The organism is Phytoactinopolyspora halophila (genome assembly GCF_003287285.1).
Taxonomy (GTDB): Bacteria; Actinomycetota; Actinomycetes; order Jiangellales; family Jiangellaceae; genus Phytoactinopolyspora_A; species Phytoactinopolyspora_A halophila.
This window is the reverse complement of the sequence record NZ_QMIG01000008.1, coordinates 1-56002: the sequence shown is the minus strand read 5'-3', so window position 1 is coordinate 56002 and position 56002 is coordinate 1. Positions and strand designations below refer to the sequence as shown.

General features: G+C 63.4%; 64 protein-coding genes, 3 tRNA genes and 2 pseudogenes (1 of these 69 cut by a window edge). 40 read left to right on the top strand and 29 right to left on the bottom strand.

What is annotated here, in order from left to right; all coding sequences use genetic code 11:
• From murJ to DPM12_RS10735, 8 genes are all read left to right on the top strand, one after another.
• A protein-coding gene (gene murJ, locus DPM12_RS10770; protein WP_112258326.1) for a murein biosynthesis integral membrane protein MurJ crosses the window boundary here: on the top strand, positions 1-224 show its final stretch. It extends 3361 nt beyond the left edge of the window; 224 of the gene's 3585 nt are visible here — the last part of the coding sequence; its start codon lies off the left edge, out of view; the stop codon is at positions 222-224.
• Complete coding sequence (sigM, locus tag DPM12_RS10765) at positions 221-880, top strand: RNA polymerase sigma factor SigM (RefSeq protein ID WP_112258325.1); 660 nt, start codon at positions 221-223, stop codon at positions 878-880. Before murJ ends, sigM begins: the two co-directional genes overlap by 4 nt.
• Positions 877-1668 (top strand): anti-sigma factor, encoded by a 792-nt coding sequence (locus DPM12_RS10760; protein WP_112258324.1) that lies wholly within the window; start codon positions 877-879, stop codon positions 1666-1668. Before sigM ends, DPM12_RS10760 begins: the two co-directional genes overlap by 4 nt.
• Before the next feature lie 248 nt (positions 1669-1916).
• Positions 1917-2894: a thioredoxin-disulfide reductase gene (gene trxB / locus DPM12_RS10755; protein ID WP_112258323.1), complete on the top strand. Its 978-nt coding sequence runs from the start codon at positions 1917-1919 to the stop codon at positions 2892-2894.
• A 53-nt stretch (positions 2895-2947) separates the two neighbouring features.
• On the top strand, positions 2948-3271 hold the full coding sequence (gene trxA, locus DPM12_RS10750; protein WP_112258322.1) for a thioredoxin: 324 nt from the start codon (positions 2948-2950) through the stop codon (positions 3269-3271).
• 7 nt (positions 3272-3278) lie between these two features.
• Positions 3279-4415, top strand: coding sequence for an N-acetylmuramoyl-L-alanine amidase (locus tag DPM12_RS10745; protein WP_112258321.1), 1137 nt, complete (start codon positions 3279-3281; stop codon positions 4413-4415).
• A 121-nt stretch (positions 4416-4536) separates the two neighbouring features.
• Positions 4537-5877, top strand: a complete 1341-nt coding sequence (locus DPM12_RS10740; RefSeq protein ID WP_112258320.1) for an aminotransferase-like domain-containing protein — start codon at positions 4537-4539, stop codon at positions 5875-5877.
• Positions 5878-6014: 137 nt separating this feature from the next.
• Entirely contained in the window at positions 6015-6968 is a 954-nt protein-coding gene (locus DPM12_RS10735; protein ID WP_112258319.1) for a D-alanine--D-alanine ligase family protein, read from the top strand.
• Positions 6969-6991: 23 nt separating this feature from the next.
• Here the strand turns inward: DPM12_RS10735 and DPM12_RS10730 are convergent, their stop codons facing one another.
• The 8 genes from DPM12_RS10730 to rpmH form a co-directional block, all read right to left on the bottom strand.
• Positions 6992-8020: a ParB/RepB/Spo0J family partition protein gene (locus DPM12_RS10730; RefSeq protein ID WP_112258318.1), complete on the bottom strand. Its 1029-nt coding sequence runs from the start codon at positions 8018-8020 to the stop codon at positions 6992-6994.
• Complete coding sequence (locus DPM12_RS10725) at positions 8017-8871, bottom strand: ParA family protein (RefSeq protein ID WP_112258338.1); 855 nt, start codon at positions 8869-8871, stop codon at positions 8017-8019. The genes DPM12_RS10730 and DPM12_RS10725 overlap by 4 nt, the downstream gene beginning before the upstream one ends.
• Before the next feature lie 304 nt (positions 8872-9175).
• Positions 9176-9844 carry a 16S rRNA (guanine(527)-N(7))-methyltransferase RsmG gene (rsmG, locus tag DPM12_RS10720; protein ID WP_112258317.1) on the bottom strand — a complete coding sequence of 223 codons (669 nt, stop codon included), beginning with the start codon at positions 9842-9844 and terminating at the stop codon, positions 9176-9178.
• Entirely contained in the window at positions 9841-10359 is a 519-nt protein-coding gene (locus DPM12_RS10715; protein ID WP_112258316.1) for a Jag family protein, read from the bottom strand. The genes rsmG and DPM12_RS10715 overlap by 4 nt, the downstream gene beginning before the upstream one ends.
• A 51-nt stretch (positions 10360-10410) precedes the next feature.
• Complete coding sequence (gene yidC, locus DPM12_RS10710) at positions 10411-11355, bottom strand: membrane protein insertase YidC (RefSeq protein ID WP_211658786.1); 945 nt, start codon at positions 11353-11355, stop codon at positions 10411-10413.
• Between the two features lie 6 nt (positions 11356-11361).
• On the bottom strand, positions 11362-11688 hold the full coding sequence (gene yidD, locus DPM12_RS10705) for a membrane protein insertion efficiency factor YidD (RefSeq protein WP_112258315.1): 327 nt from the start codon (positions 11686-11688) through the stop codon (positions 11362-11364).
• A complete protein-coding gene (rnpA, locus tag DPM12_RS24125; protein ID WP_112258314.1) occupies positions 11689-12039 on the bottom strand; it encodes a ribonuclease P protein component in 351 nt (116 codons plus the stop codon).
• A gap of 13 nt (positions 12040-12052) precedes the next feature.
• The gene (gene rpmH / locus DPM12_RS10695; protein ID WP_112258313.1) at positions 12053-12187 is read right to left on the bottom strand and encodes a 50S ribosomal protein L34; all 135 of its coding nucleotides are present in this window, start codon (positions 12185-12187) and stop codon (positions 12053-12055) included.
• A gap of 458 nt (positions 12188-12645) precedes the next feature.
• On the opposite strand from rpmH, the gene dnaA reads away from it, so the two are divergent.
• From dnaA to DPM12_RS10635, 13 genes are all read left to right on the top strand, one after another.
• The gene (dnaA, locus tag DPM12_RS10690) at positions 12646-14244 is read left to right on the top strand and encodes a chromosomal replication initiator protein DnaA (protein WP_281269649.1); all 1599 of its coding nucleotides are present in this window, start codon (positions 12646-12648) and stop codon (positions 14242-14244) included.
• Between the two features lie 462 nt (positions 14245-14706).
• Positions 14707-15840, top strand: coding sequence for a DNA polymerase III subunit beta (dnaN, locus tag DPM12_RS10685; RefSeq protein ID WP_112258312.1), 1134 nt, complete (start codon positions 14707-14709; stop codon positions 15838-15840).
• Between the two features lie 52 nt (positions 15841-15892).
• Positions 15893-16804 (top strand): phosphogluconate dehydrogenase (NAD(+)-dependent, decarboxylating), encoded by a 912-nt coding sequence (gnd, locus tag DPM12_RS10680; protein WP_112258311.1) that lies wholly within the window; start codon positions 15893-15895, stop codon positions 16802-16804.
• 10 nt (positions 16805-16814) lie between these two features.
• Positions 16815-17978, top strand: a complete 1164-nt coding sequence (recF, locus tag DPM12_RS10675; RefSeq protein WP_112258310.1) for a DNA replication/repair protein RecF — start codon at positions 16815-16817, stop codon at positions 17976-17978.
• The gene (locus tag DPM12_RS10670) at positions 17975-18511 is read left to right on the top strand and encodes a DciA family protein (protein ID WP_112258309.1); all 537 of its coding nucleotides are present in this window, start codon (positions 17975-17977) and stop codon (positions 18509-18511) included. The genes recF and DPM12_RS10670 overlap by 4 nt, the downstream gene beginning before the upstream one ends.
• A 250-nt stretch (positions 18512-18761) precedes the next feature.
• A complete protein-coding gene (gene gyrB, locus DPM12_RS10665) occupies positions 18762-20765 on the top strand; it encodes a DNA topoisomerase (ATP-hydrolyzing) subunit B (protein ID WP_211658784.1) in 2004 nt (667 codons plus the stop codon).
• A gap of 87 nt (positions 20766-20852) precedes the next feature.
• Entirely contained in the window at positions 20853-23324 is a 2472-nt protein-coding gene (gene gyrA / locus DPM12_RS10660) for a DNA gyrase subunit A (protein ID WP_211658789.1), read from the top strand.
• A gap of 557 nt (positions 23325-23881) precedes the next feature.
• Positions 23882-24328 carry a DUF3566 domain-containing protein gene (locus tag DPM12_RS10655; RefSeq protein ID WP_112258307.1) on the top strand — a complete coding sequence of 149 codons (447 nt, stop codon included), beginning with the start codon at positions 23882-23884 and terminating at the stop codon, positions 24326-24328.
• Positions 24329-24408: 80 nt separating this feature from the next.
• Positions 24409-24485 (top strand) — tRNA-Ile (locus DPM12_RS10650).
• A gap of 27 nt (positions 24486-24512) precedes the next feature.
• Positions 24513-24827, top strand: a complete 315-nt coding sequence (locus DPM12_RS10645) for a hypothetical protein (protein ID WP_123788222.1) — start codon at positions 24513-24515, stop codon at positions 24825-24827.
• A gap of 259 nt (positions 24828-25086) precedes the next feature.
• The gene (locus DPM12_RS10640; RefSeq protein ID WP_112258305.1) at positions 25087-25329 is read left to right on the top strand and encodes a helix-turn-helix domain-containing protein; all 243 of its coding nucleotides are present in this window, start codon (positions 25087-25089) and stop codon (positions 25327-25329) included.
• A gap of 104 nt (positions 25330-25433) precedes the next feature.
• On the top strand, positions 25434-25574 hold the full coding sequence (locus tag DPM12_RS23195) for a DLW-39 family protein (protein ID WP_164465259.1): 141 nt from the start codon (positions 25434-25436) through the stop codon (positions 25572-25574).
• 188 nt (positions 25575-25762) lie between these two features.
• A tRNA-Ala gene (locus DPM12_RS10635) sits at positions 25763-25835 on the top strand.
• Positions 25836-25851: 16 nt separating this feature from the next.
• Here DPM12_RS10635 and DPM12_RS10630 read toward each other — a convergent pair.
• The gene (locus DPM12_RS10630; protein WP_211658783.1) at positions 25852-27087 is read right to left on the bottom strand and encodes a tyrosine-type recombinase/integrase; all 1236 of its coding nucleotides are present in this window, start codon (positions 27085-27087) and stop codon (positions 25852-25854) included.
• Positions 27015-27527 carry a hypothetical protein gene (locus tag DPM12_RS10625; protein WP_211658782.1) on the bottom strand — a complete coding sequence of 171 codons (513 nt, stop codon included), beginning with the start codon at positions 27525-27527 and terminating at the stop codon, positions 27015-27017. The genes DPM12_RS10630 and DPM12_RS10625 overlap by 73 nt, the downstream gene beginning before the upstream one ends.
• A 134-nt stretch (positions 27528-27661) precedes the next feature.
• Between DPM12_RS10625 and DPM12_RS10620 the strand changes: the two genes are divergently transcribed.
• From DPM12_RS10620 to DPM12_RS10590, 7 genes are all read left to right on the top strand, one after another.
• The gene (locus DPM12_RS10620) at positions 27662-27859 is read left to right on the top strand and encodes a helix-turn-helix transcriptional regulator (protein ID WP_112258303.1); all 198 of its coding nucleotides are present in this window, start codon (positions 27662-27664) and stop codon (positions 27857-27859) included.
• Positions 27856-28179 carry a hypothetical protein gene (locus DPM12_RS10615; protein ID WP_112258302.1) on the top strand — a complete coding sequence of 108 codons (324 nt, stop codon included), beginning with the start codon at positions 27856-27858 and terminating at the stop codon, positions 28177-28179. The genes DPM12_RS10620 and DPM12_RS10615 overlap by 4 nt, the downstream gene beginning before the upstream one ends.
• Positions 28179-30284 (top strand): AAA family ATPase, encoded by a 2106-nt coding sequence (locus DPM12_RS10610; protein ID WP_112258301.1) that lies wholly within the window; start codon positions 28179-28181, stop codon positions 30282-30284. Before DPM12_RS10615 ends, DPM12_RS10610 begins: the two co-directional genes overlap by 1 nt.
• 225 nt (positions 30285-30509) lie before the next feature.
• Positions 30510-30956, top strand: a complete 447-nt coding sequence (locus tag DPM12_RS10605; RefSeq protein WP_112258300.1) for a hypothetical protein — start codon at positions 30510-30512, stop codon at positions 30954-30956.
• A gap of 3 nt (positions 30957-30959) precedes the next feature.
• Positions 30960-31163, top strand: a complete 204-nt coding sequence (locus tag DPM12_RS10600; protein ID WP_112258299.1) for a hypothetical protein — start codon at positions 30960-30962, stop codon at positions 31161-31163.
• A complete protein-coding gene (locus DPM12_RS10595; RefSeq protein ID WP_112258298.1) occupies positions 31163-31477 on the top strand; it encodes a hypothetical protein in 315 nt (104 codons plus the stop codon). Before DPM12_RS10600 ends, DPM12_RS10595 begins: the two co-directional genes overlap by 1 nt.
• A 430-nt stretch (positions 31478-31907) precedes the next feature.
• Positions 31908-32255, top strand: a complete 348-nt coding sequence (locus DPM12_RS10590; RefSeq protein WP_123788223.1) for a hypothetical protein — start codon at positions 31908-31910, stop codon at positions 32253-32255.
• Positions 32256-32634: 379 nt separating this feature from the next.
• Here DPM12_RS10590 and DPM12_RS23430 read toward each other — a convergent pair whose 3' ends face one another.
• From DPM12_RS23430 to DPM12_RS24290, 5 genes are all read right to left on the bottom strand, one after another.
• Positions 32635-32775: a hypothetical protein gene (locus tag DPM12_RS23430; RefSeq protein ID WP_164465263.1), complete on the bottom strand. Its 141-nt coding sequence runs from the start codon at positions 32773-32775 to the stop codon at positions 32635-32637.
• Between the two features lie 4 nt (positions 32776-32779).
• Positions 32780-33007, bottom strand: coding sequence for a hypothetical protein (locus DPM12_RS10585; RefSeq protein ID WP_112258296.1), 228 nt, complete (start codon positions 33005-33007; stop codon positions 32780-32782).
• 49 nt (positions 33008-33056) lie between these two features.
• Complete coding sequence (locus DPM12_RS10580; RefSeq protein ID WP_112258295.1) at positions 33057-33326, bottom strand: winged helix-turn-helix domain-containing protein; 270 nt, start codon at positions 33324-33326, stop codon at positions 33057-33059.
• Positions 33323-33556: a hypothetical protein gene (locus tag DPM12_RS10575; RefSeq protein ID WP_112258294.1), complete on the bottom strand. Its 234-nt coding sequence runs from the start codon at positions 33554-33556 to the stop codon at positions 33323-33325. The genes DPM12_RS10580 and DPM12_RS10575 overlap by 4 nt, the downstream gene beginning before the upstream one ends.
• Positions 33557-34236: 680 nt before the next feature.
• Positions 34237-34431 carry a transposase gene (locus tag DPM12_RS24290; protein WP_342778775.1) on the bottom strand — a complete coding sequence of 65 codons (195 nt, stop codon included), beginning with the start codon at positions 34429-34431 and terminating at the stop codon, positions 34237-34239.
• Between the two features lie 699 nt (positions 34432-35130).
• Between DPM12_RS24290 and DPM12_RS10555 the strand changes: the two genes are divergently transcribed.
• Complete coding sequence (locus DPM12_RS10555) at positions 35131-35421, top strand: type II toxin-antitoxin system Phd/YefM family antitoxin (RefSeq protein WP_112258291.1); 291 nt, start codon at positions 35131-35133, stop codon at positions 35419-35421.
• Between the two features lie 35 nt (positions 35422-35456).
• Here the strand turns inward: DPM12_RS10555 and DPM12_RS24285 are convergent.
• Positions 35457-35537: pseudogene (locus DPM12_RS24285) on the bottom strand (tyrosine-type recombinase/integrase); the annotation flags it as partial.
• Positions 35538-35567: 30 nt separating this feature from the next.
• On the opposite strand from DPM12_RS24285, the gene DPM12_RS10550 reads away from it, so the two are divergent.
• From DPM12_RS10550 to DPM12_RS10540, 3 genes are all read left to right on the top strand, one after another.
• Positions 35568-36134 (top strand): type IV toxin-antitoxin system AbiEi family antitoxin domain-containing protein, encoded by a 567-nt coding sequence (locus tag DPM12_RS10550; RefSeq protein WP_112258290.1) that lies wholly within the window; start codon positions 35568-35570, stop codon positions 36132-36134.
• A gap of 680 nt (positions 36135-36814) precedes the next feature.
• A complete protein-coding gene (locus DPM12_RS10545) occupies positions 36815-37396 on the top strand; it encodes a dihydrofolate reductase family protein (protein ID WP_112258289.1) in 582 nt (193 codons plus the stop codon).
• A 53-nt stretch (positions 37397-37449) separates the two neighbouring features.
• Positions 37450-38766: a cytochrome P450 gene (locus DPM12_RS10540; protein ID WP_112258288.1), complete on the top strand. Its 1317-nt coding sequence runs from the start codon at positions 37450-37452 to the stop codon at positions 38764-38766.
• Here the strand turns inward: DPM12_RS10540 and DPM12_RS10535 are convergent.
• The 4 genes and pseudogenes from DPM12_RS10535 to DPM12_RS10525 all read right to left on the bottom strand — a co-directional run bounded on the left by DPM12_RS10535 (position 38708) and on the right by DPM12_RS10525 (position 41546).
• A complete protein-coding gene (locus DPM12_RS10535) occupies positions 38708-39310 on the bottom strand; it encodes a hypothetical protein (RefSeq protein WP_112258287.1) in 603 nt (200 codons plus the stop codon). The two genes, DPM12_RS10540 and DPM12_RS10535, sit on opposite strands and share 59 nt — an antisense overlap.
• A gap of 193 nt (positions 39311-39503) precedes the next feature.
• Positions 39504-39767, bottom strand: a complete 264-nt coding sequence (locus DPM12_RS24280) for a carbohydrate-binding protein (RefSeq protein ID WP_342778774.1) — start codon at positions 39765-39767, stop codon at positions 39504-39506.
• A pseudogene (locus tag DPM12_RS10530) lies at positions 39759-40358 on the bottom strand (lytic polysaccharide monooxygenase auxiliary activity family 9 protein); the annotation flags it as partial. The pseudogene DPM12_RS10530 and the gene DPM12_RS24280, both read right to left, overlap by 9 nt.
• A gap of 273 nt (positions 40359-40631) precedes the next feature.
• Complete coding sequence (locus DPM12_RS10525; RefSeq protein WP_112258286.1) at positions 40632-41546, bottom strand: SDR family oxidoreductase; 915 nt, start codon at positions 41544-41546, stop codon at positions 40632-40634.
• Between the two features lie 172 nt (positions 41547-41718).
• On the opposite strand from DPM12_RS10525, the gene DPM12_RS10520 reads away from it, so the two are divergent.
• Positions 41719-41988 carry a GlsB/YeaQ/YmgE family stress response membrane protein gene (locus DPM12_RS10520; protein WP_112258285.1) on the top strand — a complete coding sequence of 90 codons (270 nt, stop codon included), beginning with the start codon at positions 41719-41721 and terminating at the stop codon, positions 41986-41988.
• On the opposite strand, the gene DPM12_RS23190 is transcribed toward DPM12_RS10520, so the two are convergent.
• Positions 41981-42145 carry a thioredoxin domain-containing protein gene (locus tag DPM12_RS23190; protein ID WP_158542851.1) on the bottom strand — a complete coding sequence of 55 codons (165 nt, stop codon included), beginning with the start codon at positions 42143-42145 and terminating at the stop codon, positions 41981-41983. The genes DPM12_RS10520 and DPM12_RS23190 overlap by 8 nt on opposite strands.
• On the opposite strand from DPM12_RS23190, the gene DPM12_RS10510 reads away from it, so the two are divergent.
• Positions 42131-42793: an MmyB family transcriptional regulator gene (locus DPM12_RS10510; RefSeq protein ID WP_123788225.1), complete on the top strand. Its 663-nt coding sequence runs from the start codon at positions 42131-42133 to the stop codon at positions 42791-42793. The two genes, DPM12_RS23190 and DPM12_RS10510, sit on opposite strands and share 15 nt — an antisense overlap.
• A gap of 59 nt (positions 42794-42852) precedes the next feature.
• Positions 42853-43593, top strand: a complete 741-nt coding sequence (locus DPM12_RS10505) for a class I SAM-dependent methyltransferase (RefSeq protein ID WP_158542850.1) — start codon at positions 42853-42855, stop codon at positions 43591-43593.
• 79 nt (positions 43594-43672) lie between these two features.
• Here the strand turns inward: DPM12_RS10505 and DPM12_RS10500 are convergent, their stop codons facing one another.
• On the bottom strand, positions 43673-44473 hold the full coding sequence (locus DPM12_RS10500) for a hypothetical protein (RefSeq protein ID WP_123788226.1): 801 nt from the start codon (positions 44471-44473) through the stop codon (positions 43673-43675).
• Positions 44474-44646: 173 nt separating this feature from the next.
• On the opposite strand from DPM12_RS10500, the gene DPM12_RS10495 reads away from it, so the two are divergent.
• Both DPM12_RS10495 and DPM12_RS10490 read left to right on the top strand, forming a co-directional pair.
• Positions 44647-45171 (top strand): peptidylprolyl isomerase, encoded by a 525-nt coding sequence (locus DPM12_RS10495; protein WP_112258280.1) that lies wholly within the window; start codon positions 44647-44649, stop codon positions 45169-45171.
• A gap of 31 nt (positions 45172-45202) precedes the next feature.
• Complete coding sequence (locus DPM12_RS10490; RefSeq protein WP_112258279.1) at positions 45203-46096, top strand: rhomboid family intramembrane serine protease; 894 nt, start codon at positions 45203-45205, stop codon at positions 46094-46096.
• Between the two features lie 237 nt (positions 46097-46333).
• On the opposite strand, the gene DPM12_RS10485 is transcribed toward DPM12_RS10490, so the two are convergent.
• Entirely contained in the window at positions 46334-46588 is a 255-nt protein-coding gene (locus DPM12_RS10485; protein ID WP_112258278.1) for a cell division protein CrgA, read from the bottom strand.
• A gap of 112 nt (positions 46589-46700) precedes the next feature.
• Between DPM12_RS10485 and DPM12_RS10480 the strand changes: the two genes are divergently transcribed.
• Both DPM12_RS10480 and DPM12_RS10475 read left to right on the top strand, forming a co-directional pair.
• Complete coding sequence (locus tag DPM12_RS10480) at positions 46701-47429, top strand: DUF881 domain-containing protein (protein WP_158542849.1); 729 nt, start codon at positions 46701-46703, stop codon at positions 47427-47429.
• On the top strand, positions 47426-48040 hold the full coding sequence (locus tag DPM12_RS10475; RefSeq protein WP_112258276.1) for an aminodeoxychorismate/anthranilate synthase component II: 615 nt from the start codon (positions 47426-47428) through the stop codon (positions 48038-48040). Before DPM12_RS10480 ends, DPM12_RS10475 begins: the two co-directional genes overlap by 4 nt.
• Positions 48041-48078: 38 nt before the next feature.
• Here DPM12_RS10475 and pknB read toward each other — a convergent pair whose 3' ends face one another.
• The 6 genes from pknB to DPM12_RS10445 form a co-directional block, all read right to left on the bottom strand.
• Positions 48079-49992, bottom strand: coding sequence for a Stk1 family PASTA domain-containing Ser/Thr kinase (gene pknB, locus DPM12_RS10470; protein ID WP_112258275.1), 1914 nt, complete (start codon positions 49990-49992; stop codon positions 48079-48081).
• A gap of 109 nt (positions 49993-50101) precedes the next feature.
• Positions 50102-51568, bottom strand: a complete 1467-nt coding sequence (locus DPM12_RS10465) for a peptidoglycan D,D-transpeptidase FtsI family protein (RefSeq protein WP_112258274.1) — start codon at positions 51566-51568, stop codon at positions 50102-50104.
• On the bottom strand, positions 51565-52950 hold the full coding sequence (locus DPM12_RS10460; protein WP_112258273.1) for an FtsW/RodA/SpoVE family cell cycle protein: 1386 nt from the start codon (positions 52948-52950) through the stop codon (positions 51565-51567). Before DPM12_RS10460 ends, DPM12_RS10465 begins: the two co-directional genes overlap by 4 nt.
• A gap of 28 nt (positions 52951-52978) precedes the next feature.
• Complete coding sequence (locus DPM12_RS10455) at positions 52979-54424, bottom strand: PP2C family protein-serine/threonine phosphatase (protein ID WP_112258272.1); 1446 nt, start codon at positions 54422-54424, stop codon at positions 52979-52981.
• A 7-nt stretch (positions 54425-54431) separates the two neighbouring features.
• The gene (locus tag DPM12_RS10450) at positions 54432-54899 is read right to left on the bottom strand and encodes an FHA domain-containing protein FhaB/FipA (protein WP_112258271.1); all 468 of its coding nucleotides are present in this window, start codon (positions 54897-54899) and stop codon (positions 54432-54434) included.
• Between the two features lie 3 nt (positions 54900-54902).
• A complete protein-coding gene (locus DPM12_RS10445; protein WP_112258270.1) occupies positions 54903-55613 on the bottom strand; it encodes an FHA domain-containing protein in 711 nt (236 codons plus the stop codon).
• Positions 55614-55838: 225 nt separating this feature from the next.
• On the opposite strand from DPM12_RS10445, the gene DPM12_RS10440 reads away from it, so the two are divergent.
• Positions 55839-55925 (top strand) — tRNA-Leu (locus DPM12_RS10440).
• Positions 55926-56002 lie beyond the last annotated feature (77 nt).

Below are 56002 nucleotides of genomic sequence, written 5' to 3'. Positions count from 1 at the left end.
TCGCACCGGAAGACGCCTCAGACGTTCCTCCGGACCTTGATGCGTGGACGCAGATCTACAGCGAGCAAGACGCAGACCAGACCGTGAGCCATACACTTGATCAATCGGTCGAGACGCGCTATCTGTTGGTGTGGTTCACCCGGCTTCCACAAGACGAGAGCGGCAACTACCGTAGCGGCATCGCCAATGTCACTGCCCAGGGCATAGAGGGAGGTTCCGATTGACCGGAGAACCCTCTGCCTATCATGGCGTCGAGGACCACGAACTCGTGCGCCGGCATGTGGCCGGCGACCGTGGCGCCTTCGGCGAGCTCGTCCGCCGTCATCAGGACCGGCTCTGGGCCATCGCATTACGCACAGTCGGCAATCACGAGGAGGCCGCCGACGCATTACAAGACGGGCTGATCAACGCCTTCCGGCGCGCCTCGTCTTTCCGGGCGGAATCAGCCGTGACCACATGGCTGCACCGCGTCGTCGTCAACGCGTGTCTCGACCGGATCCGCCACGCTGCCGCCCGTCCTTCCGATCCCGTGGCCTTTGACGGAACCGAGCCCCAGGGCAGCATGCCGACGGCAGAGCAAGGATCCGATCCGGCCGAACGTATGGCGACCCGCCTCGATCTCGAGGCTGCGCTCGCTACGCTGCCAGCGGAGCAACGGGTGCCGCTCGTCCTCGTCGACATGGAGGGGTATCGGGTTGCCGAGGTCGCCGAGATGCTCGATCTTCCCGCCGGCACGATCAAGAGCCGGTGCGCGCGCGGGCGTGCCCGGCTCCTGCCGTTGCTCGCCGGCAGGAATTCTCCGGACACCGACGGGAACCAGACCGTCACCGGGGGCGTCCCACCTGCGGAGACCAAGGAGCAAGGAGGTGACCGCCGGTGACACACACCGACTGGCACCCATCCGCGCATGTCCTTGCCGAGTTGGCGGAGGATGCGCTCATCGGTGATGAGCACTCGGATGTGCAGGCCCACGTTCGGGCGTGCGGAGCGTGCCAGGAGGTGCTCGCTCAGCTGACCGAGGTGACCCGGATGCTCCGTTCAGCACCAGCTGAGCTACCGGTGCCGACCGACGTCTCGACCCGCCTCGAAGAGGCGCTGGCGGAAGTCGATGGTGGGGCCGAGAAGGACCACTCCGCGACCGTCACCGCGCTTGCGGACCGGCCGGTCGCCTGGTTCCGGCGCCGGCTACCACAGGCGCTTGCCGCCGCCGCGGCAGTGGCCGTCCTGGGCGTGGTGGGCTATGCCGCGCTGATCGATGACGAATCACCGGTCGACGTCGCAGCCGACGACGCTGCTGGACAGAACGACGCTGAGGAGCCCGTCACCGCGGACGGGGATATGGACGAAGCCTCACCGGAGGGTGCCGAGGCCCGCCAGGAAGACGTGACGACGAACGAAGAGCAGGAGGAGTCCTCCGCCAACGTCATGGCCGATGAGGCGGCAGAAAGTGCAGTGCTCGACGTGTGGGAACGCGAGACCGAGGTCGCGCCCGGATGCGGGCGCGAGCTCGCGGAGGAACTCGGTCTCGAGCTGGTCGGCAGCACACAGGTCGACGAAGAAATCGTCGTCGTTCTGGAAGACGACGGCACGCTCAACGGCTGGACGGTCTCTTCGTGCACCGCCGTGGACGCTGTCGGTCCCCTCACATCTGGGATCGCCGTTGACTGACCGTCGATGTCCATCGCTGTCACCCCGAAATGATCATTTCTGGCGGGTTTACACGGCCCGTACCATGGCTATAGACCTATTGGCGCTCCGACGAATCCGGTACGGCGATACGACCAGTACGCGGTTCGATGGGGTGACGTGATACGAAGGCGCTTGAGCGGCGCGCCGCGTGTGCGACGGGAATTCTCGGCGCCTAGGATCCGTTGAGCCAGGTGGATCCAGACTCGTCTTGTGCGGAAGGCTCGAACGTGACCGAGATTCGACAGGTGATCATTATCGGTTCCGGCCCAGCCGGCTACACTGCTGCCGTCTATACAGCTCGGGCCCGGCTCGATCCGGTGGTTCTCGAAGGTGAGGTCAGCTGGGGCGGTGCCCTGATGAACACGACCGACGTCGAGAACTATCCCGGCTTCCGGGACGGCATCATGGGGCCGGCGTTGATGGAGGAGATGCGGGCCCAGGCAGAGCGATTCGGCGCCGAGATCGTCACCCGCGATGCCGTAGACGTCGACCTCACCGGCGACGTCAAGCTCGTCACGGACAGCGAAGGCAACGAATACCGAGCTCGAACCGTCATCCTGGCGATGGGCTCCGGGTATCGCGAGCTTGGTCTCGAGAACGAAAAACGCCTGTCCGGCCACGGAGTCTCATGGTGTGCCACATGCGATGGCTTCTTCTTCCGCGAGCAGGAAATCGCGGTCGTCGGCGGTGGTGATTCCGCCATGGAGGAAGCGACCTTCCTCACGCGTTTCGCTAGCAAGGTCTACGTGATCCACCGCCGGGAGGAATTGCGGGCGTCCAAGGTGATGCAGGAGCGTGCCTTCACCAACGAGAAGATCGAGTTCCTCTGGAATACCGAGGTCGCGGACGTCCTTGGTGACGAGCAAGTGAGCGGTCTGCTGTTGCGGGACACGCCGACAGGAGACGAGCGCAAGCTCGACGTCACCGGTTTGTTCGTCGCGATCGGACATGATCCTCGTTCCGAGCTCGTCCAGGGCCAAGTCGAGATGGATGCCGAAGGCTACGTTCTGGTTGAGCATCCGACCACACGCACGAACATCCCGGGAGTGTTCGCATCTGGCGACCTGGTTGACCATGTCTACCGGCAAGCAGTCACGGCGGCCGGAACGGGCTGCCAGGCTGCACTCGACGCGGAACGGTATCTCGCCGAGATGAGCGCGACGGCGACGGCACAGACGTCGGAATCTGCGCTTGTGGCTTCCTGAGCACACCTACGGCTATCCCCTTGCCCCCAACCATCCATATCGAGGAGTTACCAATGGGAACGATCCAGCACGTCACGGATGCTGACTTCGAACAGAAGGTCCTCAAGAGCGAGAAGCCCGTGCTGGTCGACTTCTGGGCGGAATGGTGCCGGCCTTGCCAAATGATCGCGCCGGTGCTGGAAGAGATCGCGAACTCGCAGGACAAGCTGGAGATCGTGAAGCTCAACATCGACGAGAATCCAGCAACCACGGCGCAGCGCCGGGTCACATCCATCCCCGCGCTGCATGTCTACTCCGGCGGTGAACTGGTCAAGCAGATCATCGGAGCAAAGCCCAAGTCATTGCTGCTCAAAGAGCTCGAAGACTATGTAGGCTAGTTACTTGATGACAGCCGTCCGTTACGGGTTGGGCGATACCGGACCCGCTATCGCGGAAATCCGCACAAAGCTGACCCTTCTGGGTCTGCTCGACGACACTGCGCCGGGACCGAGCACGTTCGATCACGATGTCGAACATGCTGTCCGTCAGTTCCAGCAGGAGCGAGGCCTCACCGTCACCGGCGTCGTCGATACCACGACCTACCGGGTTCTCGACGAGGCACGTTGGCGACTGGGCGATCGGTTGCTGTCCTACGTCGTCGCCAACCCGCAAGCCGGCGACGACGTCTTGGCGCTCCAACGGCGCCTGTGCGAGCTCGGATTCGACGTCGGACAAGTCGACGGGGTCTTCGGCGCACGGACCGGCGAGGCGGTTCGCGAGCTGCAACGCAACGTCGGCCTGACTCCGGACGGTACGTGTGGGCCCAGTACGTTCAAGGCGCTCGACCGGTTGGCTCCCATCGTCACGGGTGGCAGGCCAGACAGCCTGCGGGCATCGGAAGCACTCAGGCGTGCCGGCAAGAGATTGTCCGGCAAGGTCGTCGTCATCGATCCCGGCCACGGGGGCGACGACAGCGGCAACGTGGGTAACGGCCTCGACGAGGCCACCGTCGTCGAAGATCTCGCCACTCGTATCGAGGGACGCCTCGCGGCAACTGGCGTACAGACGTATCTCACCCGCGGACCGGGATCGGATACCGAGCTCGACGAGCACGAACGTGCTCGCTTCGCCAACGAGACCGGTGCCAATCTGGTGGTATCGCTCCATGTCGATGCCCATCACAACCCCATCGCCTCCGGTGTCGCCACGTTCTATTACGGCGGAAACCGTCCGGGTACCACCAGTGCGATCGGGGAACAGTTCGCGGGCCTCATCCAGCGCGAGATCGTCGCGCGCACCGATCTCGTTGACTGCCGCACTCATCCCAAGACCTGGGATCTGCTCCGCCACACCTCCATGGCCGCGGTGCGGATCGAACTCGGCTACATCACCAACGAAAGCGACGCCGCACGACTTGCCGACGCCGAATTCCGCGACGTCGTAGCGGAAGCGATCGTCGTCGCCGTTCAGCGTGTCTACTTGCCCTCGGGGGAGGATGCGCCGACCGGCGTCCTCCATCTTCAGGATCTCGCCGAAGCCTGAGCGGGCTGTACCTGTCCCGATTGGGCGGAATAGAGTTCGTAGGACATCGTTGAAGGTGACATGATGTCCGGAGCGTTCCGGTCACCCAGGGTCAACCGGCCGAATATGGAGGTGTAGCGACATGGATCAGTATCCCGACACGTCTCGCAGGATCACTGACGCCGCAGCAACCTCCACGGGTGATCGGCTCGACGCCTACGTAGACCGCTACGCGACGCGTACCCATGGCATGACTGCCTCCGAGGTGCGCTCGCTGTTCTCCGTAGCCTCTCGCCCCGAAGTCGTCTCTCTCGCCGGAGGCATGCCGAACATCTCCGGTCTGCCGATGGACGTGGTCGGATCGCTGCTCACCGAGCTCGTCGACAAGCGGGGCCTGACGGCCATGCAGTACGGCTCCGGTCAAGGGGACGCCCTCCTTCGTGAGCAGATCTGCGAGATCATGCAGACCGCGGGTATACACGGGCATCCCGACGACGTCACGGTAACTGTCGGATCTCAGCAGGCTCTGGATCTTGTGACACGTATCTTCATCGACCCGGGTGACGTGATCCTGGCCGAAGCCCCGTCATATGTCGGGGCACTGAGTACGTTTCGTTCGTATCAGGCCGACGTGGTTCACATCGAGATGGACGACGACGGCCTGGTCCCCGACCGGCTGCGCGAGGCGATCCAATCCGTCACCGACAGTGGACGGCGCATCAAATTCCTCTATACCATCCCGAACTATCACAATCCGGCCGGTGTCACGCTCCCGCCGGAGCGGCGCACCGAGATTCTTGAGATCTGTCAGCAGGCCGACGTGTTGATCATTGAGGATGACCCCTACGGCCTGCTCGGCTTCGATACCGACTGCCCGCGTGCGTTGCGCGCGGATGACGACGAACGGGTCATCTACCTGGGATCGTTCTCGAAGACGTTCGCTCCTGGCTTCCGGGTCGGCTGGACCCTGGCGCCCCACGCCGTCCGGGAGAAGCTGGTACTCGCGGCCGAGAGCAGCGTGTTGTGTCCTCCCGCCTTCAGCCAGATGGCCGTCTCACAATATCTGGTCGGCCACGACTGGCGAGGCCAGGTCAAAGCGTTCCGCGAGATGTATCGCGAGCGTCGAGACGCGATGCTCGAAGCTCTTGACGATCTCATGCCAGAAGGGACGCACTGGACTCGGCCCACAGGTGGTTTCTACGTCTGGCTGACGCTTCCCTCGGGTTTGGATGCCAAGGCGATGCTTCCCAGGGCGGTCACCAATCGAGTGGCGTATGTACCGGGCACAGCGTTCTACGCCGATGGCTTCGGCAGCAGATCCATGCGGTTGTCGTATTGCTACCCCACACCGGAGAGAATCCGCGAAGGCATCCGTCGACTCGCTCAGGTCGTGGAGCAAGAGATGGAGCTACGCGCCGCCTTTGGCGCATCTGCCACCTCCCAACGCCCCGGGCTCGACGCACCAGCGCCAAACCAGAGCTAGGCATTCTCTCCTCATGCCGACGTTACGCGTCAGCGACAGAACCTTCGTTTCCCGTGAAACGAGACCGGTGGCGCACTGCCATGGTCTCGGTGCGGCACGGATACATATCCGGGCGTTCAATCAAAGGAGGAGTTCACATGACTGATCTCGGTCGCGTTCTAGTCTTGGCGGGAGGTCTCTCGCACGAGCGGGACGTGTCCTTGAGATCCGGTCGGCGGGTAGCCGAAGCGCTCCGTGACGTCGGCGTCGACGTATTCGAGCGAGACGCGGATAGTGAGCTTCTGTCGACGTTCGACACGGATCGGCCCGCCGTCGTGTTCCCACTCCTCCACGGCGCGCAGGGCGAGGATGGTGCAATCCAGGAGGTACTGGCGCTCACCGGCCTGCCCTATGTCGGCTCGCCGCCAGCAAGCTGTCGGCAGACATTCGACAAGCCGATGGCTCGGGGGCTCCTGGAACGAGCCGGCCTGAACACCGCTCCGGCTGCCGTCCTGCCACAGTCGACCTTTCGCGAGCTCGGTGCCACACCACTTCTCGAGGCGATCGTCACCAGGCTCGGTCTCCCCCTCGTCGTCAAGCCCGCTCGCGGAGGTTCGGCGTTGGGGACATCAGTCGTACGCAAGGAAGAGGACCTTCCGTCGGCCATGGTCGAGTGCTTTGCCTATGGCCATGTCGCGTTGGTCGAACAGATGATTGATGGCATCGAGATCGCGGTGTCCGTGATAGACACGGGCGACGGTCCCGACGCACTGCCGGCCGTCGAGATCGTCGCCGAATCCGGTACCTACGACTATCACGCCCGCTACACCGCTGGCACCACCGAGTTCTTCGTCCCGGCCCGTCTCACGCCAGAACTCACGGAGCAGATCAAGCGCTCTGCCATCACCGCTCATCGCACTCTCGGATTACGTGATCTCTCGCGTACGGACATGATCGTCGACTCGGCGGGCACGCCGTGGCTCCTCGACGTTAACGTCGCCCCCGGCATGACGGAGACGTCGCTGCTGCCGCAATCGGTCCGGGCCGCCGGTATCGGGTTGGGTGACCTCGCCCGAGACCTCTTGGGAGTCGCGCTCAGCCGAGCCGCCTGAACGCCAGCTCGAAGTCGGAGAGGCTACTGGTTCGTTTGTTGGTTCGCCGATGAAATTGAGGGATCGATCGCGGCTACGATTCGATCGAGATCGTCGATACTGGCGAACTCGATGGTGACCTTTCCTTTGCTCCGTCCCAAGTCGACCTTAACCCGAGTTTCCAGACGTTCGGACAGCGCGGAGGCGATATCGTCCAGTCGCGGGGCCACCGGCTTGGGCTTCCGCTTCTTCGACTGTGGAGCTGTCTCGTCATCACCCATCGCGACGATTTCTTCGACCGACCGGACGCTCAGACCTTCGGCAACGATTCGCTGAGCCATCCGCTCTTGTGTCGCGGCGTCCGCACCGAGCAGCGCACGCGCATGGCCTGCCGACAGCACACCAGCGGCCACGCGACGCTGTACGAGCGGTGGCAGCTTCAGGAGGCGCAGCGTGTTGGAGATCTGTGGTCTGCTACGCCCAATGCGCTCGGCCAGTTCGTCATGAGTGCATGAGAAATCGTCGAGGAGCTGCTGATAGGCCGCCGCTTCTTCGAGTGGGTTGAGCTCACTCCGATGCAGATTCTCCAGGAGTGCGTCTCGGAGCATCTCGTCGTCCGTGGTGGAACGGACGATCGCCGGAATCGTCGCCAGCTCCGCGCGCTGGCTGGCCCGCCAGCGCCGTTCCCCCATGACGAGCTCGTATCGACCTCCGCCAAGCTGACGCACCACGATGGGCTGCAGCAGGCCGACCTGGCCAATCGAGTAGGCCAGTTCCTCCATCGAGTCTTCGTCGAAGTCTTGGCGGGGCTGGCGGGGATTGGGCGTGATCGCGTCGACGGGGATTTCGGCGAACGTCGCTCCGGATACGGGAACAAGATGTTCCTCATCCGGTGCCGATGTTTCACGTGAAACCGTCGCTCCATCCATCTGTTCCGCCGACACATCCAGGTCGACCGCAGCCGGCGAGCCGGCGTCCTCGATCGAGCCCTCGGGCGCATCTGCCCCGTCTGCCGGAGCCGTCGGAATCAACGCGCCCAGACCACGACCCAGACCTCGCCGACGTTCTGTCATTCGTCGCTCTCCCCGCTCTTCTCATCTGGCCCCGCCACCGATTCCGCTATCTCGCGGGCCGCTTCCAGGTACGACAGCGCACCACTCGACGCCGGATCGTAAGTCATCACCGTCTGGCCATAGCTCGGCGCCTCGCTGATCCGGACCGACCTCGGAACCGTTGTGCTCAACACGGTGTCACCGAAGTACCTCCGAACCTCATCGGCCACCTGCGCCGCCAGCCGGGTCCGGCCGTCGAACATCGTCAGAATGATCGTCGACACCGCCAGCTCCCGATTGAGATGGGCTCGCACCATGTCGATGTTCTTCAGTAGCTGGCTCAAACCTTCGAGTGCGTAGTACTCACACTGAATCGGGATCAGTACCTCGTCTCCACCGACGAGTGCATTGACCGTCAACAGTCCCAGCGAGGGTGGACAGTCGATGAAGACATAATCATACCGGCTCGGCTCCCCCTTTACGTGGGCTTTGATCGCCTTCCGAAGCCGTGATTCACGTGCAACCAACGACACGAGCTCGATCTCCGAGCCAGCCAGATCGATCGTTGCTGGAACACACCACAAGCTATCGAATCCTTCGACCTCTCGAACGATGCCATCCATCGGCGACTCGTCGATCAAGATGTCGTACACGCTCGGAATCTCGGCGTGATGATCAATGCCGAGCGCCGTGGAAGCGTTCCCCTGAGGATCCAGGTCGACGACCAACACCTTCAGGCCACTCACGGCCATCGCGGCGGCAAGATTGACGGCCGTCGTGGTCTTGCCGACGCCACCCTTCTGGTTAGCCACCACCATCACGCGTGGCTCGGCAGGCTTCGGCATGGGCATGCGGCTGCGCCCAACTGCCATCAGGGCGGCCGCAGCCTCACGTGCGATAGGTGTATCGGAATCTGCCAGCGAATCCTCGCCACCGAATGCGGCGAAGCCCGCAGCGCTTGGTGCGTCGGGGAGAACGTCTCGCTGGACGTTCAGCTCGTCACTGCTCACCCGTCCATCCTTAAGAGGTCGTTCCGTATGTGGAAGCTTCGATGCCTCATGCTCGACCAGCCATCCGACTGGTCCATCCCCCGTTCCCGGCTCCGCCTTCTCCACGTACGGCCAGCCGAGACCATGTACCACCGACGTCATACTCTCAGGAATTCCTTCCGCGCGCTCACCCACCCTGTCCCATTGTCACCACCGCGACAACCGTAGCTTGGTCGACAACACCATCACCGACTGTCTCCACGGTCCACGACGATGCTCCCAGCCTACGTAGAGTCTTCACTGCCTGACGCAGTTCATCGTGGACCGACGCACCTTTCAACGCCATCAATCGTCCGCCGGGCCGTAACAGCGATGAACTCCACGCTGCCAGATCTGCCAGTTTGGTTACCGCCCGCGCCGTCACGACGTCGAAAGGTTCCGGAGGAACGTGATCCTGCGCCCGGGCTCGGACAACCGTGACATGGTCGAGCCCCAACAGATCGACGGTCTCCTCGAGGAACCGAATACGGCGCTGCATCGGCTCGATCAGCGTCACACTCACGTCGCTGCGTGCGATCGCCATCGGTATGCCGGGCAAGCCAGCACCCGATCCGACGTCAGCCACCGACTCGTTCGTGTCGACGAGATCCGCGACGACCCCGCAATTCAGAACGTGCCGCTCCCATAGCCGCGGTACCTCCCGCGGCCCGATGAGCCCCCGCTCGATACCGGCGTCGGCAAGCCATTCCGTATATTGCCGAGCAAGCTCGAGCCGAGCACCAAAGACAACTCGTGCGGCCGGCGGAGGTTCCCCGACCGTTTCACGTGAAACCTCGTCTTGGTAATCGCCAGTCACGCTGGCATGACCACGACGTACCGACGCGGCTCGACACCCTCGGATTCGCTACGGAGTCCCGCCTCCGCCACGGCGTCGTGCACGATCTTGCGTTCGAAGGGTGTCATCGCTCCCAGCGACTCCGACTCTCCAGACGCCCGAACCGTCTCGACAGCGCGCTTGGCCAGCTCTACCAGCTCGCCTTTCCGCCGCGACCGGTAACCTCCAATGTCGAGCATCAGCCGCGTTCGTTCACCCGTTTCGCGCCACACGGCCAGACGCGTCAGGTCTTGCAGGGCGTCCAAGACCTTCCCGTCGGTCCCCACGAGCGAATCGAGTCCGTCACCCACGACCGACACCATCGCACGGTCGTTCTCGACATCCATGTCGATGTCGCCGTCCAAGTCAGCGATATCGAGCAGACCTTCGAGATAGTCCGCCGCGATGTCTCCCTCGCGTTCCAGCAATCTCAGATCGACCGAACCGACCGTCTCGGCACTCTCATCAGCACCGCTCTTCGATTCCGCCTCGCTCACCACTGACTCCTCACAACAAGACCATCATTCGGGGGCACGTACCACGCCGGCTCACTTCCGCTTCTTCTTACGCGCAGCGCGGCTCGTCTTCTTCGGTTGCTGCCTGGTCTGCTCGACCTCGCCGTTCTGCTGCCCCGGCTCGACCTTCGGAGCTTCTTCGGGTTCGGCGACCGTCAGTCCTTTACGCCTCGCCTTCTCTGCCTGCCGGCGCTGCTGCGCCTTCTCCGCCTCGCTGCCAGGTGCGGGCATTCGCCTGATGACGAAGAGCTGCTGTCCCATCGTCCAGATATTCGACGTGAGCCAGTAGAGGACCGTACCGAGGGGGAAGTACACGCCAGTGAACAAGAAGATCAGTGGCAACACGTACAGCAGGATCTTCTGCTGTTGAGCAAATGGTCCCTCCAGGGACTCCTTTGGCATGTTCTTCCGCATGATCTGGCGCTGCGTGATGAACTGCGAGCTGACCATCCCGGCCACCATGACCATCGCGATGATTCGCGTCTGGATGACATCGGTAGCCAAGAACGAATCGGAGAGCAGCGCGCCGAACACTTCGGCCCCCCGGGCCGACTCGAACAACGAGACCTGGCTCTCGAACGCGCCGCGCGGATGCTCATTCGCGATCCCATCGAGCACCCGGAAGAGCGCAAAGAAGAAGGGAGCTTGCAGCAAGATCGGTAGACACGAGGCGAACGGGTTCGTCCCCGTATTCTTGTAAAGCTTCATCGTCTCCTGCTGGAGACGTTCGCGATCGCCCTTGTACTTCTTCTGTAGCTCACGTAGCTGCGGCTGCAGCAATTGCATCTTGCGTTGCGACTTGATCTGCCGCACGAACAGCGGAATGAGGAGCACCCGAATGACGACCACAAGGCCGATGATCGACAACGTCCAATTCAGACCATCATGACCAATCCCCAAGAGATCGGCGAACAACCAGTGCCAGCCGATCATGATCCAGCTGACCAGGAAGTACAACGGGGCAAGAACGGTATCCACGGGTGCTCAGGCTCCTCGGCAGGCTGGAACGTTCGGGACGTGGTTGGGCGTCGTTTCGTGAGAAACGTCGTGGTCTTCACCATCGGTTCCGGCGGCGCGTCCCCACCACCGATAGTTCTCAGGTGTCGGCACCAGATCTACACCACCGGCACACCACGGGTGACACCGGCCGAGGCGGCGCAATGCAAGCCAGACACCACGCAGCGCGCCATGGGTTTCGACCGAACCGATGGCGTAGGCCGAACATGAGGGGTAATAGCGGCATGTCTGAAGGTACAGCTGGCTCACCACCAGCCGATACGCCTTCAGCAGCGCCGCAATGAGCCTCGACATCTAGCGACCTCGCGCACGGCGCAAAGCGTCGGGCAATGTGCGATCGAGGTACGACGCCAACACGGCGCTGGACATACCGGCCGCGGCCGGGCGCGCCCGTATGACGACATTAGTTCCCGGCGGCAACTCGTCCACGCGATCGGCCATCAGGTGCCGAAGGCGACGGCGCACGGTATTCCGTACCACAGCGCCTCCTACTGCACGACCTACGACAAAGCCTACCTTCGCCGGGCGTCGCTCCTTCGTCATCACCGCATGCACCACGACCGATGCCGTGCTCGCCGCCTTGCCGCGGCGCATCGTCACTTTGAAGTCCTCCGCGCGCCGCAGCCGGTGCTCCGTCTTCAGCACCCCACCGCCTGGCTCATGCGGTCAGCTTGGAACGGCCTTTCCGGCGCCGAGCCGAGACGATGGCACGGCCGGCACGCGTACGCATGCGCAGCCGGAAGCCGTGAGTCCTGGACCGACGACGGTTGTTCGGCTGGAAGGTGCGCTTCACGTCCGGGCTCCTGAAGATCGATGAGACAGGCTTACAGTTTCTCTACGATGTCCTGACCGACGACGCTCCCGGATTCTGGCCGGCCGCACGCGCATCGTGCGCACACGAAATGGAGTCCTCGTCGGACCGATTAACGGTACGCGCCCGAAGCATATGAGGTCAAACCGAGACGTTGATCCGTCAACGCCGACGTCCTCACATCCTCCGAAGCCGCGCCCCGTCATCTGTCGAGCAAGACACTCACAAGTGTAACCCGCCAGAATTTCATCGCGGCCGCGCATGACAGGATAGCGACACGCCGGTGCTCGCCCATCCGAACCTGTGGACATCGGTTGAACGCCGGCCGCCATATTGTTAGCGTCACGTGACCTAAAGCACTGACGGACAGAAGGTGGCGCACCGTTCATGGCGGGCATCAATGCAGGTCAAGTCTATAATCATGACTCAGCCTGGATGCGATGGCCATCTTCCACACCCTGTGGAAGATGGTGTGGACAACTTCGATCGGAGTGGCGTCACATTCCGCCAGTTTGGAGTATCTCGTGACCGAGCAGCCGACCGGCGACTTCGCCGCCGCGTGGGCCAAGGCCCTCGATGCACTCGACAGCGAGCGGATCGGGCCACAGCAACGAGCATTCCTTTCCCAGGCGCGCCCGGTCACCCTCGTCGAAGGCACCGCCGTCATCGCCGTTCCGAGTGAGTTCGCTCGTTCCCAGATCGAACAGCGTCTGCGCGCCCCACTCGTCGAGGCATTGACCATCGTCTTGGGCCAGTCCGTCTCACTGGCCATCAGTGTCACGCCTACCGCAGAGCAGGCCGCCGGAAACGGATCCGTCGTGGACGAGGACCACGGCTCAGGTCACGAATCCAGTCGCGACGTGGCCGAACCGGACCGCCCCGTACCCAGACAGGTCTCTCCCGCCGCTGGCGGCGAGGATCACATCGACGCTGGACCGCCGCTACGGCATGCCGTCATCGATTCACCGATCGGCGAGAATCCGACACGGCCCGAGGTAGAGGCACCACATCTCAACTCGCGATATACCTTCGACACCTTCGTCATCGGTTCGAGCAACCGGTTCGCCCATGCCGCCGCCGTTGCCGTCGCCGAAGCCCCCGGCAAGGCGTACAACCCACTTCTCGTGTACGGCGACTCCGGTCTAGGCAAGACTCATCTCCTGCATGCCATCGGGCACTACGCGCGGGATATGTACTCCGGCACCCGAGTTCGCTATGTCAGCTCGGAGGAGTTCACCAACGACTTCATCAACTCGATCCGCGACGACAAGGCGTCCGCCTTCCAGCGACGCTATCGCGACGTCGATGTCCTCTTGATCGATGACATCCAGTTCCTCGAAGGAAAGATCCAGACTCAAGAGGAGTTCTTCCACACCTTCAACACGCTGCACAACGCCAGCAAGCAGATCGTCATCACGTCCGATCGCGCACCAAAGCAACTCTCCGCGCTCGAGGACAGGCTGCGCAATCGGTTCGAATGGGGGCTCATATGCGACGTTCAGCCCCCTGACCTGGAGACACGCATCGCGATCTTGTCCAAGAAGGCCGCGCAGGACAATCTCAACGCACCTCCAGAGGTGCTCGAATACATCGCGAGCAAGATCGCTACGAACATCCGCGAGCTCGAGGGTGCTCTCATCAGGGTCACGGCATTCGCGAGCCTCAATCGCCAGCCGGTCGAGCTCAACCTCGCTGAGGTCGTTCTCCGCGACCTCGTACCCACAGATACCGGTCCGGAAATCGGCGCGGCCACCATCATGGCCCAGACCGCTGGCTACTTCGGCCTGACCATCGAAGATCTTCAGGGCACGAGTCGTAGCCGGGTGCTCGTCACCGCACGTCAAATAGCCATGTACCTCTGTCGCGAGCTCACCGACCTGTCACTGCCCAAGATCGGCCAACACTTCGGCGGTCGTGACCACACGACAGTCATGCACGCCGAACGGAAGGTGCGAACCCTGATGGCCGAGCGGCGAAGTGTGTTCAACCAGGTGACCGAGCTCACCAATCGCATCAAACAACAAGCGCGTCAGGCATGAGTCTCGTGGCCTCGATATCGCCCCCACGAGTGCACATCCACTTCTCACAACCTGTGGACAACTCTGTGGATCCCTCCTGCATGCCCGTGGATGCTCGGGGGATGCTCGCGTGCACGTCGTGGAAAACAGTTCGCCGTCCACGTCGTCCACCTCGCCACCCCACAATGTACGTGGACAGGATGAGCCGCTATGACCTCGGCAGATACCCTTCATCCACAGTTTCCACCGGCCCTACGAAGAAGACGAGACTCTTATGGACAACACAGACACACAATCCCCGGGTGCCCGCACTCCTGTGGAAAGCCGACAGCAACGCCTCGCAGATTCCACCAGTCATCCCCGACTGTCACCGCTTCGTGGGAGGATGACTAACAACGATGGTGACCGCGCAGACAGACCAGCCGTGGAGAACAAACAGCGTGTACGTGGCGCATTTGCCCTGCAGGGAGGACGGTGACACCGGTGAAGTTCCGGCTCGAACGTGACGTACTTGCCGATGCTGTCGCCTGGACGGCACGCACCCTGCCCAGTCGACCGACGGTGCCCGTGCTCGCAGGTCTCAGGCTCGATGCGAGCGACGGCACGGTGACGTTTTCGTCGTTCGACTACGAGGTGTCCGGCCGGGTCTCTGTGGAAGGCGAGGTCGCCGATCCGGGCACGGCACTCATTTCGGGCAAGCTCTTGGCCGACATCGCTCGCTCGCTTCCGGCCAAGCCTGTGGAGTTCTCGGCCGATAGCTCGAAGGTCGTCATCACCTGTGGTAGCGCCCGCTTCACGCTCGTCACCCTGCCGGTCGAGGAATACCCCGAGCTTCCCCAGCTGCCGTCGGCCTCTGGCACCGTCGACGGCACCACGTTCGCTGAAGCCGTCGGACAGGTCGCCGTCGCGGCCGGGCGCGACGACATGCTGCCCACGCTCACGGGCATCCGGATCGAGATCGATGGCGAGACCGTCACGCTTGGCGCTACCGATCGCTACCGGCTCGCGGTACGAGAGATCACCTGGAACCCGGTCCGTCCCGACCTCACCGGTGTGGCGCTCGTCCCCGCGCGCACGCTCGTCGACGCGGCCAAGACCCTGGCATCTGCTGGGGACGTCACACTCGCGCTTGGCGGCGAATCAGATGACAGCTTGATCGGTCTTGCCGGTGGCGGTCGCCACACCACCAGTCGGCTGATCGACGGCGAATGGGTGCCCAATTATCGTCGACTCTTCCCTACCGAGATCGCTACGGTTGCGCGGATCGAGATCGACTCGTTGGTCGATTCGGTGAAACGAGTCGCACTCGTGGCCGAGCGGAACACTCCCGTCCGGCTCGCGTTCGGCGACGGTCAGCTGGTCCTGGAAGCGGGAAGCGGCGAGGACGCACAGGCGTCCGAGGCTTTGCCAGCACAGGTCGATGGCCCCGGGATCGCCACGGGCTTCAATCCGAGCTATCTCCTCGACGGATTGCAAGCCCTCGGGACGCCGTTCGTACACATGTCGTTCACAGATACTCCCATGAAACCCGTCGTCATCCAGGGAATAGATAGCCTCGAAGGGGAGCCGTCGTCGGGTTATCGCTACCTGGCGATGCCGATCCGGCTGTCCAGCTGATCTTGCGTTCACCCTTCAAAGCGTCACCGAAACGTTCAAGGAGGAGAACAGCGTGCAGGTGGGTCTCGTAGGCCTCGGTCGCATGGGTCACAACATGCGAGAGCGCCTACGCGAAGCAGGGCACAAAGTTGTGGGTTACGCCCTGGACCCGGAAGTGTCCGACGTCCGGACCCTGACCGATCTCGTGGACTCGCTGTCCACACCGCGCGCCGTGTGGCTGATGGTGCCGTCCGGAGAGCCGACCCACTCCCTCGTCGCTGAGCTCACGAAGTTACTCAGCGTTGGTGACATCGTGATCGATGGTGGCAACTCCAGGTTCACCGAAGACCTGGAGCATGCACGCATGCTCGGAGCCAAAGGCATCGGCTACGTCGATTGCGGTGTTTCCGGTGGCATTTGGGGAAGAGAACACGGGTACGGGCTCATGGTCGGCGGGGACGCGGAATACGTCGAGCGGCTCATGCCCATCTTCGATGCCTTGCGTCCCGACGGTCCCCGGGAGGAAGGCTTCGTTCATGCTGGAGACGTTGGCGCAGGTCACTACGCCAAGATGGTGCACAACGGCGTCGAATATGGTTTGATGCAGGCGTATGCCGAAGGTTTCGAGTTGCTCGAGGCTTCGGATCGGGTGACGAACGTTCCCGGTGTCTTCAACGCCTGGCGGCGCGGTACGGTCGTGCGGTCATGGCTCCTTGATCTCTTGGTTGAAGCTCTCGACGAAGACCCGTCGCTGTCCGAGCTCGTCGGTTACGTCGAGGATTCTGGTGAAGGTCGCTGGGTTGTCGCCGAAGCGCTGGAGAGTGAGGTGCCAACGCCCACCATGGCCGCCGCGCTCTTCGCTCGGTTTGCCTCACGGCAGAGCGATTCACCGGCTATGCGCGCCGTGGCCGCGCTGCGCCAGCAGTTCGGTGGTCATTCCGTGCGATCGGCCGGGCCGAACGAAAGTACTGCTGGATCCGGCTGAGTCGGTTCTGATGTATGTCGCTCACCTCTCCCTCGTCGACTTCCGGTCCTATCCGCAGGTCGAACTCCCACTCGACCCTGGTGTAACGACATTCGTCGGTCCGAACGGACAAGGCAAGACCAATCTGGTCGAGGCGATCGGCTATCTCGCGACTCTGGGAAGCCACCGGGTAGCCCAGGACGCGCCGTTGGTGCGTGTGGACGCCGAGCGCGCCATCGTGCGGGCGAGTATCTCCGCCACTGATCAGACCGCGCGTCCATCGTTGGTCGAAGTCGAGATCACACCGGGTAAGGCGAACCGGGCACGGCTCAATCGCTCACCGGTTAACCGAGCCCGTGAGATTCTCGGCGTCGTGCGCACTGTTCTCTTCGCACCCGAAGACCTTTCGCTGGTCAAGGGCGATCCAGGTGAGCGCAGGCGGTATCTTGACGAGTTGCTCGTCGCACGTGCTCCCCGATACGCGGGAGTACGCTCGGATTACGAGCGAGTTCTCAAACAGCGCAATGCACTGTTGAAGTCCGCCGGCACGGCGGCACGCTCAACGCGAGGCAGTGGCGGGCCAGATCTGCAAACCCTCGACATCTGGGATGCCCACCTGGCTCGGGCCGGGGCGGAGCTGTTGGCCGCCCGCCTGGAACTCGTCGATGCGATCCGGCCCTTGGTGGCGAAGGCATATCAGTCCGTGGCTGGCTCCGAGGCCTCTCCGGCGCCTGCCGACGCACGGCTGGATTACAAGTCCTCGATGGGGCCAGATGTCACGCTCACGCCAGACCGTGAGCATCTTGCGGACGCTTTGACCCAGGCCATGAGCGAGCTTCGCCGAGATGAAATCGACAGAGGTGTGTCGCTGGTAGGCCCACACCGAGACGACCTCGTCCTCTCCCTCGGTCCGCTGCCGGCGCGGGGATACGCGAGCCAGGGCGAATCCTGGTCGTTGGCGCTGGCATTGCGTTTGGCGTCGTTCGACCTTCTTCGTTCCTTGGGCAGCGATCCCGTTCTCGTTCTCGATGACGTCTTCGCGGAGCTCGACACGAGTCGGCGCGAGCGGCTGGCGGAGCTGGTCGGCACGGCCGAACAGGTACTCGTCACGGCAGCGGTGGCCGACGACGTCCCGGAACGACTCGACGGTGCTCGTATCGATGTGCTCGGCAATGACCTCAGGAGGGTCGCATGAGCGAAGGCAACGACGAATGGAAACCCGATGGTGTCGATCTGGCCAAGGCTCTCGTTGCCCGCGCGAAGGCTGGACGTGGCGGCAGTTCCCGGGCAGCTACCGGCAAGAGCTCGCGACGCGGGAGAGCGACGTCTCGGTCGTCGTCGGGCTCGGGATGGAGCAGCCCTGCTCCGGACGAGCGGGACCCGCAGCCGGTGGCGTCTACGGTGAAGAAACTCGCGAACGAGCATGGGTGGGAGACAGATCTCTCCGTTCATGCTGTGATCGCCCGGTGGGACGAGCTCGTCGGCTCCGAGGTCGCGGCACACGTTGCTCCGGTGTCTTACGACGAGAGCGTGCTGACCGTGCGAGCGTCGTCGACGGCATGGGCCACCCAGATGCGCATGCTCGCGTCGGACCTGGTCCGAACGATCAATCAGAAGGTTGGCCACGGCACGGTCACCGAGGTGAAGGTCCTCGGCCCGCAATCCCGTTCCTGGACACGAGGACGCTTGCGGGTGCGTGGAAGGGGACCGCGGGACACATATGGATGAGCCATCAGGGACGGCTGATGTGCGGCCCGCTGACGTTGTGAAAGGGGGCTCTCTCGTATGGGGATTAATCTCAGGGGAGTTGTGCGGCACAAGCGGCATTTGTGGGCCGCACAGGCAGCGTTCAGCTCGCATAGAGGGTAGACTTGAAGTGCCCACATAGGCCGCTCGGTCTCCTGGGGGCCTGTTCAGCGGCCAGCAGGGAGAGTAGGGCGCCTTGTGATTTTCTCTTCTACGCAGGAGGTCCCCGTTCGTGACGGACGAGATCGCGTCCTACGATGCCAGCGACATCACAGTACTTGAAGGTCTCGAGGCCGTTCGCATGCGGCCTGGCATGTATATCGGTTCCACGGGTGAACGTGGGCTCCATCACCTCGTCTACGAGGTGGTCGACAACTCCGTCGACGAGGCTCTCGCCGGGATATGTGACACCATCGAGATCACTTTGCTCGCCGACGGTGGCGTACGCGTCGTCGACAACGGCCGTGGCATCCCAGTTGACGAACATCCGATCGAGAAGAAGCCAGCGGTCGAGCTCGTCTTAACGCAGCTCCATGCGGGAGGCAAGTTCGGCGGCAGCGGATACAAGGTGTCCGGAGGGTTGCACGGCGTTGGTGTCTCGGTGGTCAATGCCTTGTCCAGCAGGCTCGAGGTGGAGGTCTACCGGGATGGCTATCGCTGGACCCAGGAGTTCGTGAAGGGCGTTCCGCAGGTACCCCTGCAGCGGCACGAAGCTACCGATCGTGCCGGAACGGTTGTCACCTTCTGGGCGAGCGAGGAGATCTTCGAGAGCACCACGTACGACTTCGAGACGCTCAGTACCCGGTTCCGCGAGATGGCCTTTCTGAACAAGGGTCTGAACATCGTGCTCAGGGACGAGCGGCCGCAGGGTCGAGACGACGGCGATCCGGACGAGATCGAAACAACCGAGCCTGCCGTTCCGCGTGAGGTCCACTATCAATATGCCGATGGCTTGGTGGACTACGTGAAGCATCTCAACTCGGCGAAGTCGCCGGTTCACCGCACGATCGTCTCGTTCGAGGCGGACTCCGAGAACGGTGATGGCCAGGCGATGAGCCTGGAGATGGCGATGCAGTGGAACGACCAGTTCACCGAGTCAGTTCATACGTTCGCCAATACGATCAACACGCACGAGGGAGGAACCCACGAAGAGGGGTTTCGGGCCGCGTTGACGTCACTGGTGAACCGATTCGCGCGAGAATGGGGCGTGCTCAAGGAGAAGGACGCCAATCTGACTGGTGACGATGTTCGTGAAGGACTCACGGCGATCATCAGCATCAAGCTGGCCGAACCACAGTTTGAAGGCCAGACCAAGACCAAACTGGGCAACACCGAGGCCAAAAGCTTTGTGCAGAAAATAGTTAACGAGCAGCTGAGCGAGTGGTTCGAACAGAACCCCACCGAGGGCAAGCTCATCGCTCGCAAGGCGCAGAGTGCTGCGGTGGCGCGAGTTGCTGCTCGCAAGGCACGCGATGCTGCCCGGAGCCGCAAGGGTCTCATGGGCGGCGCTGGCCTGCCTGGCAAGCTCGCGGATTGCCAATCGACTGACCCTGAACAGTGCGAACTCTTCATTGTCGAGGGAGACTCCGCAGGTGGTCCGGCGAAGCAAGGACGCGACCCCAAGATCCAGGCGATCCTTCCCATCCGGGGCAAGATCCTCAACGTGGAGAAAGCCAGGATCGACAAGATCCTTCAGAATCAAGAGGTCCAGGCGATCATCAACGCCCTGGGCACGGGAGTACATGACGACTTCGACATAAACCGCCTCCGCTACCACAAGATCGTCTTGATGGCCGATGCGGACGTGGACGGCCAGCATATTCAGACGCTTCTGCTGACTCTGCTGTTCCGTTTCATGCGGCCGGTCATCGAGCTCGGGCATGTCTACTTGGCCCACCCACCTCTGTACAAGATCAAGTGGTCGGGCAAGGACATTCCGTTCGAGTACGCCTACACGGAGCGAGAGAAGGATGCCCTGGTCCAGGCCGGACAAGCGGCCGGTAAGCGACTGCCGAAAGACGAGGGTATCCAGCGTTACAAAGGGCTCGGCGAGATGAACGACGACGAGTTATGGGAAACGACGATGGATCCCGATCAGCGTTTGCTGATGCAGGTGACACTCGACGACGCCGCGCAAGCTGACGAGGTCTTCAGCACATTGATGGGAGAAGACGTCGAGAGCCGGCGAATGTTCATCCAGCGTAATGCCCGTGACGTCCGTTTCCTGGACATCTAAGAGGAACGATCAGTGACTGACGACATCACCACGGCCGACGAGCCTGGCCCTGGATCTCGGATAGAGCCTGTCGATCTGCAAGTCGAGATGCAACGCAGCTATCTCGACTATGCGATGACCGTCATTGTGGGCCGAGCCCTGCCTGATGTCAGGGATGGTCTCAAGCCTGTTCATCGGCGCGTTCTGTACGCCATGTTCGACGGCGGATATCGCCCTGACCGGGGGTTTTCGAAGTGTTCACGTGTGGTCGGTGACGTCATGGGGAATTACCATCCCCACGGCGACTCCGCCATCTACGACACCCTCGTCCGCCTTGGCCAGTGGTGGTCCATGCGGTACCTGCTGGTCAAGGGGCAGGGCAATTTCGGTTCCCGCGGCGATGATCGTCAGGCCGCGATGCGGTACACGGAATGTCGCATGGCTCCCCTGGCTATGGAGATGGTTCGCGAGATCGACGAAGATACCGTCGACTTCTCGCCGAACTACGATGGCCGCGGCGCCGAACCGGACGTCCTACCGAGCCGGTTTCCCAACCTGCTGGTCAACGGCTCGGGCGGCATCGCCGTGGGAATGGCTACCAACATCCCGCCACACAACCTCCGTGAGGTAGCGGCCGGCGTCGACTGGTATCTCGAGCACCCGGAAGCGAGCAGCGAAGAGCTGTTGGAGGCACTTCTCCAGCGGATCAAGGGTCCGGATTTTCCGACCAACGGTCTGATCGTCGGCACCAGCGGTATCGAACAGGCGTATCGCACCGGCCGAGGGTCGGTCACTATGCGCGCCGTGGTGGAGGTCGAGGAGGACGACCGGGGACGGACCTGCCTGATCATCACCGAGCTCCCCTACCAGGTGAACCCGGACGCCTTGGCTCGCAAGATCGCCGAGTTGGCCGACTCGGGCAAGGTTCCCGGTATCGCCGATCTCCGTGACGATTCCTCGTCACGCACCGGGATGCGACTCGTCGTCGTCCTCAAACGAGACGCGGTACCCACCGTCGTACGGAACAATCTCTACAAGCACACGCAGCTGCAAGAGACGTTCGGCTGCAACATGGTGGCACTAGTCGACGGTGTGCCGCGCACATTGTCGCTGGACGGATTCGTCCGGCACTGGGTCGTTCACCAGGTCGAAGTCATCCGGCGCCGCACCGAGTTCCGGCTGCGTAAGAAGCGTGATCGGCTGCATATCGTTCGCGGCTTGTTGAAGGCTATCGACGCGATCGACGAAGTCATTGCCTTGATTCGCCGCTCTGCTGACGTCGAGGAAGCACGTACCGGCCTCATGCAGCTCCTCGAGATTGACGAGATACAGGCCACTGCGATCCTCGACATGCAGTTGCGCAGGCTGACCGCGCTGTCTCGGGACGAACTGCAAACCGAGCACGACACGCTCGTGGCCGAGATCGCCGATCTCGAGGACATTCTTGCTTCCGACCCGCGCAAGTATCAGATCATCCGGGACGAACTGGCCGAGATCGTCAACAAGTACGGGGACGAGCGGCGCACGCACATCGTCCCGGCCGAAGGCGACCTGACGGTCGAGGACCTCATCACCGAGGAACCCGTGGTAGTCACCATCACGCGCGGTGGCTATGCCAAGCGCACCAAGGCTGACCTCTACCGAGTGCAAAGGCGTGGAGGCAAGGGAGTCCGCGGAGCACAGCTGCGTGAGGACGACGTCGTCGACCAATTCTTCGTGACCACGACGCATCACTGGGTACTGTTCTTCACGAACCGAGGGAGGGTGTACCGAGCGAAGGCATACGAGCTACCTGAGATGGCACGCGATTCGAGGGGTCAACACGTGGCGAACCTGCTGGCCTTCCAGCCGGACGAGAAGATCGCCAAGGTCATGACCTTGCGTGACTACCAGCAGGCGCCTTATCTAGTGCTGGCCACAAAGCACGGGATGATCAAAAAGACCCGGCTTTCGGAGTATGATTCCAACCGGGCTGGAGGAGTGATCGCCCTCACGTTCCGGCAAGAGGACGACGAACTCATCGGAGCCGAGCTGGTCAGCTCCGACGACGACATTCTCCTCGTCTCGCGTAAGGCTCAAGCAATCCGCTTCACTGCTACCGACGAGCACCTGCGGCCCATGGGACGTGCCACCAGCGGCGTGGTGGGAATGAAGTTCCGCGATACGGACGAATTGCTCTCCATGTCGATCGTCCGCGACGGAACCGACTCGTATGTCTTCACCGTCACAGATGGTGGGTTCGCGAAACGGACCGCGGTGGAGGAGTATCGGATACAAGGCCGGGGTGGACTCGGCATCAAAGCCATGAAGATCAATGAAGATCGAGGCTCCTTGGTGGGCGCCCTCGTGGTCGGGGAGAACGACGAGGTACTTGCCGTACGTGCCTCCGGCGGAGTGACACGGAGCTTGGTGAGTGATGTTCCCGCCAAGGGCCGTGACACTATGGGGGTCAAGTTCGTCTCGCTGGGATCCGATGACACAGTGGTGGCTATTGCCGGGAGTGTCGAGGATGAAGGCGGTACGTCCGAAGTACTCGATACACCAGAAGATGAGAGTGATGCGGAAGGTGATGGCTCGTGACGAGTTCCGACGGGGGTAGTCGACCCTCGGGTGACGAGATACGTCAACAGTCGTCTGACATCGCGAACGAGCCGTCGCGCGCTTCATCCGATTCGTCGCCGAACGGAAACAGCGCACCGCCGGATCCCGCAGTCCAGCCCCGCCGCACGTCCGGACAGAGCACACCCACGGCGGGTCCGCGTGGTGCCGCAGCTGCGCGCTCGGCCACACCGAATCGGCGGAAGACACGACCAAAGAAATCGAACCCGGCCGCCCCGGAGAATCCGCCGCCTCCGTCCGAGGATCAGGCCGTGGAGCAATCGTCCCAGGCCGATCAAGAGTCGCCAGAGCCGCCAGCCGTCGTTCAGGCAGCAGAAGAGTCCCAGGCGCGCGCTCGACAGCCAGCGCCCCGGCCGCCCGGCCCACCGCGTGGGCCTCGACCCGAGCCGGTACCGCCGCCATCTGCGGGCCAGGTGGCAGCTAGCCAGAACGCGGCCGCGGCTGCCCCTACGGCTCCTCCGGCGCCGCAACCTCAGGCTCCGACGGATGACACCCAGACGAGCCTGGATGCTCAGCCGATGCGCGACGAGCGCAAGTACGATCAGGAGCGGCCCGTGGCGTCCCAGCGTCCATCCAGCATGCGACGGCCGGGGCGAGTGCGCAAGGCACGTCTCAGACTGGTTCGTGTTGATCCCTGGTCGGTGATGAAGACGGCGTTCCTGCTTGCCGTGGCGCTTGGAGTCGCGCTCTTCGTCGCCGTGGCAGTGCTGTGGTCGGTGTTGGATGCTGCCGGCGTGTTCGCGGCCATCAGCGAGATCGTGTTCGATTTCACGTCATCCAGCACGAGTGATGGCGTCGACATCAATCAGTATGTGGAGCTATCTCGCGTGCTCGGATTCACTACGCTGATCGGTGTGGTGAACGTGGTGCTCATCACGGCGTTGGCGACACTAGGCGCATTCCTGTATAACCTCTCCGCAAGCCTGCTCGGAGGTCTGGAACTCACCCTCGCCGAGGATGATTGATCCGAGTGGCTACCGTCGCAGCGGCCGGTTTGGGTGGGTCGGCCCGGGTGAGGTAGTCTTCTGGTCGATCCATCGGAGATGGGCCTATAGCTCAGACGGTTAGAGCGCTTCCCTGATAAGGAAGAGGTCACTGGTTCAAGTCCAGTTAGGCCCACCAGCTTGTTCTGCCCCTCCAGAAGGCCGGATGCGCGACGTGCCGCGGCTGCAGGGGGCGTGGACATCTACGGGTCGTTCCGGCAGTCCGCGGCTGATCGCGTCGATTATGTATGCGTTGGGTCCGAATGCTCACGACACGGTGTCGAGGGCACTGCGCTCGTACTACGCATTCGACGGCGACGAGTACGTCGAATACGGCATAGGGATTGCCCACACCGAATCGGACCACATTGCGTCGGCCGTATCCGACGTCAAGAACGTCGGCTGTCATGAGCTCATCTTCATGGGAAACGACGGAGACCCCGACCAGGTTGACCTGCTGGCCGACGCCGTTGGCTTGTGATCAAGTGATCGTCTCACTGACGACCCAAGCTGGGTCGTTGTGGTCGCTGTCAACACAGGCAGTGTAGATGTCGAGGTGAACCATGTGCGCCTCATACACTCGCCAGCGCGCTCCAATGGTGTCGAGTTCTCGGCTGGTTGAGCGTGAACGGTTCTACCTGACGTCGCCTACTCGCAACACGCGCGTACCGGTAGGAAAACTCATAGATCGGCTCCCCTGAGGGCATCGAATTGAGCGCTATCGGGCTTATGCTGACGTCATGGAGCACAAGCTGCTGACACTCGCTGATGTTGCCGAGCTACTCAATACCTCTTCTGCTCAGGTCTATGCGCTCGTGCGCAGTGGCGAGCTGCCTGCTATGAAGATGGGTGGCCGTGGACAGTGGCGGATAGATCCCGAACGGCTCAGGCAGTACATCGATCGGGCTCACGAGCAGACCCAGGACTGGGTCAAGCAGAACCCCATGACTCGCGACGAGGCTGTGACAGAGGTAGACGGATGACATCGACGCCGGGGATGACGGAGATCGAGCGATCCGGTGGGCGTGATGAAGACCGGTGAGTTAGCCTCGCAGTGACATCGACGATGAACTGGAGGCGGACCATCGTGTCGAAGAAGAAAATCCTGCTCACTGCGCTCGTAGCCGTTGGCGGCTACCTCGGCTATCGCCGATACCAGTCGAGCCAGGAGGAACGAGACCTGTGGGCCGAGGCCACCGATCCCGTGCCTCCTGCCGACCAGAGCTGACGTCTCAGGCAGGGCATTCCTCTCCAATCGACGTGAGTTGACGTGAAATCACATCACCGGTTCCCATCGGGCCGGAGCTCCCGGCCTGGTGGGAATATTGATGTACCGCAGTTGCGGACATCCGCGAGGTGGTACGCGATTCGTTCGTCAGGCTGATAGGCGTTACCCTTGTGTTCGGCTAGCCGCCCGGGGGCGTAGCTCAACTGGCAGAGCACTGCCTTTGCAAGGCAGGGGTTAGGGGTTCGAGTCCCCTCGTCTCCACTCTTATCATTGCAGGTCACGCGCCTTTCCGGCGAGATTCAAGCTCGGCAACGTCATCAGTCGCCCCCAAATTGCCCCCACGCGCCCGAGTCGCGATCTCGTCGAGACGGTCAGCGACGGCTTCCAAGTCGGCGTCGAAGAGGTCCGCGTAGACGTCGAGCGTCATACTCGCTTTCGCGTGACCAAGCATCCGCTGAACTGCCTTCACGTTGGCCCCGGCCGACACGGCCAGCGACGCCGCCGTGTGGCGTAGTTCGTTCGGATGAAAACCCTCGGGTAGACCAGCGGCCACCACAGCCCGGTCGAACCAGGAACGGCGAGCGTTACGCACCCGCAGAACGGCCCCGTGGGGCGAGGCGAAGAGCAAGTCATCCGGACCCTTGCCTTCGATGTGCGCCGTCAAGCCGTCGACCAAGAACCGGGGGAACGGCACCCAACGACGCTCGTGGTCTTTGGGTAGCTTCCAGACCAGCTTGCCGCCGTCGACCTCCACCACGTTCCACTCGACGAACAGGCGACGCCGCAGCATGTCGACGTCTCGAACGTGTAGGGCCGCCATCTCCCCCCAACGGAGTCCGCAGTAGGCCAGCACGAAGACCACGAGCCACCACGGCGTTGCCGGCCGTTTGGTTTCCACCGACCACACGGGGGAAACCGCGTTCGTCAGGCCGTCGACCTGCTCAGCACTCAGATACCGCTTCTTAGCTGGCGTGACGGTCGGTAGCGTGACACCTTCGCACGGGTTGGCCGCGATCCGCTTTGACCTGACGGCGTACTTCATCATCTGCCGGAAACACCCGTGGATCTTCTCCACGGACGCCGGGGACAGGCCAGCTACCGAAAGGCTGGAGATCCACTCTTGGTATCGGTCGTGGGTCACGGTCGCGATGGTTACGGCGCTCCACGCTGGCGCTATGTGTGTATGGAGGGCGTTGGCGTACCGGGCACGGGTGGTTTCCTCGCGAGACGCTTTCGTTTCAAGCCACTTCTCGCCCCACTCTGCAACGGTGATCTTCCCGAGTTTTGGCTCTACATAGCTTCCGGTGATGTGCTGGGCTGTCTGCTCGTCGAGCCAGCGTTGAGCGTCGACCTTTCGCGCAAACCGCTTCTCGCGCCGCTGTCCTGACGGATCGTAGTAGCGCGCCCTCCACCTTTTGCCGTCGTGCTTAACCGTGGCCATTAGCCTCCCCTCCCGCCGCCGCGCGGATCGGACACGGTGAGCATGCTCCGGTCCCGCGCCCGTGTCACCCACCGCGCTGCCGTTGCACGCGGAATGTCGAGGGACGACGCGACAGCTTGCGTGGGGGCATCACCCACGAGCAGCGCAAATCGATACACTCGCGCAACCCAACGGAGTGTCTCGTCGGTCGGGCCCGAGCGCCCCAGATCTTCGGGGGCGGCTCCAGCTTGTAGCAGGGTGAAGCCACTCAAGGCGCTGAGTATGCCGTCACGCAGTATCGCCGCGACCGGGATCGACCGGAGTCCTTCTCCCGTTACTTCTTGGCCGTCGTCGCCACGACGAACGGTGAGCCAGTCGACTTCGTAGCGGCCGGATTCTGCCGTATAACGCGCCGTCAGTTCGGCCGTGTAGCCATTGACGTCCTCGGCCGTCACCGTGACCTGGGCCGGGATCTTCAACCCGTCGCCAGCCTCAACGATGTCATTCGGTGCGCCACGCCCTTGTACCTTCACGTGTTTGATGCTGCCAGGTTCGTTTAGTCCCGTCAATTGTTGCGCGTCAGGCTTGCAACGTTGAGTCAGCCGTGATTACCTTGGTGAGTCGATTCTGACTGGACTGGATCGACGATGCCGACGGGAGGATCTCAATGTCCGAGTACTTGACAACTCGCGAGGTGGCCGAACTGTTGCGGACCTCCGAGTCCACACTTCGGTTCTGGCGCCACATCGATCGCGGGCCGAACAGCTTTCGTATCGGAAAACGTGTCCTATACGACCGGCGCGACGTCGAACAGTTCATCGAGGACGCTCGCGCCGAGGGGAGTTCCGGGAGGGCGTTGGCGTGACCGAAAACGAAAACTGCCGCTCACCGGCGGGCACCGGTGAGCGGCACGAAACAAAAGGTGCGGTCAGCGCCTCCAGAATAGCAACCATCCATCCGGGCTTCACCGAAGCCGCCGTTCGGCTCGCCGACCACGAGCACGCCGGCCGCCCGTGGTGGTTCGAATGGCCACCAGACACGCCGGCACAGCGACGATTTCGGATTCGTCAGCTCACCGTTGCCGCCAACCTGCTGGCAGACGACCGGATACCAGAACCGGAATGGATACGGGTCCAGCTTCTCGACTTGCGGGACCTTCTCGCGGCTGAGGGGGTGGCGGCGTAGTGACGTCCACGACCTTCACCCAGCCCGCCACCAACAAGCCGGCCCCATCCGGCCCGGCCGTGGCCGGCGCCGCGTTCGACCGGCTCGTGAGCAAGCTCGACGGTGTGCGCCAGCGCGGCGACGGCCGCGCCGTGGCACGATGCCCGGCCCACGACGACCGAAATCCGTCTCTCTCCGTGACGCGGATTGAAGGTCAAGTGTTGCTCCACTGTTTCGCCGGGTGTGACGCCGCCGACGTCGTGGCAGCGCTCAGCCTGTCTCTTCGTGACCTGTACGACGACTCGGCCGGCGCGGCGTATCGATACGACGACGGCCGGATGGTGCATCGCGGGCTAGACCTCAGCGACATCCCTAGAAAGACCTTCAAACAGTCAGGCAACACCAAGGGTGGCGCGTTGTACCGGCTGGAACGGGTCACGGCGGCCGTGGCGGCAGGTCAGGTCGTCGTCGTGGTCGAAGGCGAAAAGGATGTTCATGCCGTGGAATCGCTCGGCTACACGGCGACGTCCAACGCCATGGGCGCGGGCAAGGCACACAAGGCCGACTGGACACCACTTCGGGGCGCCACGGTGGCCATCGTCGCCGACCGGGACGAGCCCGGCATCAAACACGCCGAGCAAGTGCGTGACATCCTCGCCGGCCTGGGCTGCACCGTCACCGTGTGGCAGGCCAAGACCGGCAAGGACATCTCAGATCACATCGCGGCCGGCCACGGCCTGCCCGACCTGGTGACGGTCGAGCCCGACGAGCTCGACAAGCCGGAAACGCCAACACGCCGCCTGAAACTCACCCCGGCGTCGACCATCAAACCCCGGCCAGTTCGGTGGCTATGGGAAACCGCAGACGGTGAAGGCCGGCTGCCCACGGGTTCGCTCACGTTAGCGGTCGGCCGGGCCGGTGTCGGCAAGTCACAGTTCGCGGCATGGCTCACAGCGCGGATCACGACGGGAAACCTGCCGGGCGTGCTCTGGCAGGCACCACGAAGCGTCATCTACTCGGCAAGTGAGGATTCGTGGGAGATGACCATCGTGCCCCGGCTCATGGCGGCCGGGGCGAACCTTGACCGCGTATTCCGAATCGACGTCACCGACGACGAGGAAGCGCACGCGCGGCTGACACTGCCATCCGACATATCCCTTCTGGAACACGCCATCAACGACCACCAGGTTGGCTTGGTCGTGTGTGACCCGCTTCTGTCGCTGATTGACGGTGGACTCAACGACTACCGCGCCAGGGAAGTCCGGCAGGCGTTGGAACCGCTCGGGACCATGGCCGACAAGACCACCACCAAAGCCACCATCTTGGGGCTCGCGCACTTCACCAAAGCCAGCGGCAGCGACCCGCTGAACCTGGTCTCGGGTTCGGCAGCGTTCGGTCAGATCATCCGTGGCGCTTTGGCGTTCGCCAAAGAAGACCGCGACGACGACCAAGACGAAACCGAACAGTTCCAGCAACCGGGCAACGGGCAAGGCGTCAAATACGTCATGTCGACGATTAAGAACAGTGTCGGCCGGGAAGATCTGCCATCACTCGAATATTCCATCGAGCCGTATTCAATCGACACACCCGAAGGTGAATCGAAAGTTTCCCGGCTCGAATTCGTCGGGACGTCGAAACGGTCCGTGAAAGACATCATTTCCGAGTTTCCTGCCAGGCCGAAGAATACGACGGACCGCGACGAAGCGAAAGAATTCCTTCGGGATCTGCTGGACGGTCGAGATGTACCGGTCAAAGACATCAAAAAGGAGGCTCAAGACGCCGGGCACACGTGGATGACGATCCGCCGTGCCGCCGATGATCTCGGCGCGAGGAAGGTCAAACGAGGCAAGCCGGGGGAGGACGGCCAGCACTGGGTGTGGACCCTCACCCCCGAAGGTGCTCACGAAGATGCCGAAGATGCTCACACACGAACAGGTGAACATCTTCGGGGATCGGTGAGCACCTTCGGCTCTCAAGGGAGCCAAGGGAGCGGGGTGCGCGACTCCCGCTCCCTTGCACCCCTAGGCGCTCCCTTGGCGTGCCGCGCGTGTGGCGAACCCCTCGATCCGGTTCACGCCGACACCGGCACGCATCCAACATGCGACCCGTCCGCGTACCCCAATTAACAACTTGAAGGGAGGTGAATTCGGCATGCCCGAATTTCAACACCGCACGCTCGACGAAATCCAACAACCGAACAAATGGCGAGATCCACACGCGTTGGCCGCGTTGCGCCGACGCGGCCTCACGATCGAAAAGGCCCGACAATTTCTCGACATCGTGAGGGCGAACCAGAACCCTCTACAAGAAATCTCTGATACCGTCAATCCGACGGGGGAAAGGAAGCACTAATGGACGAGCGGCAGAAGAACCGGAAGATTCTGAAGCACCCAATCACGCGAATCCTGCTTCGGCGTGCCAAGGGTGAGCCAGTCTATAACGACGAGCTCGACGATCTTCAACTGCCAGACAAGCAGCGAAAGGCTCTCGACGAGGCTTTCAAGCTTGCGGACGGCGTTCTCGGACGCACCGGCGACGACCGGATTCGCGCACTCAACAAAGTGCACAAGGCCGCCGAGGCCATCTTGGGCAGCTTGCCCGACACCTACGAAACTCGCGACGAGACGATGCACCGGCGAGCCGGCATCGGCGACCCTGACGCGGTGGCGTGGGTGAGGGCTCAACGTGAGCACGTGAACAGCATCGCCGACGCCGTGGATGGCACGGGCGCCGGTCCGGTCGCCGACGGGGGCGCATCGTCCGCCGAGGCCGCGTCGGCCGCACGGGGAGGAGAGTGACCAATGTCGGACCTGAACGAACTACTCGACCAGCACAACGAACGTGAACAGCGGCAGCGCGCCGCCGCCGACACGGCCCGCAGCGACGCCGACGACGTGGCCGACCGGATGCACCGTCCGCTGGAATCCGACCGCGAACGTGAGCAGCGCCGCGAACGCGAACGCGAACGTGCCCGGCTGCGTGAACTCGGCGTGAGGCTCGACTAATGCCAAGCCTGGTGGGCGGGGCATCCAGCCCTGGTGACAAGGAACCGGGACGCGGGTGGCGCGCGTACGAACAAGCCGTTGACCGCCACCTCGATGGCCTGCACACGGGCGTTCTGCGTGCACCCGGCCGACTCGGCGTGAACATGTCGGCCAAACGTGAGCTACCGCTGCACACGCCGACGTACGTCGATAGGCGCGGTATCGAACGCACCAACGACGGCCGGCACCGCGTCATCGAACGCCACACCGACGACGGCGGATACATCGTCGTCGAGATCGAAACGGCGTTCGCCCCACCCGATCCACCACAATGACCCCCACAGCTCAACAATGACCCCCTCGGTGGGCACGGCGTCCCACCCCGCGCATGGCCACCCCGGGACGCCGGGGGTACGGGGGCAGGGCAGGCGACAAGCCAAGCCGGCCCGGCCGTCGCCGCGCGACGCAGCCGGCCGGGCCGCCCACCGAGGACAACGAGACGAGCCGGCCGCAAACGGCCCCACCCCTCCACACCCCTTGGGGCCGGGGTGGAGGGGCGCGCAAAAGGTCGAAACACGAAACGAATCGCGACGTTTCGCCGTTTCGACCGCGCGCGGCCGGACGTCTCACCAACCGCGCCGGGGCCGCGTCGTGGCTGGACGCGGCGCCGACACGGGGCGAGGACTCCCCGCCCTTGGGGGTGCTCAGCGCGGTGGGGGTTAACGGTCGACTGTTTGCGTGCGCGGCGGAAGTAGGTTGGTGATCATGGCGAAAGCGCCGGTGAACTTGAAGAAGTCGGGCCGTCGGCTGTGGCGGTCGGTGACCAGCGAGTATGGGTTGCGTCCGGATGAGTTGGCCGTTCTCGAATCGGCGTGCCGGCTGGCCGACGCGGTGGCGGATTTGGACGCTGAGCTTGCCGAGTGTGAGCTTGAATCGTCGCGGTTGCCGTTGCTGCGTGAGGTTCGGCAGCAACGCGAAGCTCTACGTAAGCATCTTGCGCAGCTCAAGTTGCCTGAGGCGGTTGAGGGTTCGTCGGCGGGTGGCAATGTGCGTCAGATTGACCGGGATCGGAGTGCCCGGGCGCGGCGCGCGGCCCGGGCGCGGTGGGGCTGACGTATGGCGTGGCATAAGCGAAACGATGATGAGTCGCCGGGCCGGCCGGAACCGGTGAAGCCGGTGGAGCTGGACGAGTCGGATTGTCCGTGCCCGGTCGAGCCCGATATCGGCCGGTGTCCCCGTGGCAAGTGCTTCATGATGCTGTGAGCTGCGGGTATCGTGTCTTTCTGGAGGTGAAGCGACCGCCATTCGCGCGAAACGGCCCGCCACCTGGTTACGGGTAGCGGGCCGTTCGTCGCGTGTGTGCGGGAGTTCAAGCCGTCGGCCGGGTAGGCTGTGCGGCACCTTCGTTTTCTCCATCGCAAGAAGCGGCCCGCCACCCTGGGTTCCTCCGGGGTGGCGGGCCGCTTGTCGTGTGTGTGGCGCTGTGTGGCTCTCAGAGCTTGCGGAGCCACCGGGCAAGGCTTCGGTGTGCCTTGCGGCGCACCCGCCGTTTCGCGTACGCCTCAGGGCCGCGCTGGGCCGCCTTAGCGTCGCCCCAGATCCGCAGCACGCGGAAGAGCGATTGACGTTTCATGGTGTTACTCCGTTTCTTGATTCTTGCGGCGTGCGGCGTCGCGGTAGGCGCGCATGCCATCCACGTCGTGAGCGTCCACACGGGCCGCACAGGCGGCTTTGACGAGTTCGCCGACGATGGACGGGTCGGCAGCACTAGTCAACGTCAGCACGACATGGCGGCCGCCGTCGTGCAGGTGCACGGCCGGCATGGTGTCGACGTCGTAGCGAACGGTCATGGTGAGGTCGATCACGACGGCTCACCCCCCGTAGTTGGGACGGTCGAGAATGTCGGTAATCTGATCACTCATCCCGACCACCACCAATGCGAACGTGCTCGTTGACGTAGGTGCCCCGGGACGGCAGCGTCTTCACTAGACCGCGTTCCCGAAGGATCTGCGTCGCTCGCCGCACGGTCCCGATCGAGACGCCGAGTTCGTCCGCGAGCTGACGTTCGCTGGGCAGGCGTGCGCCCGGTGAGAACGCGCCGTCGCTGATCAGGGCGGTCAAATAGTCAGCAGCTTGCGTCGCGATGTACACCGGGATCTGCCAATTCGGCACGAAATCGCTCATCGCGGATCACCACCGTTCGGCGTCCAGTGACCTTCGAACGCGTCGACGGCGGCTTGCAGGCTTCGCGCGAGTTCAAGAGCCGCGCCCGGCGACAGGAAAAGTGAGGCGTCGCCTATGTTGACGACGACGCGGCCGACGTGGCCGGCGTAGTGCGCTGCCGGCGACGTGTCGACGTTCTGGTTCCAATGGAGCGACGCGGGCGGATGGGTGTTCGTGGGTATGGTGTTCATTGGTCCTAGCTCCTGTCTGTCTGTGGAAGGGTGGTCGGGAGCTAGGACCCCCGGTGGATCACGGCAATTTTGCCCCCAATTTGCCCCCCATAGGTCCGTAAAATGCCGTCTCCAGCAAACGCCAGCTAACGCATAAACGTGCTGGTCAGGGCGGATTTCCGGGGGTTGCGCGGGGAGGCTGGAACGCTTTTGCAAGGCAGGGGTTAGGGGTTCGAGTCCCCTCGTCTCCACCCACAAGAGTGCAGGTCATCGGCGTGTGGGCACCTTTCAGTCGCCCAAGAAGAAGATCAAGATGGACCATTGATGGACCCAGCGCAAAAGGCTGATCCATCACCGGTCGGCTCGTGGGATCATCGCTGCCGCGACCTCAGCAGCCTTCTCTTCCATCTCATCGAGCACCACGGCGTACACGTCCGACGTAAACGCCGCGCGGACGCATGACCGATGATCTCTTGCACCGTCTTCAGCGCCGCAGGATTCTTCGCCCCACCCATCGCATGGATCAGATGGGCCGCTGCACCGTGACGTCGATCGTGGAACCGCACCGGGGGTAGCCCGGTCTTCTCCCGGAGCTTGGTGAACCGCTTGGTGTGGCGGGGGCCAAACCCGCGCGTTCGGGTGCGGGGGTCCATCTCGGGTCCATCTGGTGGTGTTGCTGCAGGTCAGTGGTTGGGGACTGCCTACCGTAAAAAGGAGCGCGCGTCGCCGCGTTTCGTTGGGCCGCCGTGTCTGTCCGAGAGGCCCGAGGCGTCGAGGAAGGGTACCAAGCCGCTGAAACTGCGGACCGCGGCAAGCGATGTGAACCGGTTGATATCGCCGAGTCGCCCCAGGATGACCGCGCCGGTGACGGCACCGACACCGGGAGCCGAGGTGATGATGCCTGCCGAATCGCTCTAGCCAGTCTCAACACGACCGCGCCGTGCGGGGAACCTTCGCGTGGACCCGCCTCGTGGACGTCGTACTCGGCGGCGACGTGTCGCTCGTTCAGTAGCCGGGCACAGGCCGGGAGTTCGCCGACTCGGATGCGTGCGGCGATGTGGTCGGCGACCTTGATGTACAGGTAGTCCAACCAGCCGTTGTCGTCCGGGTTGAACGGCTCGGCACGTTCCGTTGCACGACGCTCATGTGCGGCGGCACCGTTGGCTCGGATGGCTTCTCGACGCAGCTGCTCGCTACGAGCAAGATGCCGATGGACCAACGGCAACCGTACCGGGGCCACGTCCACCGCAACGTGATCGTCTGGCATGTCGAGCGCGTTCGCGATCGCGGTCCGTTGCGCCCTGTGCGCCTCGGCCAGCGTCCGATTGTTCAGACCAGTATGTGGGTACTCGTAGCACGCGACGTTCCAGTGATTACCGTGCCGACGAGCGATACAACGGAAGGTGTGTAGGGTCGACTCTACGGCCGATTCCTCCTAGACAGGTTTCGGTCCAGGCCCAGACCGGCGGTGCAGTCGTCGCGTCGGGGCCGCCTGTCATGACGGCGAGCGTTCGAGAGACGCCCAGCCATTTGGCGCGGGTGCACGCGCACGTATAGATCGCCCACGCAGGTCGCGTGGATTTATCATGAGATTCATGAGTGCTGGGGAGTCGGTCTCGCTGGACGCGCTGAACGAGCAAACGACAGCGTGGCAAGACGCCGTGCGCCGTGCCGAGGACGGCCAGTCAGTTGCGATCATTGCCCACGGTGAGCACGTCGCTGACGTTGTGCCGTCCGGTGAGCTTGACCGGCTACGCGAGACGATTGAAGTGCTCTCTGATCCCGCAGCTAGAGCAGCCCTGGAAGAAGCGGATCGTTCCATCGAAGAGGGCGATGTAGTCGAAGGCGTGGACGCGATCAGGGCACTGGTCGAGGGTCGGAAGTAATCTACAGTTCCGTGTCCGACGAAGCCGACGCCTACAAGGTCGGCGTATACGTCGAGGGTCATGGATGCCTTCTTGTGTCCACGCATCCGTTGTAGGGCATTGGCGTTTGTGCCGCTGAGACGGCGAGTGAGGCTTACGTGTGCCGGATGTTCGTGTGGGTGAATCCGGATACTTTCCGCTACTCGGAGGGTAAGCAGCGGATCGGTGAGCGTCAGCTGCGGAATCTGATCGCTCGTGGGCACGTCACGACGTTGGCGCGTGGACTATATCGCAAGAGTGACTGGCATGGTGACGAAGACCTGATCGAGATCGCGGCCAAGTCGTCGCGTGCGACGATCTGCCTGCGCTCGGCGCTGGCTCGACATGACCTGATCGACGATATCCCGGCGGCGATCGACATTGCTGTTCCTCGCGGGGCATGGACACCGAAAACCACCGTCGCCGTCCGGTGGCACCATTTCGACCTCGCGACGTTCGACATCGGCCGGGAGGCTCTCACGATCGATAGTGGCCGCGGTATCGGGCTCTACTCTGCTGAGCGCAGCATTGTCGATGTCTTCCGGATGCGTCATCTTGAAGGGGCCGATCTGATGAACGAGGCGCTGAAGCGGTGGTTACGTAAGGGCGGGCAGCCCTCAACGCTGCTGCGCATAGCCAAGGCTTTCCCGCGAGCTGTAACGCCGCTGCGTCAGACATTGGAGATCCTGCTGTGAGCCGTGTCTCGGGAGATACCCCTGGCGGGGCTGCGTACCTGGATCTGCAGCGGCAAGCTCGGGCATCGGAGCGGCCGATCGACGAGTTGATTTAGCCGTACGTCCTGGAAGGTTTCCTCGCTCGACTCGCCGAGAGCTCGGTCCGGGAGAGAGGTTTGCTCTCAAGGGTGGTGTGTTGCTGGCGGCGTTCGGGAATCGTCGCCCCACCCGCGATTGTCGATCTCGCGGGCCAGGATCTCAGCAATCACGACCACTTACCGGCAACATTCGGCGAACTGCTCAATGCCGTGATTAAGTTCGCTGACCCGGCGCTCGCACACGCCGTCGATAATCAGACGTGGGAGCCCACCAGTCGACGGTGGAGATGACCAGATGATCTGACGCCTGGGCACGTACGAACCAAAGATCAGATAGTCCGCAAGACGTTCCAAACTAGCCATCGTTGGCGATCTGTGAAGATAGTTGAATACGCTGGGCATGCCGCACTCGTGCGCATGGAAAGATCGTCCAGCCGGCAGCACCTCGGGTGCACCGTACTGACACCACGCCACGGCGTCGTAGTGCTCCTGACCAGATCTTCTGGCTGCCGACGAAATCTCCTGAGGAATCGGTGTCGATTCCTGCAGGCGTGTTCCGACTCTCTGGCAGAAGGATTCATCGATACAGGAGTGGAGAAACCCATGAGTCATCGCCGCATCGTCGCCTGGGCGAACATCACCATTGACGGTTACAGCAGCGGGCCGGGCGGCCCGGCTGACGATAGCTGGTTGTACGAGCACGCCCAGCAGGAGCAGACCGCTGAATACTTCGAGGGCATCTGGCGTGGCGCGGACACCATCGTGCTCGGTCGCATCAACTACGAGGGTTTCTATGCGGTGTGGCCGGGCATCACGCGCGATGAGCGCACCGACTCCCGCACCCGCGCTCTGGGGCAATGGCTCGATGCCACGGAGAAGGTCGTGGTCTCCCGCACCCTCACCGACGCACCGTGGGAGAACTCGCGGATCGCGCGGAACCTTGAGGACGAGGTGAGAGCCTTGCGCGAGGCGCCGGGCCGTGACGTTCTGGTGCTCCCGAGCGCCAGCGTGATCCAGGCCCTGCTGCGTGCCGACCTGATCGACGACCTGCGGCTAGCTGTAGTACCGGTGCTGGCCGGTGGCGGCCTGCGCTTGTTGCCCGACGGGGTGAGCACGGGCTTTGAGACCGCGGGCGTGACGGCTCTGCGTCACGGTGCTGTTGGCCTGCATTACCGGCGTCGCTAGGGCGTTGTCGGTCGGCGTGGCGAGGGAAGCGCGGAAGTTCGTAGCGTTACCGTATGGCAGGTCGCACCTTTCCGTTCGTGGGCGACCTGCTCGCGTTCGGGTCCGACCGGCTCGGTTATCTGACGCGGGTGGCCAGGGAACACGGCGACGTCGTTCGGATCAAGCTGGGTCCGTACCGGTGCTGGGTGTTGAGCCATCCTGACGATGTCCGAGGTGTCCTGGTCGACCACGCCGACCGGTTCCGGAAGGGTCCAGTGCTCCAGCGGGCCCGGCTCGTGCTGGGCGACGGGTTGCTGACCGCGGAAGGAGACGTCCATCGGCGGCACCGGTCGATGGTGCAGCCGGCGTTCCATTCCCGACGCGTCGCGGGATACGCGGAGACGATGATCGCGAATGCTGCCGAGGTGCGCGGCAGTTGGACACCGGGTAGGCCACTCGATGTCCACGCCGAAACCGTGCGGCTGACGCTGGCGTCTGCCGGCTCCACACTATTGGGCGCTGATGTGGAGGACGATGATGTGCGGACAGTGGAGAGCGCCGTCGCTGATCTGCTCGGTGCCTACAAGCTGGCGTTCGTGCCGTTCGGCTGGCGACTCCAGCGGCTCCCCATCGGCCCTGTCCGCCGGTTGCGTCGTGGCCGGGAGCAGCTGTATCGCGTCGTGGACCGGGTTATCGAGGCACGCCAGGCAACCGCCGCTGACGCGGGCGATCTTCTCTCCGCGTTGATCCACCCCGACGACGGGGAATTGTCTGCCCAACAGATCCGTGATCACGCTGTCACGCTCCTGCTCGCCGGGCACGAGACGACGGCGAACGCGCTTGCCTTCGCTTGTCACCTTCTTGCTCACGATCCCGAGACCGAGCAGCGGGTGCACGCCGAGGTGGACGAAATCCTCGACCAGGATGTTCCGAGGCCCGATGATGCGAATCGCCTCCCGCTGTGCCGGGCGGTGATGTCCGAGGCCCTACGGCTGTACCCACCGTCATGGATGATGGCCCGGGAAGCCGTTGATGATCACCGCGCGGGCGATCACATCGTTCGCGCCGGAGACCTCGTCCTGCTTCCGCAATGGGTCGTCCATCGTGATTCACGATGGTGGTTCGAGCCTGACGAGTTCCGGCCGGACCGTTGGCTCGATGCCAGCTCGAAAGACCGGCCGCGGTGGGCATACTTTCCGTTCGGTGCGGGGATTCGACGCTGTATCGGTGAAGGGTTCGCGTGGACCGAAGGAGTCCTTGCACTCGCGACGATAACGCGCCGTTGGGAGCTCCGCCCTGTACTGGAACGGCCGCTCGCACTTGATCCGTTGCTCACGCTTCGTCCGCGCGGGGGTCTGTGGCTGCGTCCGGAGCCGCGTCCGGCGCGGTAGGCGTCTCTAGCTCTGTCCCGGTGTCCGAGCCCGTCCCGTGTGTTGAAGACAGATGATGCGCCGCCTGGACGACGGCCAGAAGGCAGGCCGACACGATGACTACCACGCCCACCACGCCGTACGGACTCAGATCGGGTGTGGGGCTTCCGGTGCTTGGCCGGACGATCAGCATGAGAAGGATCGGTACGCCAGCCACGACGATGCCCACTGGCAGCCCGAGAGTGGTGGGTCGCCATGTCGCGGCGACCAGTAACGCAGTAAAGATCCCCACCAGCATGATGCCGAGCGCCGCCGGATCTCCCCCGGAACGCCCTGCCATATCCCACAGCGTGCCGAACGTGCGCCGGCTCTCCGTTCCGCCGCCGTGCTCGACGACGACATCGTTCAAGATCGGCGTGAAGGATAACGTCGCGGATAGCGCAGCAAGCGGTGCATATAGCCGGGCATAGCCACCGAACGTTTTCTGTTTCCGAAGTTCGTCTTCGAGAACGGCGATCCGGTGTTCGGTAGTTTGCGCCGCCTCGTCGGGCTCGGGTGTGCTCATCGGTTCATTTCCTCAGCGCGTACGGTTGCGATGACATCAAGGAGACACGGAGGCGTGGCCAAATCCTCGTCACTATCGCATGCCTGCGACATGCACACGTCATCGGCATCCAAAACGCTCTGTCGCTCCGCCAGCCGGACACCGCGGTGCGTATGTGTGGCCACCGAGGCGTCCGGCCGGCGTCGCGTACTAACTACCAGGCGCCCACACTCGTCAAGGTCGACGAGGACGGCTCTTCACAGTCGCCGAGCGCTTCCCAGACACTCCATTCACCACCAGTGCCAGGCTCTTGGCCCTGCGTCCACCACCGGGCGCGGTACTCTGCGCCCTCGTGGCTGACGGTGTCGCCACCCAGGTAGACCGTGTCCGGGTCCCAGGTCGGCTCGTCGCACTCCTCCGGGGGATCGGGCGGATCCGGCGGGTCGGGCGGATCCCCGCCTCCGTCGCCGAACTCCACGTCACTGCAGGCGTAGAAGGCATTGGCCGTGTCGGCCACCGTCCATACTGCCAGGATCAGGTGCCTGCCTTCCTTGTTGGCGGGCAGCTGGGAGACATGCGAGTACTCGAATGGTGGCTGCCCTTGGAATGGGATCGTGACGAACGGCTCGGGTTCCAGCATGTCCCTCGTGAGCGGTTCGAGCGGGTTGTAGTTGTCGTTGGTGATGAAGTACTCGAACTTCGAGGTGCTGTGCGGTGCGGTGAATGTCCACTGGAACTCGTGGCTGGCGCCCGCTTGCAGCTGTTCGGCGGGCCAGTTCCCGCTGCGCGGGTTGTCCAGGGGCGCGAACGCCTCGTTGCCACCGGCACAGATCTTGCCGTCGGGTGGACCTGATTCTGGAAAACCGTCAGGTCCTTCCACGCTCTGCGGCTCCCACTGGATGGGGCCGCAGTTGTCCACCGTTCCTTCCGAGCAATGTAGCTGCCTGCTGACTGGGCTGTCGGTGTAGCCGTGTGCCGCTGCAGATGGAGCACCGACGAGCCCCAGGGCGACCACCGTGGCGGTGCCTGTGAACGTGGTGATTCCGGTCCGGATCAACGTACGTTTCATGTTCCGGTCCCTCCTTCAGTTGTTCACTTCCCCCTGTTCGCTCGTCCCACCCGTTCGCTCGGTCCTCCTTCCTGACTGCTCAATCGCCGAGACATGAAATGAAAACAAGATTTCCACTTTTCTTGGCTACCACCCCCTAGCGATCCATGAGCAACGGCTTGGTGACTTAGATAGGAAAGTTTTTTAATAGAAAACCATCGTTGATCACGACGTGGTCCGTGTCAAGAGCCGTGTTTACATTGCGCGACGATGCGGCTGCCGACAGTGACGTACTCAGCGGTATCCGGAGACATCGGCCGGCTTGCCGGCATCTTGAACCTCGACGAGATACCGCCATGCGTCGGGCTGGCTCCCGTCCACGTCGGTGAAGCCATAGTGTTGAGCCAACTGCCCGCTGGACAGCGATTCTCCATTCCAACGTGCCACGGCGGGATCGGCTGCCAACGCAGCCACCGCACGTCCGACGAACGCCGGAGTCTCAGAGATCGCGAAATGGGGAACCTGGGCGAGCGCATCGCGCCAGTTCTCCTCGGTCACGCCAAAGTGACCCAACATCATCTCCGAACGCAACCAGCCCGGCGTCAGTGACACTGCTGTTGCTCCGTATGGCGCCACCTCTCGCGCTTGCGCGAATGCCATTCGCGTGACGGATACCTTCGCCAGGTCGTAGAAGAAGGAGACCCGGTAGTTGGTGGCGTTGTACTCGATGGTCCCGTCGGTGATCTCGACGACGAGCCCTCCCGGCCGCCGAATGAGCATGGGCAGGGCGTAATGGCTGGTGATGATGTGAGTGTCGATGGCGAGCCGAAGGAGACGAAAACCGTCGTCCAGCGAGTGTTCCCACAGCCTGTCGTCCCAGCTGGCCAGCAGCTCTCCACCCCAGATGTCGTTGACTAGGACATCCAGCCGCGCCTGCTCCCGATCGATACGCTCCACGAGCGCCCGCACTTGGTCGGGCTCCATGTGGTCGACCTGCACCGCAATACCACGGCCACCGGCCGCGGTCACCAGCTCGGCGGTCTCCTCGATCGTCTCCGGGCGGTCCAGCTCCGATCGCTGCTCCCGGGTGCTTCGTCCTGTGACGTAGACGGTGGCTCCAGCGGCACCCAGCTCCACGGCGATGCCGCGACCGGCACCCCGCGTCGCACCTGCAACCAGCGCAACCTTGCCTTCCAATGCATCACTCATATCGTGGATCGTGTCACCGATCCCTGACAGGTGATGTCAACAACGTCGTCGTCGGTCCGAGGGAAACTGATCATGGCCAGCGGTGGCTATGTCGTCGGCGAACATTTCTTTTAGCCGGTGAGAACGGCGCACGGTGGGTAGGCTGTGAGATCAAGGCGAAGGAGGTGCCATCGTGGGCATTATCGCGTTTCTCATCCTCGGCCTGATCTGCGGTGCGATTGCAAAGGTCATCCTCCCTGGCAGAGATCCCGGTGGAATCATCGTCACGATGCTTGTCGGCGTCGTCGGTGCGGTGCTCGGAGGATTCCTCGCAGGCGCCCTGTTCGACGCCGAGCCGCTCGATGAGTTCTGGAGTCTTTCATCGTGGCTGACTGCCATCGGTGGAGCGCTCGTCCTGTTGGTGCTGTGGCGGGCCATTACGGGACGGCGCGGGGCTAAGTAGTGAGCGTGTCGAGCGCCGCCAGAAGGGTTTCCTCGGCCTGCTCACCGTCCAGGACGGATCCGTCGTCGAAGTAAAAGACCGGCACAGATTCGATGCCGAGCCGCTGCACCCGGTCGAGCTCGGCGCGTAGTCGAGCAGCCCCGTGATCGCTCGTCATGACGCCGATCTCACCGCGTTGGCGCGCGCACTTCGTCTCGCTGACGAGGAACGGCGGCACCTGTTCCTTCTGGCCGGTCATTCGGAGCCGATGCGCCACGACATACCGACAGATATCTCCCGGAGTGTGCAGCGGTTGATCGACTGGCTGGAGGGCACACCGGTAGGCGTATTCGACGCGGCATGGACCCTGATGTCGTGGAACCGGCTATATGCTGAGCTGCTCGGCGATCCCTCTGGGCTTGCGGAGCGTGATCGCAACGTGGTGTGGCAGCACTTCACGGGGCAAGTCGGGCGCGTGACTCACACGCCGGAACGGGCACGCAGTTTTGAAGCCGCCGTGGTCGCCGATCTGAGAGCGACGAGTGCCCGCTATCCAGTCGATGTGGGGCTGCGAGCTCTGCTGACCGAGTTGCGTGATGTCAGCGCACGCTTCGGACACCTCTGGGACTCGCATGTGGTTGGTGCTCACACGACGCAGACCAAGACAGTGCACCACCCCGATGTGGGAACGCTCGAACTCGACTGCGACGTTCTCGCCGTTCCCTCCGGGGATCTACGTGTCGTTGTGTACAGCAGTGCGCCGAACACCGAAGCCGCCGAAAAACTCGGATTCCTCCGTGGTCTCGGTACGCCATGGACGACATGACGGACGGGAGGGCCGGCAGAACGAGTAGAAAGACATCCTCGGCGGAGCATCATAGGTCCATGCCAAACGAATACCAGCTCTACAACGAGCTCGCGGGATGGTGGCCACTGATCTCTCCACCCAGCGAGTACGTGGAGGAGGCGGCCTTTTTCGCGGAGGTGCTGGGCCGTGCTTCTCATCCCGTGCGCAGTGTCCTGGAGCTCGGCAGCGGCGGAGGCAACAATGCCGCTCACTTGAAGTCGCGATTCACCATGACCTTGGTTGAGTTGTCCGAGAACATGCTCGCCATATCGCGGCGGCTCAATCCGGAGTGCGTGCATCACGCGGGTGACATGCGAACTATCCGGCTCGACGAGACGTTCGACGCGATCTTCGTGCATGATGCGATCGGCTACATGCTGACCGAATCAGAGCTGCGGCAGGCCGTCGACACCGCGTTCGCTCATTGCCACCCGGGCGGGTTAGCCGTCTTTGTCCCTGATGACGTAGCCGAGACGTTCGAACCGTACACCGAGCACGGGGGCAGCGACGACGCTGATCGTGGTGCGCGCTTCCTCGCGTGGAGCTGGGACCCGGACGTCGAAGATACCGTCATCCAGACCGAGTACGTGTTCCTGCTGCACGCCCCCGAGTCGGGAACCACCGTGGTGCACGAGACCCATCGCACTGGCCTGTTCAGCCGGGAGGCGTGGCGGCAGATCCTCCGTGATGCGGGATTCCGGGTCGATGTGGTGACCGAGCGGAACACGGAGGACCGGCCACCACGAGAAGTCTTTCTGGGAACCCGCCCGCCGTGCTGACGGGAAAGGGCCTCGTGGTGGAGAGTGTCCAGCACGAGGCCGCTTCCGCGTACGTCATCGAACGTGACGCCAAGGTACGTCAGTTCTGGTTGTCCAGCGTTGCCTGATCTCCGCCCGACGAGCTCCCGGACGTGCTGGACGTTTCGTTCGTCGTCGATGTGGACTTCTTGGCTGTCGACTTCTTGGCCGTCGTAGCCTTCTTCGCGGCCGTCTTCTTGGTTGCGTCTTGGCTGGAGGTTCCGGAGGTCTGGCCGGACCCCTGTGCCGCCTGGCTCGAGTCCGCAGACTGCTCGTCGCGGTCGCCTTCCGTGCCGACCTTCTCCGCGGTGGATTCTCCGGCCGACGAACCCTGCTCGTCTTCCTTGGCCGGTTCCGGCGCGGGAGCCCACGGACCGGCGGACGGGTCGTACGTGGCCCATTGCTCGTCGCTTCGGCGCTTCAACACACCGCCGACAGCCGCGCCGGCAGCGGCAAACGCGCTCAGGACGAGCAACACGCGACGCCGACGCCGCTTTCGGCGTTGACGCTTCGGTTCCTCGGCGATCTCGGCCGCGCGCTCCGACAGCTCGTGTGCACGCTCGGAGAGCTTGTCAGCCGCACCGGCAACCGAGCCAGCCATGCGCGGTACGACGTCGCTTGTGAACGACTCGCGCGCCTGACGGGCCTTCGGGCCGACCCTGGCCCGGGCCGCGTCCATACGTGGGCCCATGCGTTCTGCGGCCGAGTCGACGAACGGCCCGACTCGTTCCCGCGCAGATCCGACGACTGGTTCAGCCGCGTCCCGTGCGCGCCTTCCCGCATTGCGTGCCGCGTTACGTGCGTGGATAGCAGCCTCCCTCGCCTCTGCGACAGCCTTTTCTTGGTTCTTCTTCCGTCTCATGCGGAACAACCTACTCACGACGGGCCTCCTCGTTCATCATGTTGGCTCGGGCCCACGGCCATTCGTTAGCCATATCCTCTCTAGATCATGCCTTGCTTTCCGACCCTATGCCTACTAAGAGCCCGGCGTGGGAAGATGAAGTCAAATCGATGCATCAATCCGAAAGGCAGACTGTGGCCGACGCAACGCAAGCACGTCTGAGTACCAACCGTGGGGACATCACGGTGAACCTGTTCCCGAACCATGCGCCGAAGACGGTACGCAACTTCGCGGATCTCGCCGAGGGCGCCCGGGAGTGGGTTGACCCGTCGACGGGCGAGCAGACCACCGAGAAGCTTTACGACGGAACGATCTTTCATAGAGTGATACCTGGGTTCATGATCCAGGGTGGCGACCCGCTCGGGAACGGCCGCGGCGGGCCCGGATACAATTTCCCCGACGAGTTCCATCCCGAGCTGGTCTTCGACCGCTCGTACCTGTTGGCGATGGCGAATGCTGGTCCGAACACGAACGGTTCGCAATTCTTCATCACCGTCGGCCCGCAGCCGCACTTGAACCGCAAGCATACGATCTTTGGTGAGGTCGCCGACGCCGAGAGCCGTCAGGTGGTCGACGCCATCGCGGCGACGGAAACGGACCGTGCCGATCGTCCCGTCGAATCCGTCGTCGTCGAGTCGGTGACGATCACGCGAAGCTAGCCCGTTCCGAACGACTGCACACTGGAGCGACGTGAGTTCGAATCCCGACAGCACGAGCGTGCCGACATGTTACCGGCACGCCGATCGCGAGACCTATGTCCGGTGTTCGCGCTGCGAGCGTCACATCTGTCCGGACTGCATGACGACGGCTCCGGTGGGCTTTCAGTGCCCGGAATGCATTCAGCAAGGCAACAAGTCGGTTCGGCAGGCCAGGACGGTGCTCGGAGGTAAGGTCCGCGAGCACGGGGATCTGATCACCAAGACCCTGATCGGGATCAACGTCGCGATCTGGCTCCTGGTCCTGGTGGTGCAGACCGGCCCGGTGTCGGATCAGATGCGGATGGTCTACGGGGCCAGCTGGGACGAGATTCCCGCCCGGTTCGCCCTCGTCCTCGGTTACTCCCCGGACCCGGTGTCGATCGGCGTCGTCGACGGCGAGCTGTATCGCCTGTTGACCGCGGCGTTCATCCACCAGCAGGTCTGGCATATCGGTATGAACATGCTGGCGCTGTTCATCCTCGGCAAGGCGCTGGAACCCGTGCTGGGGCGGTGGCGGTTCATCACGCTCTATCTCTTGTCGGCGCTGGGCGGCTCGGCGGCCTCCCTGCTCGCCGCCGGTCCGTACACGATGTCGCTGGGAGCGTCGGGCGCCGTCTTCGGCCTGCTGGGCGCCCTGTTCGTCGTGATGAGGCAGTTCGGGCGAGACGTCAGCGCCGTGGTGGTAATCCTGGCCCTCAATGTGGTGATCGGGTTCACGGTTCCCGGCATTGACTGGCGAGCACACCTCGGGGGCCTGGTTGTGGGCGCGCTGCTCGCGCTCGTCTTCGCTCGCGCCCCACGCCGGCACCGTGCGGTGTGGGGCGTGGCGGGCAGCGTAGTGGTCGCGCTCGGGATCGCGGGCACCCTTCTCCTCACCTTGGCGTGACCCAAGTTATCCACAGGTGTGGTCCACAGTGGGGAAAACTACACCCGTGTAATCACACCTGTGGAATGAGCTTGTGGATAACTTGTCGTCACAGCGCAGGACGGAAATGACGACGATCATGAAGAATCGTCGTCAATCTGGCAAAGGGTGTGGATATCGACACGAACTGTCCACAGTTGGTTGTGGACGGCGGTAGCCGAGTAGGCATCGCGTCACTCGCCCATCCGGCTCTCACCATCACTCCCACTGGGTCGCGACGACGAACCCTCCGGTGATCAACCCCATTCCGATGACCAGGTTCCATCCTCCGAGCGTCTCCATGAACGGGATGTACTCCCGAAGGAGGTAGTACGTCACGATCCAGACGAGGCCCAGGATGAGGAGCGTGAGCATCGTCGGCACGACCCAGCGACCCGAGGTCCCTGGCTCGCGGTCTCCACGCTGTTCCTGCACGGCGGAGTCGTCACTCTTACGGCGGCGGGATTTCGGCACGGTCGGTTCCTCTCGTGTCGGACTGGGCTGGTCGATGTCTTGTCAGCTGGTTCGCTCGGATAGCGTAGTAGGAGCTGTACATTCCATATACATCCTCCGGGGAGGTGCGGGTATGCCAACGTCGACGTCGTCGGCGCGCGGCTGGAAGGCCGCGGCACCGTTCATCCTCACATTGTGCGGAATCTTGTTCGTCATCAGCCACAAGACCGCAGGTGGCACGGACCTGCGTGGTAGCGATCTGCTCGAGATGCCGGATCTCGTACGCAGTGAGGAACGCCGGGTCCAGCAGCTGGCTGCTCAAGCCCAACAGCTGGAGGATGAGATCGACAGCCTGACCGACAGCCGGGGCGACCACGAGACGCAGGAGATCCAGGAGGAGATCGAGGAGGTCCTTCCAGCCGCACAGATGGAGCCAGTGCAGGGACCAGCCATCACCGTGACTCTCGATGACTCACCCCAGGCGGGCTCGCAGGATCTGCCTCCGAACACCAACGACGAGGACTACATCGTCCACCAGCAAGATCTCGAAGCCGTAATGAACGCCATGTGGGCGGGAGGTGCCGAGGCGATGATGGTCATGGACCAGCGCATCGGCAGCACGAGCACCGTTCGATGCGTGGGGTCGGTGCTGTTGCTGGAGGGACGCAAATACGCGCCGCCGTACGAGATCTCGGCGATCGGTGACGTCGAGGCGATGGAGCGAGCGCTCGAGGAATCCAGGGCGGTTGCATGGTTCCGCTCGGCCGCCGACGCCCTCGGTCTGGGCTACGAAGTCGAGGTAAAGGAGTCCGTGACGATGCCCGGCTACGAAGGTCCACGAGGATCGGGGTCGCGGTCATGAGCCGGCGCATACTCGTCGTGGACAACTACGACAGTTTCGTGTTCAACCTGGTGCAATACCTTCAACAGCTGGACGCCGAATGCGAGGTCCGTCGCAACGACGATGTCGAGACCGTGGATCATTTCGACGGCGTACTGCTCTCGCCAGGGCCCGGGACTCCGGAGCGGGCCGGTGTTTGTGTCGAACTGGTCCGGGAGTACGCGGGGCGGGTACCGATCTTCGGCGTCTGCCTGGGATTACAGGCCATCGGTGTGGCTTACGGCGGCACCGTCGGGCAGGCACCCGAGCTGCTGCACGGCAAGACCAGCACGGTGAGCCATCGTGGAACCGGTGTGCTCGACGGCCTCGAGAATCCGTTCACCGCCACCAGGTACCACTCGCTCGCGGTTGATCCGGGAAACGTGCCAGCGGAGCTCGATGTCACGGCGTGGACGGCCGGTGGCGTCGTGATGGGCCTGCGGCACCGTCAACACGCGGTCGAAGGTGTCCAGTTCCATCCCGAATCGGTCCTGACCGAGGGCGGACATCGGATGCTGGCCAACTGGCTGGCCGTCTGCGGTGACACGGGTGCCATCGAACGCTCGGCAGGCCTCACCCCCGTGATCTCGTAGCGAAGAAAGGCGTTCCGCGACGAGTCCAGGGGCAGCCGTCAGAGGTCGATTCCCCCCTCGCCGCCCCCATCCTCGCCGTTCTCGGTCCCGTCGTCGTTGCCGTTGCCGTTGTCGTTGCCGTCGTCCCAGCCGTTGTCGGCGCCGTCGTCGGTCCCGTTGTCGTTACCGTTCCCGTTGTCGTTGCCGTTGCCGTTGTCGGTCCCGTTGTCGTTGCCGTTGCCGTTGTCGGTCCCGTTGTCGGTCCCGTTGCCGTTCTGGTCACCGTTCTCATCGTTCTCGGGTGGGGCCTCGGCCACGAAGATGATCACGGTGTCGCCTTCTTCGAGCATCGTCCCCTCGTCGGGATCCTGGTCGAAAACCGTATCCTCGGGGTGATCGCCCGTGACCCGTGTCTCGACCTGGGCTTCGAGACCGAGACGGTCGATCTCGTTCTCCGCGGCGAGTCGTGGCTCGTCGATGAGGTTGGGAACCTCGATCTCCTCGATTCCGTTTGACAGGGTGAGGTTCACGGTCGAGCCAGGGGGGACTTCGGTACCCGACGCCGGGTCGGTGCTCAACACCTCGTCCTCGGGACGGTCGCTATTCTCCCGCTCGATGGCTCCCACGCTGAGGCCCGCATCCTCGATGGCCAGCTCGGCATCCTCCAGCTGGCGGCCCTCGATGGAGGGAACCTCGACGGCGTCGGGTTCCACGCCGATCACGATCTCCACCTGCGAGCCCTGCTCCACCTGGGTGTTGGGTCCCGGATCCTGACGGATAACGGAGCCGACCTCCCCGTCGGTGTCGGTTTCCTCGGTTTCCTCCACGGGAACGAGGTCGCGGCTTTCGAGCATCTCGACCGCCTGGTCCCTGGTTTCGCCGACCATCGAGGGGATGGTGACTTGCGGCACGCCGTCGGAACGGAAGATCAGGAATCCGATCAGACCCGCGATGGCCAGTACCGCCAGCGAGCCGAGCGCCACGGCCCACCAGCTGACACCACCGGTTTCGTCGTCGTCCTCCTCGTCACCGGTCAGCGTGTCGTCGCTGAGGGCACGAGTCCCGTCGTATGGGGATGCCGAACCGTTGATCAACTGTGTCGCCGCGGCGGTGTCGGCGAACGCGGCGACAGGATGGCCGCCGGCGGCACGTTGCAGGTCCGAGCTCATTTCATAGGCGCTCTGATAACGCTCATCGCGCCCCTTCGCCAGGGCCTTCATGACGATGGCGTCGAGGTCAGGAGGCACCGAGGGATCTAGCATGGACGGCGGGCTGGCCATCTCCCGAACGTGGGACACCGCGACCGAGACGAGCGATTCGCCGACGAAGGGCGGCCGCCCGGTCAGCATCTCGTACATCACGCATCCGCACGCGTACAGATCGCTGCGGGCGTCGGCCTGCTCCCCGCGGGCTTGTTCGGGTGAGATGTACTGCGCGGTACCAACGACGGCGGCGGTCTGGGTGAGGGCCATGCCGGTATCGGCGAGGGACCGGGCGATGCCGAAGTCCATCACCTTGACCTCGCCGGTCGTGGTGATCATGACGTTGCCGGGTTTGATGTCCCGATGCACGATGCCGGCCCGATGGCTGTATTCGAGTGCGTCGAGGACCGCGCTGATGATCTCGATCGAGCGCTCCGGCGTGAACCGGACACGATCTCGGACCATCTCACGCAGTGTCTGGCCCTCGACGTACTCCATCACGATGTAGGGGATGCGATGGCCCTCGACGACGTCTTCCCCCGTGTCGTACACAGCAACGATATTGCGGTGATTCAACGATGCTGCGGACTGTGCCTCCCGCCGGAACCGTGCCTGAAACGTGGCATCGGTCGAATGATCGACGCGGAGCATCTTGAGCGCGACGATCCGGCCGAGACGGGTGTCGCGGCCTCGTCGTACCTCGGCCATGCCGCCCCGGCCGATGACCTCGCCGAGCTCATAGCGGTCTCCGAGGAGTGGCGTCTCGCTCATCCCTGGCCCTTTCTCATATGATCGTCGCCGCGCATGCGCACGGTACCGGCTATAGCATGCTCGCCGCTGCCCCGACCGTGGCTTCTGTTCGAGATATGAGACGACATGCTCATTCGTCCATCACCGCTTCCATGACGGCCCTGGCGATCGGAGCTGCCAGTCGGCCACCACCGATGTCGTCCCGTGCCGTGTCCGGTGCTTCCTCGATCACCACGGCAACGGCCACCTGGGGATCATCGGCGGGCGCGAACGAGGTGAACCATGCGTACGGTGGTCGTTCGGGAGCGCTCTGGGCGGTGCCCGTCTTGCCGGCCACCTCGATTCCAGACATGCTTGCATTGGAGCCCGTTCCGTCTTCGACGACCTCGACCATCATGTCGGTCAGCTGGCGCGCCGTGCCCGCCGACATCGCCTGCGAGGCCTCTTCTGGCTCGGTCTGATGAAGAGTCGATACGAGATCGGGCGCGCGTAGTTCGTCGACGAGGTATGGTTCCATCAGCACGCCATCGTTGGCAATGGCCGCCGAGACCATGGCGATCTGTAACGGCGTCGCCCGCACGTCGAATTGTCCGATGGCTGAGAGTACGGTCTGCGGTGCATCCGGATCGTCGGGGAAGACGCTGGCGGCCGCGTTCATGTCGTCGTCGGTGAGGGGCTGTGCGTTGAACCCGAGCCGCTGCGCCTGATCGCGAAGTGCGTCGGCACCGAGCTCCTCGCCGAGGTGGGCGAAGGCGGTGTTGCACGAAATCCGCAGCGCGTTGGTCAGCGTGGTCTCACCATCGCTTCCACAAGGTTCCCCGTTCTGGTTGGGCAGGTTCCGTTCGCTTTGCGGCAGGTCGTACTCGGCAGGCCCGGGGACCGTGGAGTCGGCCTCGTACTCGCCGGATTCGAGCGCCGCTGCCGCGGTGACCAGTTTGAATACCGACCCGGGCGGAAGGGTCTGGGCTATGGCTCGGTTCAGGTGGGGCTGTTCGTCATCCGCTTGGAGCTGCTCCCAGTGTTCTTGCTGTTCACTTAGGGAGTGACTGGCCAGCGGGTTCGGATCGTAAGACGGCTTGCTGACCATGGCGAGGACGGCGCCGGTGCGCACATCGATGGCCACGACCGATCCCTTGTTGTTTCCGAGCGTTTCGTACGCCGCCTCCTGCGCTGCCGGGTCGATCGTCAGCTTGACCCCGCCGCCTTTCGGTTCCTCACCGGTGACGAGGTCGATCAGCCGACGGACGAACAGCCGGTCGTCCTCACCGGACAAGATCGCATTCTGTGCCCGTTCCGTGGCCGAGCGGCCATATTGATACGAGTAGTAGCCGGTCACTGGCGCATACAGCGGGCCGTCCGGATACTTCCGGAGAAACTCGAAGTCCCCGCCCACCTCTTCGGAGACGGCGATCCGGGTGTCGTCGGCTGCGAGGATGGGCCCGCGTTCCCTGGCGTACTCGGAGATGGTGACCCTTCGGTTGTCCGGGTGTGCGTTCAGCTCGTCTGCCCAGAACGCCTGAATATAGGTCAGGTTGATCAGCAGCGCCACCACGAGAAGAAGGCACCCGGCCGATACGCGACGGATCGGGGAGTTCACCGTACCCTCACCACCTGAGTGACGGCGTCGTCGCTGAACGACGGAGTGGCGGTCGGCGCGGGTCGGCGTGCGGCGTCGGACAACCGGATGAGCAAGGCGACCAGTGCCCAGTTCATCACGAGCGACGAACCACCGAGTGCGAGAAACGGCGTGGTCATGCCGGACATTGGGATCAGCCGGGTCACTCCACCGAGCACGATGAAGACTTGCAGCATCAGGCCGGAGGCCAGGCCGGCGGCAAGCAGCTTGCCGAACGGTTCCCGTATCACCAGGGCCGCTTTCAAGCCGCGGGATACGAGCAGAGCGTAGAGCAAGATGATCGCGGTGAGGCCCGCCAGCCCGAGTTCCTCACCTAATGCAGCGCCGATGAAGTCGCTCTCCGCGATGGGGATCATGTCTGGGTAGCCCTGGCCCAGTCCGGTGCCGACCGCGCCGCCGTGTGCCAGTCCGAACAAGGACTGCGCGATCTGGTTGCTGGGGTCATCAAGTGGGTTGAGCCAGAGATCGAAACGGTTCTGAACGTGCGCGACCACGTGGTATGCAGTGAAGGCACCGACGCCGATCAGCAACAGGCCAAGGATCACCCACGAGATCCGTTCGGTGGCTATGTAGATCAAGAGCACGAAGATGCCGAACAGGAGGATCGACGGCCCGAGGTCGTTTTGAAGGGTCAGGATGCCCAGGCCACCGAGCCAGACCAGCAAGATCGGTCCGAGGTCGCGAGCCCGCGGCAGGTCGACGCCGAGGAATCGCCGGCCCGCGAGGGCGAGCGCGTCGCGGGTTTTGACCAGGTAGGCCGCGAAGGCAATGATGAGAACGATCTTTGCTGCCTCGTTGGGCTGGAAGCTCATCCCGGCGATCTGAATCCAGATCTGCGCACCGCGGATGTCGTGCCCGATGAAGGGCAGCAACGGAAGAATCAGGAGCACGAGCCCGCTCAGGCCGGCAAGATAGGGATAGCGGGCAAGAACGCGATGATCACTTATGGCAATGAGTACCCCGATGAACAGCGCGACGCCGACGAGCATCCACGTCAGCTGGGTCGCCGCCAGGGTGGTGTCGTCGGTGAGGTCCAATCGGTGGATCATGGCCAATCCGAGACCGCACAGCGTGACCACGATCGGGAGGATGGTGGGATCGGCATACGGTGCCCGCATCCGAATCACGACATGCGCGATCCCTGCGACGAGAAAGAATCCGGACAGGTAGGCCAGGGCGTTGGGTGGGACGTCACCGCGAACGCCCAGATCGACGTTGACGTAGGCGAACGTCGAGATCCCGGCCGCGAAGATCAGCAGGATCAACTCGGTGCCGCGTCCCCGTCGAGGGACGACGGACTCATCCGCCGGCGCGGTGGGCGCTCTGTGTTGATCGAAACTCACCGTATCCCCGCCTGTGCTCGTTTCATCATCACAACGTCCCCGTGCAGTCGAGATCCGCACCCGTCGATTCCCAACCGTCCGGTTCGGCCTCGGCCTGTTCTTCCACGGTTGCTCGCGGCCGGGGGGAACGGTCCGTGCCGCGAGTCTGCTCGGGCTGGGACGTGGGCTCGGATTCGGTTTCGGATTCGTCAGGTGAGCGCGTGGATGATGTGCTCGTGTCGTCGGACTGTTCGTCTTCGGCCGCCGAGTCGCAGGCCTGCCGTCGCAGCGTCATGACGATCTGTTCGGCGTCCTGAATGCTGTCGGCGGCGATCGTGCCATCGACTTGCTCTCGGTACAGCGCCGGGAGGGCATCAACGGGAAGTCCACCCGGTATATCGTGCAGTTCAGACAACCGGATCGGGCCGAGTTCCTGGCTGAGTCCTTGATAGATGGCGACCTCGCCGTCGCTTTGACCGACATAGTACTGCGAGCTGACCCAGTTGTTCGCCAGGCTCAGACCTCCCCACCCGATCACGACGATGATGATCAGCAACGCCACCCTCCGGACCCACCGGTACTTGCTCGGAGGTCGCGGGGCGTAGCGTAACGCCTCGAGATCCTCGGGATCCGGCGGCTTCTCTTCGGCGCCCAGCAACGCACGTAACGCGGTAGCGGTGCGTCCACGGTGCGGGCGTTCCTTGCCAGGTGGTTGGTCTCCCGCAGCGGCGCCGACGATGTAGGCCTCCGCAGTTTCGTCCGGGGACCGAGGCTCCTCGGTCTCGACGACGTCAGCAACGATCAATGTCACGTTGTCCGGGGCGCCGCCGGCGAGTGCGAGCCGCACGAGCTCGTCGGCGACGTCATCCAGTCCCTGAATCGAGTGGAGGGTTTCGGCGAGGGTGTCGTCGGACACGACACCCGACAACCCGTCACTGCACACGAGCACCCGATCGCCGGGCTCGATGTCGATGGTGGTGAGGTCGGGTTCGACGACGCCCTGCCCCTGCAGCGCCTTGAGAATCAGCGACCGAGCGGGATGGACGTCGGCCTCCTCTTCCGTGATCTTTCCTTCGTCGACGAGGGACTGCACGAAGGTGTGATCGTGCGAAAGCTGGAAGATGTGCTCGCCGCGTAGCAGGTAAGCGCGAGAGTCGCCGATGTGTCCGAGCCCGAGTGTCGATCCCGTCCACAGCATGGCTGTGACCGTCGTGCCCATGCCCTCGCGGCTAGGATCTTCGGAGATGAGCTCACGGATGCGGTCGTTCGCGGTATCGATGGCCGTAGACAGCGCTTCGAGAGGGTCGTCGGTGGGTACGTTCTCCGTCGCGACCAGTTCCTCGATCGCGGCGCGGCTGGCAACCTCACCGGCGGCATGACCGCCCATGCCGTCGGCGACGGCCAGCAGGTACGGGCCCGCATACCCCGAGTCCTCGTTGCCCTCCCGGATCAGACCGACGTTGGAGCGAGCAACGTAGCGCAGTGTCAACGGCATCAGCGGCCTACTTCCGTAGCTCTACGACGGTCTTGCCGAGCCGGAACCTGCTCTTGACATTGACCGGCGTGCTGCGAGTCAACCGATCATTGCCGATATAGGTGCCGTTGGTGGACCCGAGGTCTTCGACATACCACTGCCCCTCGTGGAAACGAAGCCGCGCATGCTGCGTGGAGATGTATTCATCGGCCAATGGCAAGGTACACGTGTCGCCTCGGCCGATGGTGACCGGAATACCTTCCAAGGGCACGCTGCGGCCGGTATCGGGGCCTTCGATGACCACGGCCTGCGAGGGCAAGCTTTTGCCACCGCGGGACTGCTTGTTCTGCCGCACGGTTTCGCGGGATTGTTTCGGTGGCTTCGGGGGCCGCACGCCGAACAGATCGGCGCGCATGGCCGACGTGACGGAGAGGACCAGCAGCCAGAGCACGGCAAGGAAGCCGAGCTTGATGACCGTCAAGGTGAGCTCGGACACTCCTCACCTCCCCTGGTGTACATAGACGACGGTGGAACCCAGCGTGATGGTCGAGCCTTCGGTGACGGGTGCCTGCGGAACCCGAGCGCCATCGATCACCGTACCGTTGGTCGATCCAAGATCCACAGCGAGTAGCTGTGTGTCATGTCCGTGCTGGTAGACCCGGATCTCGACATGCCGACGCGAGATACCGGGATCGTCGATGCGGATGTCGCATTCGCTTCCGCGGCCAAGGACGAGACCGGGAGCCATGATCGGATGCTGCGTGCCGTTGATGACCAGATACCCGGCGCTTGCCGACTGATTGGCTTGTGGCGGCGCGTATGAGTCGGCACGGTCGACACCCGCGCGTACCTGGCTCCGGATCCGGAACTGTCCGGTGCTCAGATCCTCGTGTCGCTCGAAGCTGATGGCGATCGGACCCGTGAAGGCGTAGTGCTGGAGATCGGCGTGTTCCTTGGCGAGGTCGGTCAACTCCTGGACGAGCGTGTCGGAGTACGGGGCCAGGCGATCGTGATCACTCGGCCCGAGCTCGACGGTGAAGGTGTTGGGCACGAGGGAGCGCTGACGACTGACGATCTGGGCGTTGTTGTCAAGCTCGCGCTGAATGGCCGCAGCGATCTCGACAGGTTGAACTTCCGACCGGAACGCTCTGGTGAAAGCGCCCTGGACGAGGCTTTCGAGCCGCCGCTCGAAGCGTTGCAGAACGCCCATGGCCCCCTCCCCTCTTGTCGCGGTGTATCGCGGATGTGTATCTGCGCACCGATCGTAACCGGGGACAGCATCTGGACGTGGCTCCGGCCAGGACACGAATCCATCAGATGTAGCAGTTCAGGCCAGCCACGGCGGTAGCTGCTCGGCATGCTTGGTGTACTGATGGTGCGTGATAGACTACTTTGCCGGAGTCGACATCCAGACGTTATGGTGTCGATAAGCAGAGCGCGGGTGGCGGAATAGGCAGACGCGCACGGTTCAGGTCCGTGTGTCCGAAAGGACGTGGGGGTTCAACTCCCCCCTCGCGCACCAGGTGGCACCTGTGCAGGGTCTTCGGATCCTGGCGGGGTGCTGGGTTCATCGGACGATGATGGAGCCTAGTACTCGCC

What these genes read in the sequence shown, in the direction of transcription:
- trxA (WP_112258322.1), top strand. Translation starts at nt 2,948, where the DNA reads ATGGGAACGATCCAGCACGTCACGGATGCTGACTTCGAACAGAAGGTC.
- DPM12_RS10745 (WP_112258321.1), top strand. Translation starts at nt 3,279, where the DNA reads ATGACAGCCGTCCGTTACGGGTTGGGCGATACCGGACCCGCTATCGCG.
- DPM12_RS10740 (WP_112258320.1), top strand. Translation starts at nt 4,537, where the DNA reads ATGGATCAGTATCCCGACACGTCTCGCAGGATCACTGACGCCGCAGCA.
- DPM12_RS10735 (WP_112258319.1), top strand. Translation starts at nt 6,015, where the DNA reads ATGACTGATCTCGGTCGCGTTCTAGTCTTGGCGGGAGGTCTCTCGCAC.
- DPM12_RS10730 (WP_112258318.1), bottom strand. Translation starts at nt 8,020, where the DNA reads ATGACAGAACGTCGGCGAGGTCTGGGTCGTGGTCTGGGCGCGTTGATT.
- DPM12_RS10725 (WP_112258338.1), bottom strand. Translation starts at nt 8,871, where the DNA reads ATGGCAGTTGGGCGCAGCCGCATGCCCATGCCGAAGCCTGCCGAGCCA.
- yidD (WP_112258315.1), bottom strand. Translation starts at nt 11,688, where the DNA reads ATGTCGAGGCTCATTGCGGCGCTGCTGAAGGCGTATCGGCTGGTGGTG.
- dnaA (WP_281269649.1), top strand. Translation starts at nt 12,646, where the DNA reads ATGGCCATCTTCCACACCCTGTGGAAGATGGTGTGGACAACTTCGATC.
- recF (WP_112258310.1), top strand. Translation starts at nt 16,815, where the DNA reads ATGTATGTCGCTCACCTCTCCCTCGTCGACTTCCGGTCCTATCCGCAG.
- DPM12_RS10670 (WP_112258309.1), top strand. Translation starts at nt 17,975, where the DNA reads ATGAGCGAAGGCAACGACGAATGGAAACCCGATGGTGTCGATCTGGCC.
- gyrA (WP_211658789.1), top strand. Translation starts at nt 20,853, where the DNA reads ATGCAACGCAGCTATCTCGACTATGCGATGACCGTCATTGTGGGCCGA.
- DPM12_RS10655 (WP_112258307.1), top strand. Translation starts at nt 23,882, where the DNA reads ATGCGCGACGAGCGCAAGTACGATCAGGAGCGGCCCGTGGCGTCCCAG.
- DPM12_RS10645 (WP_123788222.1), top strand. Translation starts at nt 24,513, where the DNA reads ATGCGCGACGTGCCGCGGCTGCAGGGGGCGTGGACATCTACGGGTCGT.
- DPM12_RS10640 (WP_112258305.1), top strand. Translation starts at nt 25,087, where the DNA reads ATGGAGCACAAGCTGCTGACACTCGCTGATGTTGCCGAGCTACTCAAT.
- DPM12_RS10620 (WP_112258303.1), top strand. Translation starts at nt 27,662, where the DNA reads ATGTCCGAGTACTTGACAACTCGCGAGGTGGCCGAACTGTTGCGGACC.
- DPM12_RS10605 (WP_112258300.1), top strand. Translation starts at nt 30,510, where the DNA reads ATGGACGAGCGGCAGAAGAACCGGAAGATTCTGAAGCACCCAATCACG.
- DPM12_RS10600 (WP_112258299.1), top strand. Translation starts at nt 30,960, where the DNA reads ATGTCGGACCTGAACGAACTACTCGACCAGCACAACGAACGTGAACAG.
- DPM12_RS10595 (WP_112258298.1), top strand. Translation starts at nt 31,163, where the DNA reads ATGCCAAGCCTGGTGGGCGGGGCATCCAGCCCTGGTGACAAGGAACCG.
- DPM12_RS10590 (WP_123788223.1), top strand. Translation starts at nt 31,908, where the DNA reads ATGGCGAAAGCGCCGGTGAACTTGAAGAAGTCGGGCCGTCGGCTGTGG.
- DPM12_RS23430 (WP_164465263.1), bottom strand. Translation starts at nt 32,775, where the DNA reads ATGAAACGTCAATCGCTCTTCCGCGTGCTGCGGATCTGGGGCGACGCT.
- DPM12_RS10580 (WP_112258295.1), bottom strand. Translation starts at nt 33,326, where the DNA reads ATGAGCGATTTCGTGCCGAATTGGCAGATCCCGGTGTACATCGCGACG.
- DPM12_RS10575 (WP_112258294.1), bottom strand. Translation starts at nt 33,556, where the DNA reads ATGAACACCATACCCACGAACACCCATCCGCCCGCGTCGCTCCATTGG.
- DPM12_RS10555 (WP_112258291.1), top strand. Translation starts at nt 35,131, where the DNA reads ATGAGTGCTGGGGAGTCGGTCTCGCTGGACGCGCTGAACGAGCAAACG.
- DPM12_RS10550 (WP_112258290.1), top strand. Translation starts at nt 35,568, where the DNA reads ATGTTCGTGTGGGTGAATCCGGATACTTTCCGCTACTCGGAGGGTAAG.
- DPM12_RS10545 (WP_112258289.1), top strand. Translation starts at nt 36,815, where the DNA reads ATGAGTCATCGCCGCATCGTCGCCTGGGCGAACATCACCATTGACGGT.
- DPM12_RS10540 (WP_112258288.1), top strand. Translation starts at nt 37,450, where the DNA reads ATGGCAGGTCGCACCTTTCCGTTCGTGGGCGACCTGCTCGCGTTCGGG.
- DPM12_RS10535 (WP_112258287.1), bottom strand. Translation starts at nt 39,310, where the DNA reads ATGAGCACACCCGAGCCCGACGAGGCGGCGCAAACTACCGAACACCGG.
- DPM12_RS10525 (WP_112258286.1), bottom strand. Translation starts at nt 41,546, where the DNA reads ATGAGTGATGCATTGGAAGGCAAGGTTGCGCTGGTTGCAGGTGCGACG.
- DPM12_RS23190 (WP_158542851.1), bottom strand. Translation starts at nt 42,145, where the DNA reads ATGACGAGCGATCACGGGGCTGCTCGACTACGCGCCGAGCTCGACCGG.
- DPM12_RS10505 (WP_158542850.1), top strand. Translation starts at nt 42,853, where the DNA reads ATGCCAAACGAATACCAGCTCTACAACGAGCTCGCGGGATGGTGGCCA.
- DPM12_RS10500 (WP_123788226.1), bottom strand. Translation starts at nt 44,473, where the DNA reads ATGAGACGGAAGAAGAACCAAGAAAAGGCTGTCGCAGAGGCGAGGGAG.
- DPM12_RS10480 (WP_158542849.1), top strand. Translation starts at nt 46,701, where the DNA reads ATGCCAACGTCGACGTCGTCGGCGCGCGGCTGGAAGGCCGCGGCACCG.
- DPM12_RS10475 (WP_112258276.1), top strand. Translation starts at nt 47,426, where the DNA reads ATGAGCCGGCGCATACTCGTCGTGGACAACTACGACAGTTTCGTGTTC.
- pknB (WP_112258275.1), bottom strand. Translation starts at nt 49,992, where the DNA reads ATGAGCGAGACGCCACTCCTCGGAGACCGCTATGAGCTCGGCGAGGTC.
- DPM12_RS10455 (WP_112258272.1), bottom strand. Translation starts at nt 54,424, where the DNA reads ATGCCGTTGACACTGCGCTACGTTGCTCGCTCCAACGTCGGTCTGATC.
- DPM12_RS10445 (WP_112258270.1), bottom strand. Translation starts at nt 55,613, where the DNA reads ATGGGCGTTCTGCAACGCTTCGAGCGGCGGCTCGAAAGCCTCGTCCAG.